Below are 57671 nucleotides of genomic sequence, written 5' to 3'. Positions count from 1 at the left end.
ATACCTAGGGGGAACGCTATACCAAGACATATACAAGGCAAACGTAGCTAAGCTCGAGCACGTGAGCTTCGATACACTTTCTGTCGGCGCGCACTACATCACTATCAAAGAGCAAAGCTTTTTACACAGGGCAACTGGCCTTAAGAAGATGCTTGTCAACACAGAGCATCATCAAGCCGTTAAGGATATAGCGGAGGGCTTTAAAGTCACAGCAAAGTCTTCCGACGGCATAATTGAAGCTGTGGAGGACGTTCATAGAAAGATCTATCTAGTGCAGTTCCATCCAGAGGCAATGGCTGTGAATAATAATGGAGAAGCAATAAATATATTTAAGGAGTTTATAAAATTACAATGAAAAAGAAATTTGACAGATACGAATACTTCGGCGACAACGAAGAAATTGCTACTACCATCACAGCCATCGTCATAGGCTGCTTACTATCAAGTTTTGCGATAAACTTTTTCTTCATACCAAATAAGCTTTTATCAGGCGGCGTTGGCGGCATCTCCATCATCATAGAGCTACTTACTGGCCTGCCAGCAGGTATCATGCTCTTTGCTATTAACCTGCCAATATTTTTATTCGGACTAAAAGAGCTTGACAAGAAATTCTTGGTTTACGCCTTCATAACTACTTTCGTTTTATCCGCGACTATGGTACTCTTAAGACCAATGCAAAAGCTTAATACCTTTGATGACATACTTATCAGCGCAATCTTCGGAGGCGTTCTCAATGGTATAGGCATGGGCGTTTTATTTAGGCACGGCGCTTGCCAAGGCGGCCTCGACATAGTTGCCGCAGTATGTAAGAAGCGCTACAACATAAACATCGGCAGCGCTCTTATGGCGATGAATGCGATCATAATTAGTTTAGCGAGTATAAAATTCGGTGTCTTGAAGGGTCTTTACACAGTTATATCGATGTTCGTTGCATACCAAGTGCTTGACAAAGTGCAAACAGGCTTCGACGCGACAAAGAGCGTACTCATCATATCGAAGGACTACGAAGAGCTTTCATACGAGCTGATGAACAAGCTTGAGCGTGGCGCAACCATCATCGACTCATACGGCGCTTGGTCAAAGAGCGATCTAAAGATTATCTTCATGCTGGTTAGACCTAGGGAGATAGTTGATGTCAAGAAGATAACTAACGCCATAGACCCGAACGCCTTCATCACTATACAAGACACAAACGAAGTTAAAGGAAGAGGCTTTAAAGGCTCAGACAACTTCTAAGACAATCGTATTGCATATATCAAATACAAGACCCAGTTCATATGAACCGGGTCTTTTTACGTGGCAAATCGCCTAATTCATCCCATATTTTAGGCGATTCGCGGGGTTTTAGGCGAAAAAAAATATCTCTCGGCTCTCACCAAGAGATATATATTAATAATAAACTTCTTCTAAGACTAGTCCCTTCGCTGGCAACGTCGGTGCAAGTCCCCTTCTATCGCCCTCGTCTATCGCTCTAGCCATCTCATCTATATCCAAGATACCAGTGCCGACAAAAACGAGTGTGCCTGCCATAATCCTGACCATATTGTATAAAAAGCTTCTGCCCTTGACGTCGATGTAGACAAAGTCGCCGTCCCTAATGATATCGACCGAGTGAATGGTTCTCACCGTCGTGTCAACGTCGCTACCTATGGCCATAAAGGCTCTGTAGTCCTTCTCGCCGACCATGTGTTTAGCGGCCTCGCGCATCAAGTCAAGATCAAGCTTATAAGGAAAGTTGTATGCAAAGTGCCTGTCGGTCGCCCTGCCAAACTTCCTGTGTTCAAGCGTGTACCTATAGTACTTGCCCTTCGATGAGAAGCGCGCGTGAAAGTCATCTGGCGCCTCCTCGCTCCTAAGTACTCTGATGTCCTCAGGAAGCTTGTCGTTGATTGGATATATCATCTTTTCGACCGGACATACGGATTCAGTTTTGAAATTCAAAACAAAGCCTCTTGCACTCACGCCCTTATCAGTCCTCGAGCAGCCAATAACTTTTATGTCTTCACCCAAAGCCTTGCTAATGGATGCGTTCAGCGTGTCCTCTACTGTGTGAGCGTTCTCTTGCGCTTGAAAGCCCGAATAATTTGTCCCGTCAAAATCTATAAGTAATTTTATGTTCTTCATATGAAATTAAATAGATACTTTGTCGATATTATAAAGCCAAAGTATATCAGTATTACAATTATAGCCACTTTATCTGTCTTTGTGTAGATAAGTGGATTTAGCTTGCCTCTGTTGTCGCCGCCGTTGTAGCATCTCGCGTCCATGGCGATGGCTAGTTCATCTGCCCTCTTAAGTGCGTTTAAGAAAAGTGGTATCATCAGTGGCAGCATCTTCTTAGCCGTCTCGATTATGTTCTTGCCGCTAAAGCTTGCTCCTCTCGACTCTTGCGCCATCTTGATCTTGTTCGCCTCTTCAGCCAGCGTCGGTATGAATCTTAAGGCTATAGTCATCATCATCGCTAGTTCATGAGTCGGTACCTTAATCTTCTTAAGCGGACTCATCAGCGACTCAAGTCCATCAGTTAGTCTGATTGGCGATGTTGTAAGCGTTAGTAGTGATGAGCCGAGTATTAATAAGAGTAGTCTAAATGACATGAAAAGACCTGTGTTTAGCCCTTCATATGTCATCGACGGCCACTTAAGATTTGGAAATATTTGTGTGCCCGGCGTGAAAAACACATTGAAGATTAAAGTCATTATGATAATCACGCGCATCGGCTTAAGCCCTCTAAAAATTATCTTTACTGGTACCTTGCTCATTAGTATAAGCGTGATTATGGTAATCGCTACAAGTCCAAGTATGATGTATGAATCAACGAAGAAGATCGCTATCATAAATACGAAGACGAAGATCAGTTTAACTCTTGGGTCTAGCCTATGAACAAAGCTATCTGTCGGAAAATATTGTCCTATGGATACGTTGTTAAACATTTTTCTTCACCTCGAAATACTCGTGTATATGGCTCCTTGCCTCTTCAACGGTCTTGACATATGGATTTAGACCCGGATATTTCTCCTGCAAAGTAAACATAAACTCAGTTATCTCAGGCACGCCAACATCGTACTTCTTAAGAAGTTCACGCTCCTTAACCGCTTCGTCAGTAGTCTTGTGCATGATAAGCTTTCCTTTGCTTAAAACGACTATCTCATTCGCATAAGTAAAGACGTCCTCCATCGAGTGCGATACCAAAACAACAGTGATCTTAGTCTTTTTGTATATATCATAGATCTCATCAAGTATTTCTTCCCTAGCGCGTGGGTCAAGACCCGCTGTTGGCTCGTCAAGTATAAGCACCTTCGGCCTCATAGCAAGTATGCCCGCTATGGCAACACGCCTTTTTTGTCCGCCCGATAATTCAAAGGGCGACCTGTCCTTAACCCATTCGTAGTCAAGCTTAACGTCCTCAATCGCGTCCTTAACACGTATTGCTACTTCCTCGTCACTTAGTCCAAGGTTCTTAGGTCCAAAGGCAACATCCTTTTCAACAGTCTCTTCAAAAAGCTGATACTCAGGATATTGAAAGACCATGCCAACGCTCTCACGAAGCTTATTTAGCTTGATGTCCTTTTGAGTTATGTCCACTCCATCTATAATTATGGTGCCAGATGTAGGTCTAAGTAGGCCATTTAATTGCTGCATAAAAGTCGACTTACCGCTACCAGTGTGACCGATGATGCCGATAAAGCTATTATCCTTGATAGTTAGCGATATATCGTCAAGCGCCTTCACCTCAAACGGCGTGTCCTTATTATATATAAATGATAAATTTTTTATTTCAATCATAATTTTGCCACCAATTCATCTATGCTTAGTTCATCACCAGCGACATCGAAGCCATCCTCCTTAAGAAGATTGCTTAGCTCAGTCACTTGCGGCACATCAAGTCCAAGCGAGTGCACCTTTTTTACGTCGGAGAAAATCCTTCTCGGTGTGTCGTCCCAGACCAATTTGCCCTCGTGCATAACCATGAGCCTGTCAGATAGAACAGCCTCGCTCATGAAGTGCGTGATGAGTACTATAGTCTTTTCATATTTTCTATTGAGTTTGATAATGGTGTCCATGACTTCCTTCCTGCCCACTGGATCGAGCATGGCAGTCGGCTCGTCAAAGACAATGATGTTCGGGTTGATAGCAAGTATGCCTGCGATGGCTAGCCTTTGCTTTTGTCCACCGCTCAATAGGTTCGGCGCGTGCTTTTTGTATTCACTCATCGATACTATCTCCAAAGCTTCGTCGACCCTCTTTCTAATCTCAGGCGTTGGCAGACCAAGGTTCTCTGGGCCAAAGGCAACGTCCTCTTCAACTATAGTCGCTATGATTTGATTGTCCGGATTTTGAAACACAAGTCCTAAGTTTTGTCTTATCTCAAGAAGGTTTTCTTCGTTCTTCGTGTTCATACCCATGACAGTCGCATCGCCTTCAGTCGGAAGCAAAATGCCGTCCATGACCTTCGCTATGGTTGACTTGCCACTGCCGTTCATGCCAAGTATAGACACGAACTCGCCCTTCTCTATCTCAAAGCTCACATCGTCTAGAGCCTTCTTGTCTTTTTCATTTTTGTCGTAAGCAAAACTTACATTTTCAAATTTAATCATGCTATCACCTAAACTTAATAATACCATATTCGCGGCGATTTTACAAGGTTTTTAAGCGATTATCTAAATTAATATTAAGCTCTTTGTCCTCACTACGTTTATGGTCTTCCCTCATCTATAAAAAACTGTTCAGATAGTAATTTTACTAATCAAAGGCCCGTCATAAGACTAGTGATTTTACTTGACAAATGACGTGCGATAGAGATAGTGATTTTACTTAAGATATGACGAGCATTTATAAAAGTGATTTTACTTGACATATGACCTGCGTTAGCAATAGTGATTTTGCTTGTGAAGTGCCACGCCTTAGCACAAGCGCGTCCACTATACCTAAGACAAGTCACTAAGCTTCTTTATTTGACTATATGACTAAAACTGTCAAATATACTACAAAAGTAGTATTGACAAGCCCATGTAAATAGTCTATAATTGTCTTAGTCATTCAAGTAGCAATAAAATTTAAGTAGGTAGATGAAAGACAGGTGATAAGATGACAAGAACAATACTTCATTCAGACATGAATAACTGCTACGCCTCTATCGAGAGAAAGCTAAATCCATCTCTCGTTGGTAAACGGCTTGTAGTCTGCGGTTCAGTCGAAGATAGACACTCCATAGTTCTAGCTAAGAGCTACGAAGCAAAGGCCTTTGGCGTAAAGACGGGAGATAGTCTCTTCGAAGCAAAGATGAAGTGCCCCGGCCTAGTTGCAGTAAAACCGCACTATGATGAGTACTTCAAGTTCTCAAAATTAGCGCATAAAATTTACTATAGCTATACCAATCAAGTCGAACCCTTCGGCTTAGACGAGTGCTGGCTCGATGTGACAGGCTCCGAAAAATTATTTGGCAGTGGCGAGGCCATTGCCCACGAGATTAAGGAGCGTATCAAGAAAGAGCTCGGCATAACAGTCAGCATTGGTGTAAGCTACAACAAGATATTCGCAAAGCTTGGCAGCGACCTTAAGAAGCCCGATGCAGTTACAGTTATAAAGAAGGATGATTTTAAAGAGATAGTTTGGCCGCTCTCCACTGACGCCATCATTGGCATAGGCAGCAAAACAAAGAAAAAACTTATGTACATGAACATAAACACACTGGGTGAACTCGCTAAGGCAGATGTAAATCTATTAAAAAGAAAGCTTGGAATAAGAGGACTATATCTATGGCAATATGCGAACGGCTACGACACCAGCGAGGTTTGCGACTACTACCACCGCGACAGGATCAAGTCCATATCCAGAGGTGTAACCACCAAGGCCGATCTGAACTCATACGATGAGGTGAAAAAGATATTCGAAGAGCTCGCCATTGAGGTGAGTAAAAAATTAATCGAAGAGGATCTCAAGGCAGGCGGCGTGAGAATAACGATAAGGGATAAAAATCTTAGCTACGTGAGCTTCCAAAAGGTCTTCACTGAGACAAGCATCAGCGCACTTAGGCTAAACGACAAGGCCATGGAGCTCTTTAAAGAACGCTACGACTTTAAGGAAGCGATTAGGAGCCTAACGATATCCGCGATAAATCTTACGAGGAACACAAAGACTGAGCAGCTGAGTCTATTCGCCCCGAAAAAAGTCATCAAAGACGATAGACTTGAGAAGGTCTTTAACGAGATCAGAGAAAAGTTTGGGAGTGACAAGATTGGCTACTTAGGTCTCGAGCTCAATAGCAAGATGCCAGAAAAGCCAAGCGTCGTTACCTTGCCAAGTGGTTTTAAAAATATGATATAGACAATATAAGAAAATATCCGTAAGGCTAGACCCTACGGATATTTTTTCGAAAAAGAAAGGCTCTCATCGAGCCTATCTTTCCGGGTAAATTTTAATTTGGAGGTTTCTTGAAGTGTATTTTGTCCGCTTTCTTGTAGATATAAGGATACTTAGTAAGTGAAAACGCTAATGACTTTAATTTCATTCAACACACTCCTTTAATTAATTTGAAAATTCCTACACTTATATTATAAGTCATATCGCATATTTTGTGGTTAAGTGCGTGTAAAGTTTAGGTAAATTTTAATTTTGTATTGAATTAGCTTTCTTTCTGTTGTATAATTAGCTTATAAGGGGGCATAATTATGGACGAAAAATACGATAAAAAAGCCTTTAAGTTTTATAGAAATTTGATTGCTTTTGGAATAATTTTATACATTTTGCTAAATAATTTGCATATGATTTGGCACTACTTTAATATTTTCTTGGGTATACTAACTCCGTTCTTGGCGGGTGGCTTCGTTGCCTTCATATTAAATATACCATTGAAATTATTTGAGGAAAAGATATTTAAAAAGTGGCAGCCGAAGAAAAAGGGCGGCAAGCGTGCTGTTTGCATACTTCTAACTTTACTAAGTATCGCACTAATCATATTCTTACTTATATACATCGTTGGCCCAAGAGTGCAAGAGTCACTAATAAGCGTTGTTGAAAAGCTCCCTGAGTTTGAAGATCAACTTGTAAAAATACCAATACTTAAGGATTACGAAGAAAATATTCACGAAGTATTCTCAAAAATCAATATCCATAGTGCCCAAAAGGCTCTGATCGACTATATTAAAAATGCTAACAATGACTTATTTAACACTATTGTTTCAAGGGTTGGCTCTGTATTAAATACTTTATTTGGTGTGGTAATGGGCTTTGTCTTCGCGATATATGCGCTATCATCTAAAGAGGACTTATCTAGAAAGTCTAAAGAACTGCTATACGCAGCCTTTTCAGAAGAAAGAGCAGATACAATTGTCAAGTTTGGCGAGATAATATTCAAGAACTTCTACAATTTCTTTACTGGCCAGTTCATCGAGGCTTTGGTCTTGGGCGCAATGTGCTTTGTTGGTATGCTAATATTTAGATTCCCGTTCGCTCCAGCTATATCCATAATCGTGGGTCTTGGTGCTTTGGTGCCAATACTAGGCGCTTACATCGGTGTTATCACTGGCGCACTTCTAATACTTTTGCAATCGCCGTTCAAGGCTTTGATGTTCATCGTCTTTATGGTTTGCTTGCAACAATTTGATGGCAGCGTAACATATCCACGTATTGTTGGTAACAAAGTTGGCCTTCCTGCAATATTCGTCATAGTGGCGATCACTGTTGGTGGCGCGCTATTCGGCATGATAGGTATGATACTTTTCGTTCCTCTGTTCTCAACTATATATGAACTGCTTACTATATATAAAAACAAAAGGCTTAAAGAGAAAGGTATTAATATAAAAACAAAATAGCTTAGATAAAAGAAATGCACTTCGCTCGCGAAGTGCATTTTTTCTGTGTATTTATGTTTTAATTTGAAAGTATTCTACTTTACAGCTTTTAGAAGCGCTTTAAGGAATTCCCACATTCTAGCTGTTGACTTGATATCTAGATGCTCTCTATTAGTATGAACGTCGTAGATATTTGGTCCAAAGCTTATCATCTTAGTATCTGGTAAGATTTGTTTTAGTAGACCGCATTCAAGTCCTGCGTGTATAGCGCTTACTTCTGCGTCTTTACCTGTAACTTCTTTATAAACCTTTGATACTAAATCTCTTAGTACTGGGTCTTCATCGAATTCCCATGAAGGATATGCTTCTGAAAGTTCAACTTTGCCGCCAAGTACTTCAGTCATGATTCTAACTTGTTCTCTTACTTCAACAAGTGCTGCATCTGATGAACTTCTGATTGAGCATAGATAGTTCACGCCATTTCCCTCAGTTCTAAGTACAGCTGCGTTACAGCTTGTCATTACAAGGCCTTCTATGTCCTTTGACATGTAGATAACGCCGTGTGGAGCAAGCATTAAGAAGTTTATGATTCTGTTAGTATCCTTCTTAGTCATTACTTTTTCAGCTTTTACTTCTTTAAATTCAAGGCTCATATTAGGGTCTTCTACGTGATAATCTTTTTTGATGTGAGTAAATAAATCATTCATCGCATCTTTAACTTTAGCGTAGTCTGTATGAACTATAGTAGCCTTAGCAACATTAGCGATGGCATTGTGCTTAGTACCACCTTCGATTGAAGCTAATCTTAGTTTATCGCAGTTGCATTCATTTAATAATCTTGCTAAAACTTTGATAGCGTTTGCTCTTTGCTTAATGATTTCCATACCGCTGTGTCCGCCAGTAAAGCCCTTTAAGCTGATTTCTAGAGCTGGCTCACTATTGTCTTCAAATTCAACTTCGAATTTTGATTCACTATTGACACCGCCTGAGCTTGATGATAAGAATATACCTTCTTCTTCAGAGTCGATATTGAATAGGTAATCGCCACTTAGGTGCTCGTTTGTTAAGTTTAATGCACCGACCATGGATGTTTCTTCAGCTGTTGTAAACACTGCTTCGATGGCTGGGTGCTCGATGTCGTCTGCATCAAGTACTGCAAGTGCCATAGCAACTGCTATACCATCGTCAGCGCCAAGTGTTGTGTCATTTGCTCTTAGATAGTCTCCGTCAACTATCATTTCGATTGGATCTTTAGAGAAATCATGCTTGCTATCTAAACCTTTTTCGCAAACCATATCCATATGTCCTTGTAGGATAACCTTTGGAGCATTTTCATAGCCCTTAGTAGCGCCCTTGTGTATAACGATATTTAGCGCCTCATCTTGCCAAACGTCTAAATTTCTTTCCTTAGCCCAATTGTATAGAAAATCAGAAATTCTCTTTTCATCGCCTGAACCTCTTGGGATTTGGTTAATCTCTTTAAACCAATGAAAAACCTCTTGTGCTGGTAAATCTTTGTAGTCCATAATTTTACCTCCTAAAAATTTTCTTTGAAATATTTAATTATATCGTCTGATTCGTAAAGCGGCTTGCCGTCAATGAATAGGCATGGCACTTGGTCCTTGCCGCCTCTTTTGATTAAGTCTTCGTTGTTATTTCCCTCTTTAATGTCAACAAGTTCAACATCCTTGATTTGACAATTGTCCATCATGTAGTTCAATACCTTTTGACAGAATGGGCACTCAGCCTTGTAATAAAGTTCTAATTTCATCTTAACCTCCTAAATACTACCTAATTTAATTATATTTCGAATAAATAATTTATTTTGTATGCGTATAGGAACGACGCCTTCCTCAACTAAGTCCTCGCCGTCGAAGTCCTCGCTCTTTAAGCTAGCAAGGGAGCTCTTCTCAAGGTACTTCACCTTGCGCGCATCCTTCATATAGCCAGTCTTTAACGTAAACTCAAGATGCCTTAAGCCCTCATCCTCTTCAATGAGGTAGCCTGTTTCCTCTACATAAGTATTAATACCCATATCGGTAGTAAAATCAATCATCAAGATGTCTTTTTTTATGCTGTGCTTATCGAATTTGTATTTGCGTCCGTCTATGTCTATGGTGATCTTCTCATCCAATAGGTCCAGTATAGACATAGTTGCCGGCATATACAAAAGGTCATCGTAGTTATGAAGGACAAATCTATCAAAACTTTCTTGATTTTTGTTCTTCACATAGTCTTTGTAAAAGCTGATGCACTCGCCACCATTGTAACGGTCTTCTCTAATGATGCCAAGCTTCTTCTCAATATTCTTTTGCTTAAGCCCATCAAGCTTTAGCGTGTCCTTGTGTAATCTAAGTTTTTCATACATATCAAAGGAGTCCATGGCTATGGGCTCTATGCCATAACGCTCGGACCTCTTCGCGATGAAAGGAAGGTCAAAGGAGTTTCCGTTATAAGTAACGACTGTCTTGTAGCCCTTAAGCCTCTCCTTCATTAGCTTAAGAATTTCTTCTTCCTCATCTCTATCCTCAGCTATGAGCTGCGTTATGTGCATTGTCAACTTCTTTAAGTCAATAAAAACTAGCCCGATGAGGTAGATAAAGCTTCTCATTGGGCTAAGTCCTGTCGTTTCAATATCAAGAAAAACAGCTTCCTCATCGTAGTACTTTGACTTAAAAGTTAATTTTTCATCATATTCTAAAATTTTCATTATACATTAAACCTGAAGTAAACTATATCTCCTTCTTGCATAATATAGTCCTTGCCTTCTAGCCTCATAAGGCCCTTCTCTTTTACTTTGTTCATGGACATCTCGTTGGCTACAAGGTCATCATAGCTAACAACTTCCGCACGTATAAAGCCTCTAGCAATGTCTGAGTGTATCTTAGCTGCTGCGTCAACTGCCTTAGTGCCCTTCTTAATAGTCCACGCTCTTGTCTCGTCTTCACCAGTTGTTAAGAAGCTCATTAGGCCAAGTAGCTTATAGCTCTTTCTGATAAGTCTATCTAGACCGGACTCTTTAATGCCCATGTCTTCAAGAAAGGCTTTTCTCTCTTCGTCATCAAGTTCACTCATCTCTTCTTCAATCTTAACTGAGATTGGTACTATCTCAGAGCCTTCTGCTTCAGCGTATTCCCTAAGCTTGTCAACGTATTTATTGTCCTTTAAATCATTGATGTAGTCGTCTTCAGATACATTTAATACGTAGATAATTGGTTTTAAGCTAAGCAAATTAAATCCTCTAAGCATAGCCTTTTGATCATCGTTAAGCTCAAGCACTCTGGCTGACTTTCCTTCTTCAAGAACCTTTTTCACTTCATTAAGTAAATCAAGTTCTGCTTGTAAAGACTTGTCGCCCTTCACTTGCTTTGTTAATTTTTGTATTCTCGCTTCAACCATGTCTAAGTCCGAGAAGATAAGTTCTAGGTTTATAGTCTCTATGTCTCTGATTGGGTCTATGTTTCCATCGACATGGACAATGTTTTCGTCTTCAAAAACTCTTAGCACGTGGACTATAGCTTCGACTTCCCTTATGTGTGACAAAAACTTATTGCCAAGGCCCTCACCCTTTGACGCGCCCTTAACAAGACCAGCTATATCATAAAACTCAATTACAGCTGGAATCGTTTTTTTCGATTTATTTACATCTGTTAATATTTTTAGTCTCTCATCTGGCACTTCAACAACACCGACATTGGGGTCTATGGTGCAGAATGGGTAGTTAGCTACCTCTGCTCCCGCCTTTGTCACGGCGTTAAAAAGTGTTGACTTACCAACGTTTGGTAGTCCTACTATACCTAATTTCATTACTTTACCTCTCTTATCAATATATCTTTAATCATCTTGGCGCTATTGCCGTCGCCATATGGGTTGATGGCCTTATGCATCTTCATATACTCATCTTTGTCTGTTAATAGCGTCTTCATATTATTATAAACGCTATCAAACTCAGTTCCGACAAGCTTTGCAGTGCCATACTCAATGCCTTCTGGCCTTTCAGTCTCGCGTCTAACAACAAGAACTGGTACGCCAAGCGCAGGCGCCTCCTCTTGCAGTCCACCTGAATCAGTGACTACCATGTAGGCATGTTTAAGTATATAAGCCATGTCTTCATACTCAACTGGCTCAGTTAAAATTACATTACTAGCTCCATCTAAATGCTTCTTCGCAAGCTCTCTAACTCTTGGGTTTGGATGCATAGGAAAGACGATGTTCACATCGTTAAACTCATCAGCAATCTTTCTAACAGCTCCGAAGATGTTTTCCATAGGCTCACCTTGGTTCTCTCTTCTGTGCGAAGTAAGAAGAATTAGCTTTTTACTTAAATCAATCTTCTTAAGATCATCTCTTGTAAATGAATCAACCTTATCGGCAGTCATTAGAAGCGCATCGATAACAGTGTTACCAGTTATGTAAAGCTTATCCATATCGTAGCCTTCTTTGATAAGGTTTTCCTTCGCCCTTTGTGTTGGGCAGAAATGAAAGTCAGTCATGATGCCAGTTAGCTTCCTATTCGCTTCCTCTGGGAAGGGGCTTAAGATATTGCCACTTCGTAGGCCCGCCTCAACGTGACCGATCTTAACGCCGTTGTAAAAGGCCTCAAGTGCTCCTGCAAATACAGTTGTCGTGTCCCCTTGAACCAAGACAACATCAGGCTTTTCCTTCTTGATAACCTCTTCAAGTCCCTTTAGCGACCTTACAGTTATGTCAGTCAAAGTCTGTCCCTTTTCAAATATATTCAAATCATAATCAATTTCTAAATCAAAAACCTTTATTACCGAGTCCAAAAGCTCTCTATGTTGACTCGTTATACACGTTACAAGCTCAACACCATCAGCATTTTTAAGCTCCTTAATAATAGGCGCCATCTTTATACCTTCAGGTCTTGTTCCAAATATTACTAAAGCTTTCAATTTTCACCATCCTTAAATAATCCAATCTTGTATGCTAAAAAAACTATTATCATAAATATAATTCCTGAAATAAGTACCGAAACAGTATTTCTAAGCTTCATCACAAGTATGCCAAATATTGAGAATATGGCTGATATCGTATATAGTATCAAAACTGTCTTCTTAGTCGAGTACTTTCTTAAGAGTCTGTGGTGCAGGTGTCCCTTGTCCGCCGAGGCGATGGACCTGCCACTAAGAAGCCTTCTAATCATTGCAAATGTCGTATCAAAGACAGGTAGACCAAGTATCATGATTGGTACTATGATACCAATGGCTGCAACTGCCTTCATAGCTCCTTGTATAGTGATGACAGCTAGCATGAAGCCAGCGAGCAAAGCACCCGTATCGCCCATGAATATCTTTGCCGGAGCAAAATTATATTTTAAAAAGGCTAGGTAGCTAAAGCCGACACATAGACAAAGTGCTGTCAGCGAGTACTGTTCATACGAAACCGATACCACAGCTAAAGTCATTGACGAGATAAAGACAACGCCTCCTGCTAGGCCATCGAGCCCATCTATTAAATTTATGATGTTTGTAACAGCCACTATCCAAAATAGCGTTGCTGGAAGCGATAGGTAGCCAAGCGATAACAAATTATTATCAATAAATGGGTTACCTATGTTCATTATCCTTATATTGCCTAAGAAATATACTACAAGTCCAGCTAATAGCTGAAATAGAACCTTGTATTTCGGCTTTAAGTCATGCATGTCATCGTAGAAGCCAGATAGCATGATGATAGTCGCACCTATGAATATGGCTGTGTTCCTTGGCGTAAACTTATATAGTATCATATATGGGATAAAGATCGCGAAATACATAGCAAAGCCCCCGCAAGTCGGGATGGCATCAGTATGCATACGTCTTTGATCCTTTGGAACGTCGATGAAGCCGAATTTCTTAGACAAACGTATTTGAAGCTTAGTAAGTATTAGTCCAAGGACCAAGCTTACAAAAGCCGCAAAATATATTCTCCTCAATTAATTCACCTACTTAGTTCCGAAAAGTCTGTCTCCTGCGTCTCCAAGACCTGGAACGATGTATTTATGTTCATTAAGCTTTTCATCAACACTCGCTACGAAGATGTCAACATCTGGATGATGACTCTTTACGTACTCAACTCCTTCTGGAGCAGCGATGATGTTTACAAGCTTGATATGCTTTGCGCCTCTCTTCTTTAAGAAGTCTATGGCAGCAGTGGCACTTCCGCCAGTTGCTAGCATTGGGTCAAGCACTATGACCTCTCTCTTCTCAATGTCTGAAGGGAGTTTGCAGTAGTATTCAACTGGTTCATAAGTCTCTGGATCTCTATATAGACCTATGTGGCCAACCTTTGCTGCTGGAAGTAGGCTTAACATGCCGTCTACCATACCAAGACCAGCTCTAAGTATTGGTACTAAAGCTATCTTCTTACCAGCTAGACCGTAGCCAGTAGTCTTGCATATAGGAGTCTCGATAGATATCTCTTCTAATTGCATATCCCTAGTTACTTCGTAGCCCATCAGCATAGATAGTTCAGTAACTATCTCCTTAAATTGCTTTGTACCAGTTTGCTTCATTCTTAATATGCTTAGTTTGTGTTTAATAAGTGGATGATCAAATACAGTTACCATAATACCCTCCTAACAATTTTCGATTAAATCGACTCTTCTTTTATGTCTTCCTGCTAAAAATTCTTCCGCTAAAAATGTATCAAGTATAGACTTGGCAAGCTCGTCACCGATTACCCTTGCGCCAAGAGCTAGCATGTTCGCGTCATTGTGATTTCTGGACATCTTCGCCATGTATTCGTTAGTGCAAAGAGCGCATCTGATGCCTTCTACCTTGTTCGCAGCTAGTGATATGCCTATGCCAGTGCCGCAGATAACGACAGCCTTTTCTACTTCGCCAGTCACTACACCGTTTGCAGCCTTCTTGCCATAAACAGGGTAATCAACCGACTCAGTTGAATCAGTTCCATAATCAACGACTTCAATACCTTTTTCCTTAAGGTAGCTCTTCAATTTTTCTTTTAATTCAAATCCTCCGTGATCTGATGCAATGCCTATCTTTCTCATGATACCTCTCCTTTACAATTTTATCATATAAAATTTTTATTTTCAATACTTTATGTTGTGTCCCGATGACTTGATGATTCTGTTCATAATCGCCATGAAAATGCCCTTGCGCTCGTAGCCTTGTAAGATGATGTAGCCGTAGCCTTTGTCATCAGCCGTTCTTAACAGGTTAAATATATTGTGCGATATGCTGATGGGCTCCTTGATTGATCCTAGGTCCATGGTCCTGAAGCCATGGAACTCGTCTTCGTACTCCTTAAGCGTGAAGACAACTGGATTCTTCTCAATATTTGCCTCGTATTCAGCCTTCATCTTTTTAATAAGGTCATCGCCCTCACCCATGATGATGACTACCTTGGCATTTGGCTTGTAGTGCGTGTATTTTTGTCCTGGGCTGATGGGCTTCTTCACTTCTTTATCGTCAGTGATGGCCTCGTCGTACTCAGCTTCAGGTATTATTTTTTGTAAATCCTCTAATGAGATTTTGCCTGGTCTTAAAATGCGGACCTTGTCTCTACTTAGGTCGATGACAGTTGATTCAATGCCGACCTCACTCATTTCGCCATCTAGTATGTACTTAAGCTTGCCATGAAGGTCCTTGTAGACGTGCTCAGCGCATGTTGGCGATGGATAGCCAGATATGTTCGCGCTTGGAGCAGCTATGGGTGTGCCCGCATACTCAATCAGCTTTCTCGCTACATCGCTCGATGGCATACGTATAGCGACGCTATCAAGTCCAGCAGTGATGACAGATGGAACGATGTCCTTCTTCTTTAAGATTATGGTCATAGGTCCTGGCCAAAACGCATCGAGAAGCGCGTCATATTTGCTCTCGTAGTAAGCAAGCGGCTCAATCATCTCACGCGACGCTATATGAAGTATAAGAGGGTTATCACTTTGCCTGCCCTTTGCTTCATAAATCTTTTTTACAGCCTCAGCATTTAGTCCATCCGCACCAAGACCATAAACAGTTTCAGTCGGAAAGGCAACGAGACCGCCTCTTTTAATCTCTTCAGCACATAATTTTATATTATCATCAGTAATTTTTAATACTTCAGTCATTATATCAACCTCTAAATTTAATTTTACCACAAAAGCAGTGATTTATCAATACAAAGGCGGATGAAAATGAGATTATAATTATACAAAATATTTACAAAGCATCTAGCCTTGCTAATGGAAGTGCACGTGCCATATATATAGCGCGGCGTATGTATTAAGCGCAGCGGTTGTATAGAGCGCGGCATATGTATCAAGCGCAGCATATGTATTAAGCGCGGCGGATGTATCAAGCACGGCGGATGTATTATGCGCGGCATAAGTCCATAGCCATACGCACGGCATAAAAAAGAGAGACCTAATAAAGTCTCTCTTATATAAAGTATCTAAACTATTTTATTACTGCTACTTCAGCTATATCTCCTGTCTTAAGTGTAATCTTTCTATCGCCTAAGCTGCCTTCAACATCTTCAAGAAGCATTAAGTATATCTTTCCTTTAATATCTTCTTTCTTTCTGATGTCCTTAGTAGCTTCGTCAATAAACTTAATCTTGATATCGCTATTGCCATCTTTATTTAAGAAGGCCTCGCCGCTATCTTGATTAAATATCTTAACTGTCTCAGGAAGTTTGAAGTTTTTATCTTTAATATTGAATGCGAAGATCACTCTTCCGTCAGAGTCCTTCATTGGAACGAAGTATGAAGCATCATCTGGATTATATATATAAAGTAAGTCCTTTGTCTTAAGTGCCTTGTCAACGATAAGCTTTGAGCTTGCTTCGTAAACGACTTCTTCTTTGCCGTCTAGGTAGTAGAAGATAATATCGTAGTCGCCCTTTGCAAGTTTATTTGTCTCTTCGTTTAATTCTACTTCTTTACCGTCCTTCATGACTTTAATCTTAAGTTCATCGCTTGCGTCCTTTGCTGCGACTGTATCGAATAGAGCTGCTTCAGCGCCTTCATATGTCTTGAAGAAGTCTTCATCTATTGCTTCGCCTTCAAGTGCTCTATATATACCTAGGATGTTTTTGAATCTCTTTGCTTTTTCTTCTGGTCTGTACTCAAGTGTTGCTGCATATGTCCTTCCCGCGAAGTCATAAGAGAATCTGATTCTGATCTTTTCTTTGTTGCTTGGCTTTCTAAACTTAACTATCTTATTAGATGCGTCTCTAATAACAAGGTCTTGATTTGTTTCGCTTGTGATATCAACTTTCATTGCGTGTGAATTAAGTCCTGTACCAGATGGGTATATAGCGTAGACAAGTCTTTTTACCTCGTCCATAGTCATGTCGCCCTTCATATCGAAGCTTACTATTTCGCCTTCAATATCTCTAGAATTGTAAATAAACTTGATTGGTAAAATCTTTGCTATTTCAGTTTTAAGTTCTTTTTGAGCCTTATTAATGGCGTCCTTGTTCTTAGTAGCGATTGCTTTTTGAAGAGCATTATTTTTATTAATAAGAGTCTTTAAGCTTGGGTCATCTTTGATGATGGCCTCAGCTGTCTCTATGCTTTCATTAGCATCTTTTATAGCTTTTACGTCTTTGTATAATCTTGTAACTAAGTCTTCAAGAGCTTTTTTCTTCGCGTCAAGATCTTCCTTAACTAGTTTTTCACTTGCTAATAGTTCTATCGCTGAATCGATAAGAGCTGCGTCATCTTTACTTAAGCTTATTTTATTTGTCTTGACAAAGTCTTCTGCCTTTGAGATTTGTGTGTCTAGATCAAGCTCTGATCCAAGTCTTTCTTCAATGCTGTCAAGCTCGTCCCAAATTTCGTTTATCTTATCAGTACTTATCTTGCCATAGCCATTTGCAGCTCTCTTAGCAAGAGCTAAAATTTCTTCTATAGCTAATCTATCTTTATTCTTTTCATTTAAGCCAAGATCCTCGATAAGGCCTTCGTAGTATTTTACTTCTTCTGCCATATCTTTTAGATCTTGAAGAGCATTGTCATAAGCTTCTTTAACTTTGCTTGCGTCATCTAGAGCCTTATAAAGCTTTTCTTTTTCGTCTTCAGTCTTGTGGTCTTTGTATCTCTTAATAAGTCTCATTAATGTATATGACTTATCTTCAAGATCGCTCACTCTGCCGTGAGTAATAGCCTCTAAGTTCTTAAGCGCTTCCTTCATCATCTCAGCTAATTTTGCGTCTTCGTCCATCAAATCAAGAAGCATGTTTATAGCGTCATCAAGATCATATTGCATTGCGTCTAATTCGTCATGCATTGGCTTTGCTGCGATAAGCTTTTCTGCGTCTTCAATTAAGGCATCTACATCGGCATTCTTAGCGTCTTTATTAAGGTCTTTTAGATAAGTAATCGCTTCTTTTGCTTCTTCAATAGCATTTTGATCTGCGTAAAGAGCATTTATTCCTTCTTCAAGAGCAGTCTTTGCTCCTAATAAGTCCTCTTCGCTTGCGTCATCATATTTTAAAATCCCTTTTGCATCATCAAGAGCTGCCTTTAAATTTTCTAGAGCTCTTTCGTAATTATCCTTGTAATAATCACTGTCTAATGCCTTAAGCATAGCGTCTGCCATATTGATAAGGTCTTTAAGCTCTTCTGCTTCGCTACTTGCTGCTTCTACCCCAGCTTCTTCGCTCCTAGCCTCAGCATTTTCTTCTTTGATAGCATCTATCGCAGCTGAAAGCTTTTCAGAGGCGCTTTCAATTTCACTAAGGATAGCTTTTTTGTTATTTAAAACAAGTTTTGCGTTTGCATATGCAAGTCCATAAGCCTTTGCTAGCTCTTCACTTGCCCCATTTGCATAACCCATGCCATTCATTAGTAGATTCTTAAGCTCAGACTTGTCAGCGTCTTTGTAATTAGCTGGATACCTTTGCGGCAAACCAAGTCTATTATAAATAACTGCAACTAAAGAAGTAAATTCAGCTCTTGTAATATTGTCATTTGGCTTGAATGTGCCGTCTGGGTAACCGATAAGAAGGCCAAGTGCGTTCAAAGCGTTTATATAGCCAGCTTCTTTTACGCCATCAAGGTCAGTAAAAGCACTTTCTCCGTCCTTCGCGTCTATGCCATAAACAAGGGCAAGCATTGCAACTGCCTCGCTTCTAGTGATTAGCGCCTTTGGCTCAGCCTTATCGGCTTTGTCTTCAATAAAGCCTGTGTAAACAGCCTTTTTATATTCTTTGTAATAAGGGTCGTCCTCTTTTATATCAGTAAAAGTGATTTCACTTTCTTCGATAACACCAGTCAATCTATTGATCGCTTGAATTACTTCAGCTCTGCTAAGCTTGTCATTTGCGCCAAAGCTACCATCTTCACGCTCATCAAATAGTTCTAGCGCTCCGCCATCGTCTATATAGTCCTTTGCCCAGTGTCCATCAAGGTCCTTGTATGAGGCTGCCACTATATTTATAGAAAAGATTGCGACTAGGCTTAGCGCAATTATTATAGCTAATTTCTTTTTCATGCCCTGCCTCCTTATTTAAGCTTCTTAAGCGTAATACTTGGGTCTAGTCTGTAAATGATTATATACTTTTCATTTACTCTAGCTGTACCCACTTCACTTATTGAAACTTTAAATTTATTATAACCTGGTTTAAGTTTTACAGTAAACTTGTCTTTGTTAATGTATCTAACAGCATCAATCCTGTCTATATCGAACTTATCATAAGTCTTTCTATAAACTGTCTCGATGTATTCGTTCTTGTCATCATTTGTCACTCTATCAACAATAACGTCTGTAGTCTTGTTATCATCAGATAGTGAGTACTTTATTGTAGCTGTGTCACTAGTGATACTTCTCTTGTCAATAGTGTAGTTAAATGTTGCAGGGCTCTCATCAACTGAAAGTGTTGCAGCTGTGATAGTCTTTTTGCCAGATTTATTTTCAGCTTCTACTTGTAATTTAAGATTGCTAAAGCCACTTACCATATCGATGGATGTCTTAAACGTTAGTGCTAAGCCATCGTATACAACGCCGTCCGCATTACTTATCTCGCCTGTTTGTTCAAGCTTAACTTCATTTGTAATATCTTTTTCAGCAAGAACTTTTTTATTCACATCATCAATTATTCTAAGTGTCAATTTAGCTAAATCGCTCTTATCAGTAAAGGCTACAGCGCCTATAACATTAATCTTGCCATCTTCAATCTCAGGCGCATCTCCTTGATCGTTTAGAGGACCGTTCTCACTAACAGTCCATGCGTTTGCCGGTTGTGTTAGGTATATGGATGGATAGCCATTGCCTTGAGGAAGGCCTTTTTCAGCAGCTGGCTTTATTTCATATATCCTCGAAGTAAATGTAGTATCCTCTTCAAATCTATATGGCATGTAATAAAGTCTTGCGTCTTGATCGTATTCAAACTTATCAGCGTATTCTTCACCATTGATTATAGCTGAATCGATGCCGTAGTCCTTGTCATTTTCTGGTAATTGTATTTGAACTTCACCATAAGAACCTTTTTGAACGTTATAAACATTCTTCTTCCACTTGCTCTTTTCAAAGCTTGTAGTCTCTGTCCAGAAAGCAGCGCTCTCGCCTATAAGAGTAAGCTTAACAGTTTCATCTGACTTGTAATTAGTGTCAAGCACTTTGTCTTCAGCCCAGTTACCCGCGATGTCCTTAACGTATACACATAATTTTTCTATATCAGCAATGTCATCAACTTTTAGATAAACTGTATTTAACTTGTTTGAGTCTTTAAGCTTTTCAAGTGACTTAATAACTTTTTCATCTTGCTCAGTCACCCTTGCTTCGTCTTCTGTATAGAAATCAGTGTTGCCATAGTAAAGGCCGCTCACTTCATTATACTTGTGATTATTGTATATAGGATCTCCATCGTCATCTTTGCCAGTTTCTTTAACTTGTTCAACGCCGATAGTGTCTATGCCTATATCGTCTGATACGCTTAGCTTAAGGTATTTAGCCTTGCCTTCACTAATGATTTCAGCCGATTTGATTATTGGCTCGTTGTCATCAAAGTAGATAGGTACTGAAACTTCTTGAATATTTTCTTTTTCAGTATTAAGTTTGCCCTTTAAAACGACTTTAGCAAAATCATTTTCATCAAAATCATCTTTGAATACGCTAATCCAATTTTCTCCGCCATTTTCAGCTAATCTCGATTTAGCAAAGTAGCTTAAGTCTATAAGATTATCCTTAAGAATCTTATTAGAGCCATCTTCAATTCTAGCCTTGATATACTCAGCATTTCTTAATAAGCCGAATCTAATCTTGATTTGTTCAGATGAATTATGATTTGTGATGTAAGTCATATTGCCCTTGTATTCAAATAGATTTACCTTATTGTCAACGCCTGCAGCTTCATCGCTTTCTTCTGTGTAATCGAAAACATCGCCCATAGCGTCATTTGTATCCATATTTAAAATGTTTGGTTTTAAATCATCGCTCCATTCGTGGCTGAATACGTCAAATAGTCTTGGCTTAGACCAGTTGCCATAGAAGCCTAGATAAGGTACTGTAAGAGTCGCATCCTTTTCACTATCTTCTGGAATAAATCTTAAGAAGCCTTCTACGTAATTATTTAAATTAATATCATCGTTTGCAAAATTAAACTTAACGCTAAACTTAATAGTACTAGCCGCCTTTGCCACAACTGATTTTTTATCAATACTAAAGATCATATCTCTATCAGTCTCAGTTGATACAAGACCAAAGTCTCTATCGCTCACAAAGTTTTCTGTAAGCATAGCTGGTTCAAGTGTATATTTTATGTCTTCATCAGAATAATTCTTAAGAGTGTAATCTATAGTAAACTCTTTGTCTGTAAAGCTCTTTAATTCAGCCTTGGCATCAAGCATCCTGTCATTCTTAGAAGTCGCCTTAACTGTTACTTTTGCCTTCATTAAATTATCTAGGTCAATAAGGCCAGCGCCTTGTCTTCTAACTGGATAATATGTTTCTTCATCCTTTTGAGGGATAGCTGTGTTCATAAGAAGAGTCTTTGTTAACGTCTCTCTCTTAGAAGCGTCTTTTGCTTCTTCATAAAAGACTGAGTCTCTATCCTTGATAAATTGCATAACAATGGCAGCCGCACCAGCTACATGAGGTGTCGCCATCGATGTACCGCTCATTACTTGATATTTATTGTCTTGGTCAATTGAATAAATATCAGCGCCTGGAGCAGTAATTTCAGGCTTCATAGTAAGATCAGGTGTTGGACCCCAGCTTGTGAAGTCGGCCATCTGTCCTGCTTTTGGATTGTCTTGAACACTCATTTCTTTATTAAATGAAATGTTTAGACCGCTATCATCAATATGCTTAAGAATTTTTTGACCATCCGTATTGCCAACTATGATGGCAGGGAAATTTACATCGTTAAAGCCAACCATAGTCATAGGCTCATCATCACTATTGATGACGATTACGCCCTTTGCTCCAGCATCTCTAGCGTTACTTGCCTTTTCATTAAAAGTGCATTCGCCTCTATCAACTAAAACTAAAGCGTCTTTGATCTTTTCAGGCTCAATCTTATTGATATCATTTGCCTTGCCCTTATTGGCATAGACAAATTTGTTAAATGTATAATTTTCTGGAGTAATTTCAGAGCCCCAAGTGTATTTGATGTTCTTTATCTCTTCATTATTTGATCCTAAAGAGCAAATTAAATACTTAATATTTGTGATAGCTGCAACTGATGTAGTCGCCCAACCAGTAGCAGGTGCGCCAGCCATACCATAATCAGGGTTACCTTCAAGAGCCTTCATAGCGCCGTCAGCATCAAAGTATGAAGTGCCTTCATTACCGTTAGCAACAGCAACTAAGCAGCCTGCCTTGATAGCGTTTTGCATAGCAACTTGAACGATGTCATCATCAGTAATAAAGCCGGCAGGTGAACCAAGTGAAAGGTTCATAACATCGGCACCAAGCTTATAAGCATCTTCTATCGCCTTGCATTGAGCGTCTGAATAAGTGCTTGAATCAGTTAAAGATGTTGAGAAAACTTTCATGATGATTAGCTGTGCATTTGGTGCAACGCCTTTAATTGGTGTATCAGATAAATTATTGCCATTCTTATAGTCATCAGCTTCATTCGCGCCAATAGTTCCGGCTACGTGAAGACCGTGTCTTGAACCGTATCTATCTTGAAGAGCATCTAAATCAGCTGTCTCGTCATGATAGTTATAGACATAAGGTATCTTCGCACTCACGTACTTACCCTTTAAGTCATATTTTTCTTTAAGCTCATTAACTTTTTCCTTTGTAAGAGCAATTTCGCCAAGCGCTTCGTCATCAAGTCTAAAGCTGTCAATGTTTTGAATGTCAAAGCCAGTATCAAGAACAGCTACGACTTGTCCCTCGCCCTTATACTTCTTTGAAGCCCAAACCTTTGGCGCCGATATCATAGATATAGACGCATACATCTTAGGCTTGTCACCCTTATCAGTCTTAGGCAAAGTGTATTTTTCAGATATATGAACCTTCTTAACACCCTTTATCTTTTCAATAGCAGCGATATTTTTCCTCTTTGTATAAATAGAAAAACCGCTCACAAAAGTATCAAGTGAGTACAATTCTTCAAAATCAATCTTAGCCTTACGCATAAGAGCTTTGACATTGTCCTCAGACTTTTTAATCTTATTTAGCGCATCCTTTGTCTTGCGAGTGTTGCCAAAGACCTTGGCACCCTTCTCTTGCATTACAAGAGGTGCCTCGTCAAGCTCAACTACAAGCCTTACGCTTTCATTCATAGACTTAGCATCACTCTTAGCCTCTTTCGCATTTGCATTCTTACTAAGAAGCCTTCTTTGATGAATAGGTCTTTTTCTTTCATGTATTGCTTTAACTATAGCTTCGCTACCATTCACATTCTTTTTAGCAAAAGTGATTTGCGAAAAGCTTGTGCATAGCATCATTAGTGCTAATAATAAAGCAAAAATCTTTTTACCGTGTTTCAAGAACATCCCCTCCTCGTGAAATATAGTTTTGTCTATATTATACTACAATCTTAAAGCTTTCGGTAAACAATATACAATTGTGAAGAAAATATCTTTTTTATGTAAAGATAAAAATAAAATTCATAGTACGGGCGGATGTATCAAGCCCAGCGGATGTATTAAGCTCGGCGTATGTATCAAGCACGGCGGACGTGTTTCAAATTTCGTTTCTCTCTCAAAGCCATTCGCACATAAAAATAGACTTGCCTAAACAAGTCTACTACAAATACATATTTACTTACACATATTAGATGCCGCGTATTGCTTTTTCTACTGCGCTTTGCTCTTCTTCTGAAAGAGGCGCTTGGCTCTCTCCATTCTTAATCATCTTGCCGTAGCTAACGCTTTGCTCTCTTCCATGTATAACTGAAAGCAAAACGCCGTTATTGAATTTATCCAAAAAACAAATCGAGAAGCTTAGCTCTGAAGCGCTATCTTGAAAGGCGTTGTACTTAACGTAGCCAAGCTTTTGTACGCAAAAGCTTAAATTGGTCTCAAGCCTATTGAACCTATCTTCATTAAGTATCATATCTCTATGGATGTCTTTAATGTCTTTACCGAAGGTAGCTAAGAGCTTTTCGACGCTGATGCCGTCCATGCCTTGTGTGAAGGCGTCAAGTCTTTCCTTAAGCTTCTTATACTTTATCATCTGCATAACGATTAGGACTATGGCTGCGATTGATATGACAGCCAAGCCCATAATTATGATAAATGCATTGTCAATTATAAATTTATTGATATTTTCCATCGTCCGCCTCTTTTTTAATCTTTTTTAATGTTTCGATTGCGTAGATGATTTCGTCTTCTTTATTGAAGTAAGAAAAACTAAATCTTACTGCACCTTTTTTTATCGTGCCAATGGTCTCGTGCGCAAGTGGCGCGCAATGAAGACCTGGACGCGTTTGTATGTCGTATTCATCGTCAAGGACATAGCTTAGTATGGATGAGTCAATGCCCTTCATATTCATTGAAACGACTGGCGTCTTTCTTGTCTCATCAAGTAGGCCGTATATTTCAACTCCGTCAATGGTCTTAAGCCCATCGATAAAGGTCTTTGTTAAAGCTTCTTCATGCCTTCTGATATTGTCAATACCTTCTTTTAGAATAAATTCAACGCCTGCTCCTAAGGCTATGATGCCGTGGCCATTTGGTGTGCCCGGCTCTAATTTATCTGGCATATCCATTGGCTGATAGACTTCATTTGATCTAGAGCCTGTTCCGCCCTCAAATGTGTGCATAACAAGCTCTGGCTCTCTTGTATATAAAACGCCTGTGCCTTGTGGGCCAAATAAGGATTTGTGTCCAGCTGTTGCTAGCATGTCTATATCAAGTTTCTTTAGGTCTATATCAATGATACCTGCTGATTGGGCTGCGTCTATAAGTATGATTATATCTTTATTAATGGCTTTAACTGCTTTTGAAATCTCATCTATGTCCTCAACTGTTCCCAGTAGGTTTGATGAGTGCGTCATTACAAGCATCCTAGTATTATCCTTGATTGCTGCTACTATCTTATCTTTGCCGACTTCACCAGTTTTTTCTGCCTGAACAACTGTTAGCTCTATGACACCCATTTCCTTAAGTGTGAATAGTGGTCTTAGTACTGAATTGTGCTCCATAGATGTTGTGATTACATGATCTCCCTTCTTAAGCGTGCCTTTGATGGCTGTGTTTAGTGCGTATGTCGTGTTCATGTGAAAGCTTAGATTAAGCGGATTGTCTACGTTAAATAGCTTGGCTAGGCTTAGTCTCGTCTTCATGATCTCTTCCATGGCTCTAAGAGCTAGCTTGTGACCGCTCCTACCGGGATTGGCACCGTAGTCTCTAAATGCTTCATCAAATTTTTTATATACGCTCTCTGGCTTTGGGAATGTTGTTGATGCGTTGTCAAAATAATGCATATAATCACCTCTTTTCTAATTATATCACAGCTGAAATCATTTTTCAATCACTATGAATTTGGCAAAGTAAAAGAGCCTCTCATATGAAAGGCTCCCCAATTAAATATTACTTTGTAAATATCTTTTTAATCTTAGTAAAGAAGTTTTCTTTAGGCGCTTCGTCCAATTTAGCTCTCTCAAGCTCTTCGTAAAACTTTTCTCTCTTCTCATTTGCTTTATGCATGAAATAATCTTGAGCGATAAGCGCTTCGCCTTCTACCCCTGGTTTGATGTAGTCACCTGAGTTAAGAAGTATCCTTCTCTTGATATTGTCCTTAAGCTGTATATCTAAGTAGCTTACAAGTCTTGCCCTTGCCTCTTCGTCGTATACTGGGCAGGCTATCTCGACCCTCTTCTCTGTGTTTCTAGTCATAAGGTCTGCGCTTGAGATATATATCCTCATATCGTTTCCTCTGCCAAATTGGTAGACCCTCGGATGCTCTAAGAAGCGTCCGACTATTGACGAGACGTGAACGTTCTCAGTAAAGCCAGCCACATTAGGTACTATGCAGCATATACCGCGTATAATCAAGTCGACAGTGACAGAATTTTGTGAGGCTTCGGCAAATTTTTCCAAAAACTCGTAATCGGTTAGTGAGTTCATCTTGCATCTAATGTAACCGTCCTTGCCCTTAGCTATCTCCTTATCCATCTCCTTAAGTAGTCTTGCCTTAAGTGTCGATGGTGATTGTAGTAGGTGTAGGTACTTGCCATTGAGCTTAGCTAGCGACATATTTCTAAAAAAGTCATTCGCATCAAGTCCTATCTCTTGATTAGCTGTCATGAGTGAAAAGTCAGTGTAAATCTTCGATGTGTTTTCATTGTAGTTACCGGTACCTATTTGCGTGATGTGTTTGATGTTCTCCCTATCGTCCTTGTATGTGATTAGGCAAAGCTTTGAGTGCGTCTTGTACTCTTCAAAGCCGTACATTATATTGCAGCCCGCCTTAAACAATTCTTCCGAATAATTGATGTTGTTCTCTTCGTCAAAACGCGCCTTAAGCTCCATAAGTGCAGTGACTTCTATGCCATTGTCACAGGCTTTCTTTAGGTATTCGACAAGCTTCGAGTGCTTAGCAAGCCTATATATAGTTATCTTTATAGAGATTGTCTTGTCGCTCTCGGCCGCTTCCTTAATCAAGTCCAGGAAAGTGTCGATATCGTCGTATGGGTAGCTTAGTAAAAGATCCTTCTCTTCTATTCTTTTAATGATAGAGCCGCGCTCTAAGGAATATTTTTTAAATGGAGTAAAGTCCTCGTAAGAAACTTTTTTGATGACGGAGCTTGGAATGATGTCCTCAAGACCATAAACGTACTTCATATTGATGGGACTCTTTGTCACGAGTATCATCTCATCTGTGATCGCTAGCTCTTCTTTGAGAAAATCAGTGATGCTCCTTGATTTTGTGTTAGAAATTTCAAGGCGAAGAACCTCTTGGCGCGTCCTCTTCTTGATGACCTTTTTCATAAAGTCTTTGTAATCGGCAATCTCCTCTTCGATATCGGTATTTGTTTCGAAATCAAAATTTCTTGTGACCGCAACAAGTGATTGCTCCTTGATTGTATAACCTGGGAACATGGTTGGAACGTAATGCTCAATCACTTTTTCGACTCTGATGTAGTTAAATTCATCGCCTGGCAGCGATAGATAGCGCTCGAAGATGTCTGAGATGGCTACAAGTCCATGCGCAATATTGCCATCAGCATCCCACATCTCAGTCACTATATATAGCTTTTTATTCTCTAAGAATGGAAGCGGATGTGCTGCGTCAACTATTTGCGCGGAGATTAATGGCTCAATCTTACTAAGATAGAAGCTTTTTACATAGCTTAGCTCCTCTTCGTTTAAGGACTTCATGTTCTTATTGTGCATATTGTACTTCTCTAGCTCTTTGATGACGTCCTTGTAGACCTTATCCCTCATCTCGTAGTAGTAGGGCATTGTCTTGTAGATGGCATCGAGCTGCTCCTTAGCTGTCATACCCGACTTTTTGTCAATGAACTCTTTTTTTGACTTCATCATATCAAAAAGGGATCCGACTCTAACCATGAAAAATTCATCCAAGTTCGATGTGAATATCGATATGAACTTGAATCTCTCAAGTGGTGGCACGCTCTCATCGCTCGCCTCTTCAAGCACCCTTTGATTAAATTTTAGCCAGCTCAACTCGCGGTTTTGCATGAACTCTTCCATTGCTTCACTCCTTAATTATCTTATCCTTTAAATAACCTTCACGCACGCCAAGCTTTGAGACGTTGACCTTTTCTATGCCAAGGTACTTTAAGAGTCTATATAGCATGATGGCTCCTGGCACTATGCTGTGAAGTCTTTCAGGCACAACCATGACAGTCGTGCGTATAATTTTTTTATTTCTGTCTATCATCTCATAGATATAATTTTTTACATCGTCAATAGTATATTCTTTATCGTCGTCGTTATCGAGCTCTTCGAAGATATTGCCTAGCGCTCTTGCTGTTCCACCTGAAGCGACTAGCTTTGTGCATTTGTATATGGAAACTTTTTCAGCCAGCATCTTGTCGATGACGTTTATCATCTCATCGTACTCTCTAACGCTTGGTATGGTGTTTTGAACGTAGTCACGGAATAAGGATAGGGATCCTGCCTTTAAAAATGCCATGTCTTTGATCTCTTTATTCTTTATGTAGCAAAGCTCTGTCGAGCCGCCTCCTATGTCTATGGTGTAGTAATCATCAAAATCGTATGCCATCTTCATGCCTTCAGCTCCATAGAAAGCCTCATCGTCTTCCGATATCAAATCAATATTTAGATCAAGCTCTTTCTTGACTTTCTTAACTATATCCTTGCCATTGTCCACGTTACGAAGCGAGGCCGAGGCAAAGACATATATCTCGTCAATCGGTAGGTAATCAAGCAGCATCTTTTGCGCGGATAAGACCTTCATCAGCTTTTTGATGCCCTTGTCGCTAAGCTTACCGTCTTCGACTAAGCCTGCAAGACCTGCCATGTACTTCTTCGAGAAGACTTCCTTTTGTATATTGTCCTTGTTATAAACGTTTAGGCGTATTGAGTTACTGCCTATATCAATTAGTGCGTATTTCATTTTTTCTCCTTATAATAATCATTGTAATACTACTTTGTTAAGAAATTGTAAAGTATGTAATATTTTTCAAAATAAAAAGCAAAAAGCCCTTCACTTGAAAGGCTTTTATCATATATCAGTCTTTTAAATTTTTAAAACCATAACCCAAGACTTCTGATGCGTTCGAAACTGAAATGAAAGTCTTTTGATCAAGATCTCTCAAGAAGTTCTTAAGCTTTAAAAAGTCTTTTCTATCAAGAAGAACCATGATGATGTCGCGCGGCTCTTTAGTGTACATACCATAAGCTTTGTAAATGGTTGCGCCTCTGTCAAGCTCTTTGATGATGAATTCTTCGATAGGTTTAGTGTCTTCAGCAATAATTTTGACCTCTTTATTCATATTCATGCCTTCGATAACGAAGTCTATAAGGAAACCGTTAACGATAACACCGAATAATGAGTAAATACCGATCCTTGCACCGAAGGCGTTACCAGCAAGTAGAGTTATAACTACGTCTGAAATAAGTACGCCCTTGCCTAGATCGATGCCGATGAATTTATTAAGTATCTTCGCGATGATGTCAGTACCGCCAGTTGATGCGCCTTGATTAAAGACTATCGCCATGCCAAGTGCTGTTACAAATACACCGAAGAATAGTTCTACAAAGGTATCTCCTGTCAATGGTTGGAAGTTTGGCATTAGCTTTTCAAGCAAGTCGAAGAAGCCTGATGTAAGTAGCGATGCAATGATGGTTTTAACACCAAATTGCGATCCAATTGTTAAAAACGCTAGTATAAATAGTCCTATGTTGATAATATACATCCAGTTACCTACACCAATCTCTAAGTAGTGATTAAGAACTACAGCAAGACCGTTTGCTCCACCTACTGAAAGATGAGCTGGGTTGAAGAAGAAAAACATCCCTGCTGCTACGATGAAGGTACCAAATAAAATTAATATGTACTCTCTGACCATCTTTGTGATCTCTTCTTTTGTTAATTTCTTTTTAATAAATTTTGCCAATAAGATTACCCCCTTCATTAACATCCATACAATTATACCACAAGATAAAAAGCTTAGTCAATAGCAATGTAGGCGAAAAAGTAAATATTTTTTCTTTTTGCAAAGACATATCTTGAGCTTTTTTTGCCAAATTTTCATACAAAAATATCTATGGAGGTTTTGCTCCCCCATAGATATTTACAATAAATATTTTACATCTAAAATTACATATTAGTCGTTTTGCCTTAATAAAAGTCCCAGTTCTTCTTTATTCATCTTTTTAATTGCTCTAAGTGATGAAAGTGGTCCCATCACTGTACCGATTGCAAATACAGAAATAAATATTATTGCAAGTGTTAAAACATTTGGCGCAAGGAAAGGCATTTTAAAGCTTAGACTAAACCAAGTTCCAAATAAAATTGAAATAACCAAGCCTAGTGCACTTCCACATGCAGATCCTGCAAGATTTATGGTAAATATTTCCCACAAAATAATATTTCTCAAATGTTTTTTGCTTGCTCCTAAAATTCTTAATGTGGCAAATTCTCTCTTACGTTCTTTGATTGTAATTGAATAAACAAGTGTGAGTACAAGGAAGACCAAGAGCCATACTAGAGCGATTAAAATATAAACATATTTAATCATATCTTGAGTTGATGTGCTGACCTCGTTCATCATTGATTGGGAAAGAAGAGGATAAACGCCCTCGCCCTTAAATTCGCTTCTAATCTTATTTTGTATTTCAACTGGATCAACGCTTTTTTTAAGCTTAATCATTACACATGAAATCATATTTTCATGGTCCTTGTCTTCAAGCTCAAGGATTTTTTCGTATTCCTTGGCAAGGCGTCTAGCTTCATCAAAATTTACAAAAACAGTATTGTCAAAGCCCATGCCCGTTTTTGCAAGTCTACCTCTTATAATAAATTCTTGGTTGAAAAATTTAACGTGTTTGTGCATATCGCCAACAATATTGTTACCAACCAAAACTTCTCCTTTTTCCAAGGGAAGTTTTGCTTGAGTTTCTAACCAAGGTTTTACTACAAAATCTGTATCAGAATCAAAGCCAATAACTTGTATTGGAAATGAGCAGCAACCAGCAGAAAGAGTAGCAATAAATAATTGCGGGCTTGCAATTTCAACGCCATCGATTTTTCTAATTTTTTCAACAACTGACTTATCTAAAAAGAATGTGTTTGGTTCGCCACGAAGGATTGCGCCTCTGATTTTTGAATCATAACCCTCAGGTACAACTATAATATCTGCGCCCATACGATTGGCAAGTGAGTGCATACCATTTCTAAGTGACAAAATTAAAAAGCTAGATAAAAATAGAACGAGGGTTAAAATTGCTGTTAAAATTATAAGCGAAGCACTTCTTACGCTTTTGTTTTGAATATTTTTAAAGGCAATTTGTTTAGAATCTAATCTCATATTGCCACCTCATTTAATTTACCGTCTGTCATTTCAAGAAGGCGAGACCCATATTTTAATAAATCATTGTCATGGGTTACTATAATAATAGTTGTGCCTTTTTCATTAATTTCTTTTAACATATTCATAATTTCTATTGTAGTTTTTGAATCCAAATCAGAAGTTGGTTCATCTGCAATTAAAATTTTCGGTTCATTCATGAGAGCCCTAGCAATTAAAACCCTCTTTAATTCGCCACCTGATAAATTTTTGCAAAAATCATTTTCCAAATCTAAAATGCCGCACATATCTAGAAGCATCCTAGCTCTTTCGACTCCATTCCCCTCACGATTTTTAAAAAAGTAAGGAAGTCTTACATTGTCAAGGACATTCAATGTTGGTAAAGTTCCAAGCGATTGAGGGACATAACCGATAAATTCATTCCTATATCCGCTTTTTTCTTCATCGTCCATGTCAGATAGATTTTTTCCTTCCACCAAGATATCTCCAGATGTGGGTTCAATGATCGCAGATAAAAGAGTAAGGAGCGTTGATTTTCCACTCCCACTTTTACCAATTATATTTATAAAATCTTTTTCTTTAACATCAAAACTTACATTATCAATCGCGAAAAAATCTCTCTCCCCACGTTTAAATGATTTGGATAAATTATTTACATTGATTAGATTCATTGCAAGGCCTATTTAAAAATATAGCAACAATGCTAATAACGATATAAAGTCCGACTAAAATATAAATCATAGGCATAGTTTTTGCTCTGCAAGCCATTTCAGGTTTCATACAGCCACCAATTAATTTTGCTGGTAATAATATTGCATAAATACCAACTATTACATTAGATATGGCTAGGGTAAAAAACATTTGCTTCTTAGATTTAATAGCTGTATAAATAAGGCCTAGGACGGTCATAACGCCACCAATACCTTTTATTGCTTGGCCCATCCAATGACATTTCATAAATTTTCCATCTGGCATTGCGGGACATACTGGAGCAAGTGTGCCTGGCGTTAAGAAAATTAATACGCCAAATATTATAAATAGAATTCCAAAAATTTTATTTTTATTCATATTTACCTCCTAATTTTTTAATTATATATTATAACACTAGAAAAAGCTAATTAAAAATATCTATAGCAAGTTTTTCACTATAGATAATTTTAATATAAGTTTTATTTTGCATCCTTCAATGCATCATTTACAGCTTCTGTGAAAGATTTAAATGTAACAGTTGCACCAGAGATAGCTTCGACATCTTCGATCCTACCTTTTTCAATTAAAAGCTTTGGATATTCCTTTGAATTTTTAACTGCTTCTTGTGCAATCTTGTAAAGGCCTTGGTTTGTAGCGCCTTCTTTGGCCTTTCCATAGTTTTCGTCTTTTTCACTTCCATCAGCTAGCAAGTTTTTTAAAGTTGCTTCAACAATTTTTCCATCCTTGATGGTAATATCTGTTGTAACCTTGCCGCCCCATTCATCAGCTTGGCTTTCTCCGTGGTATGTGCCATCTTTATATGCATCACTACATGAGTCATCAGCACGAGCATCGTCAGGCTTCTTGGCGCATGCTGTCAACAGTAAACTAAGCGCCAATAGTAATAATAAAGTCTTTTTCATATTAAACCTCCAAAACTGGTCTTTGTCTTTTTTGTTTTTCTTCTCTAGCAATTCTTCCATGCTCTAGAAAAACGATTCTTTCTGCCTCAACACCAACCTCTTGGTCGTGGGTAACAACTACAATTGTTGATCCGCTGTTATGAAGTCTTTCTAAAATATCCAAAACAAGCATTTCATTCTTTTCGTCCAAATTTCCTGTCGGCTCGTCTGCTAAGATAAGGGAAGGATGGTTGATGAGAGCACGGGCGATACAAACACGTTGTTGTTCGCCACCCGAAAGCTGATTAGGTAAGTGATTGTGCCTATCTTTTAATCCAACGCTTTCAAGGGCTTGCAAGGCCTCTTCCTTGTCTACCATTGAGTGATAGTATTGGGCCATCATAACATTTTCTAAGGCAGTTAAATAGTTCACCAAGTGGAATTGTTGAAAAATTAGTCCAATCTTATCTCTTCTAATCTCGGTTAATTCCTTTTGAGTTAATTTTGAAACATCAATTCCTTCAAGTAAAACTTCACCTATAGAAGGCTTATCCATACAGCCGATGATGTTCATCATTGTTGTTTTACCGCTACCTGATGGACCCATGATTGAAACCCATTCGCCTTTTTCCACATTTAAGTTTATTTTATCTAGTGCCTTTAAATCTCCGTATATCTTTGAGATATCTTTTAATTCTAATATATTCATTATTCCCCCCTCAATACAAGTGCTGGATCAACTGCAGTTGCAGTTTTAACTGGTATAATACAAGCCACAATTGTAATTGCTATTGATACAATGATTGTAATTGGAACTAGAGCCCATAAAAAATTTACACCTCTTGCAAAAACTCGTCTTGACACTTCACTTGCAAATAAATATCCAAGTAAAGAACCAAGGGCTCCGCCCATTAGTCCAAGCAAAAATCCTTCGCCTAAGAAATCATAAATTATTGATTTATTGTGTGCGCCCAAGGCTTTTTTAAGAGCAATTTCTTTTCTTCTTTCAGTTACAACAGCCATCATTGTTGTACTAACGCATATCATCATGATAAATAAAACAATAATTGTAACAATCCATACAAGGGCTTGAAGCTTTTCAAGTACCACGCCTTGTGATTCTGTAACTCTTTTAACAAGTCTGGCACTAACAGTGCTATCGATTTCATTTATTTTATTTGCAATTGCTTGAAGCTCTTCACTGTTTGCATCAATTGAACATTCGATGATGTTGATATTTAAATCGCCCATAATAGATCTAATATCTTCAATAGACATAAATATTAAATCTTCTTCTTTTCCGCCAGTCGTTACAATTGAAGCAACTTTAAAATCACTGTCTCTCATTTCTTGTGAATTTTCTTTTGGAGTGCTCAGTACAAAAGGATCGCCGATTTTTAGGCCAAGTTTTTTTGAAATTTCATGACCAAGCATAACTGTCCTTTTTTCACTCGGCCAATCACCATCAACCAGCCAGAATGGACTGTTCTTTTTTAAGCCGTCAAAATTTGTAGCTGCAATTACAAAAGGTTGCTCATTGATTTTTGCGTTTTGATAAATGTAAGGAGCAATTCCCACAAGTTTGTCGCCTGCAAGTTTTTTTATTTCATCAATATGATTATCTCCAATCTTATCGTCTTGAGATTTTGGAATAACAATCATATTTGCTCCATAACTTCTAAATTCTTTTCCCAATTGTCTTGGAATATCGTAATAGATTGTAACAAGACCTGATAAAATCGTTGCGCCCATTGCAATTGCTAGAAGTGCAGTTAGCATACGAGCCTTTCTTCTTGCTATCGATGACTCAACCATCTTCCAAAAGAATTGTACATTTTTTCTTTTAGCCTTTTCCATGAAGCACCTCCGTTGGATTAAGTTTTAGCAAATATCTAATGGCTGGTATGGAGCCTAAAACAATTACAAGTAAAATCAAAATAATCACAATAGGTATTACCATCGGTGTAGGCGGTATACCAGAGCCAAAAACTGTTATACCAATGATTTGAGTAAGACCAAGTCCTATAAAATATCCGACGGTTCCACCCATAATACCCGTGCTAATGTTTTCAGCTAAAATTCTCGTAATAATTCTCGTGTTATTTGCACCAATTGCTTTCTGCAGTCCAATTTCAGCGCGCCTTTCCATGACAGATGCTGTTACCAAATTTGAAATCGCAAGTGCTGCACCAATTAAGCTTAGTGCGGTAATTAAAACCATTAGCAGAGTTGTCTTGTTTAAAATATCGCCTTCGCTTTCTGCTACCTGCCTAATAGGCTTTGCGATTGAGTCGGTCATAACTTCTTGAATTTGATAACAAATCGCACTTACATAAGCTGTACAGTACCAAACCTCCCATTCCTTAATTGTAAGAGACTTTGGATTTCTTGCGGCTTTTCTTGCCAAATCGTTATCAGGAGTTGTTAATGCAGAAACTTCTACGCGAGAAACTACATTTGATACCCCATCCAATTCTTGAGCAACTTTTAATGGCAGATAAATGTGTGAGTCTTCATCACTACCTGAATCAAAAATACCTGCGATTGTAAATTCTTTTGTATTAGAAGAACCTTCGATTTTAATTTTATCGCCAAGCTTATAATTGTTTCTAAGAGCAAAGACAGTGCCAACCATGACTTTGTCTGTATCTTTGTCTTCAATCCACTCGCCATCGATATTCCACCAAGTTTTTAATTTTCTCATACCTGTATCGATGGACTCACCAGTTGGAAGGTCCATGTGATAATAAAACCATGTTCCTACAACTCTTGTAGATTCTCCATCAACTTTCGCATTGATATTTAAATATGGTGTGTAATCAACGATATTGAAAGACCAAAAGATGGTTTTTATTAAGCCAAGTTCATCTTCTTTCAAATAATTTTTTTGACTATCCTCGCCAATTCCATAAATATCATCAAGCATGGAAGATTCTTTTGGAACAACATTTATATTCGCCCCATAAGCTTTTAATTCTCTGTTGACCTTGTCACCAATGCCAAGCATTGTGTTAAGCATAGCGGTTGAAAGACAAGTGCCAAGCATTACTACAAGTGCAATCAAGACCATTTTTTTCTTTTGCCTAAAGATTGCACCTTTAATCATTCTAAAAAACATATGTCACCTACTTAAATACAAAGCTGTTGGCATCAAGATCTTGCATGTTGATTTTTATTTTTTCATCGTGAACAATGTATGGTATAGGGATTGGATTACATCCGCCCTTAAAACCAATTGTGCCACGATTCATAATAACATCACACAATTTGCAAATGACATCGTTGCCACGCTCATAATAACCTGATGGCCCGCAAATTTCACAAGCATCAAGCACAACTCCATATGAACCCTGAGATTTTTTAATTAAGAAAAATCTCATGTGAACTCCATCAGTTGCCGTATATTGATAACGGTGGAGTTTCATATCTTCAAGTTCTGACAGTGGGATAACAATCATATCGTTGTCAATTTCATACTCTTCGGGTTCTGAAAGCTGAATTTCGCGTCCAGAATAAGCCCTTAAATAAGTTAAACTAAAAACGTTAATAACGATTAAAATTAATAAAAATTTTGCCAAATTTCTATTGCATCTCATATGATATTTCTTTTTTCTCAATTCTGCAGGATTTTTAAAAGTTTCCTTAACCTTAATATTATTTAAATATAAGATTATTGGCAGGATTATTAAAAAAATCATTAGACTAAATCCGATGTAATGTGCATGGTTTATTACCCAAGCAATTGTGTTAAACACACTTGCATTTCTCGGTATAATGTCAACTGCGTATAGTCTTTGAAGAACAATAAATATTTGATTTATTCCCCAAATTGATAATGAGATCATTAAAATTTTATCCCTGTAAATTTTGTCAACTCGTCTAACAATTTTGAAAATTGCAATACTCGATAAAATCATCAGAACAACTGCAAATACATAACCAATGATTCTGTATAGAACCATGGTGGATACAGCAGATTCTCCATAATAAACAAAATTGTTTAACTGAACAAAAAGAGCCGGCATATAATAGAAAAATGACGCTATGATATAAAGGGACAAAAAACCAACAAAAATATTTTTATATATACTGGATTTTTCTTTTAAAAAATAAAAAATGATAATTCCAATAAAAGCAATTACTATTGGTACCATTGACCAAAATGACAAAGCGCTTCTGTTGACAAAATTTGGAATTTCTCTAATGACTGAAGAGATAATTGCCGCAAGAGTGCCTACAAAGACTGTGCCAAAAATAATTTTATATTTGCTTTTGAAGTTTTCTGTACTTAGATATCCAAGCGCCAGACCCATTATAAATGAGAATCCTACGCCAGCTTCCATTACTTTAACAAATATCTTTAACATAATTCCTCCTATGTACAAGGAGGAAATGGCTAAAAGCCATTTCCAATATTTTTTACCACTTTGGACCTGTCCATTCAAATTCTGGCCATTCAATAACGATTGGCTCTGTCCAGAATCTTCCTGTTACACCTGTTTCTTTGTCAACGTGTAATAGATAGTCGTTTCCTGGAGCAGAAATTTCAAACTTAACATTGTATGTGCCAAGTCCTTCTTCAAATTTTATATTTGCACCATAGTGTGGACCGTCTGATGCGTTCATTGGCATGAAAGCAACTTCTTGAACCTTGTCTGAACCTTTCTTTTGGATATATGCTTTAACATTTAGCCAAGGAACAAAGTCACCTGCGCCGTAACCAAGAGTTGTACCTTCATCTGTTGCTGAAATATCAGCTTCGATGTGGCAGTCAGCTTCTTCTTTTGATAGTGAATTACCTGCTGGTTCCATATCTACTGGTTGGAAATAAACACCAGCAACCGCTAGAGGGCCTGATTCTTGTTCATCGCCAATTGGGAATTCGTCGAATCCTGCGTCTTCACCAGGAGCTGCAACGTCTTTGCTGTCTTCAGCTTTTGTGTCTTCAGTTTTTGTGTCTTCATCTTTTTTGTCTTCAACCTTAGCTGTATTATCATCAGCTGGTTTTGGTGCTTGATTACATCCGTAAGCTGCAACTGCCATAATTGCAAGTGCTAGTGCGAATAATTTTTTTAATTTTGAACTCATAATAAACCTCCTATTAGTTCTTATTTGCATAATCTCTTTCGAGCTCTGCTCTTTTAATTTTGTTACGTTTAATTTGAACGATAACTGTTACAATAGTTATTACTATTAAAATAACTTGTGCCAATAGAGTTTCTACCCTATCATAAATTCCTAAGATGTCAATTGTAAATCCATTCATCCATGGAATTATTGTCCTGCTGATAACATCAGCTTCTTGCAATTCGTAAACTCCTTTTCCCACAAATGAAACACAAAGTACAAACATCAAGATTGATGTGACTGTGAAGAATGGTTTTAATGGAAGTTTTACACTCATCTTAGTGATCAATACATATACAATCGCAAGTACTACGATTGCGCATGCTAAGCCGCCCCACATATATGCAGGATTGTTTGAAATATTTTCTCTCATACCTTGGAAGAAAATAATCAATTCCGCGCCTTCACGGGCAACTGCTAAGAAAGAGCTGAATACTAAAGCCATAGCACTTCCTTTTGTAATTGAACTTTCGACTTTTGATTGGATGTAATGATTCCAAACTTCAACTTCAGATTTTGATAGCATCCAGTTTGATACATAGAATAAAACAATAACAGCCAAAAACATTCCGCATCCTTCAAAAATCTCTTGGCTAACACCACTGCTGTCAGCACCAAATTTCTTAGCAATCATATTGAAGATAATTGCAAGAATTATTGAAGCGACAATACCTAAAATTGCGCCGATATAAACGCCTTTTACGTATTTTAAATTGTTTGTCTTTACAAGATAAGCAATAAGGGCTGCAATAATTAGGATTGCTTCAAGGCCTTCTCTTAAAGTTAGTCCTAAGACGCTAAAGAAAACTCCCCAGCCAGATCCGGTTTTGCCTCTCATGCCGTCAAGGGTCTTCGCATCTTCGTGTAGGTATCTAATTAGTACTTCAACTTCATCTTTAACAACGTCGATATCTTCATTTTGACGCATAGATTTTCTCGCCAAATAAAATTGGTTTTCAACGGTTGATCCACGCTTACCAGAAATTGTTGTCATAACAATTTTTTCAAAGCCTAATTTTTCATAATATCTAAAATAAGCTTCGTTAATTTTGTCATAGCCTTCCTTGCCGGCATCTGGACCGCCTGCTTCATAAATTTTAAGGGCATCCCTTAAAACGACTTCCATGTCCTTACTTACGTCTTCCCAGTCTTTGTATTTTTTATCTGCCATATCTGCAAAAACATTAGTAATTGACATCAAAAAAATTAATGCTGTCACCAATAAAATGCTTAGTTTTTTCATAGTTCCTCCTTTCGAAAATATTTGGCAAATACAATCGCCGTTTAAAAAACATTTCTCAGCCAATATTTAAATTAGCCACAGCTAACTTTTGTTAGCTATAACTAATATTATACTCTTCAATATGTTTAAAGTCAATACCTTTTTTAATAAACCTATAAAAATATTTTATATCATTAAATTTTTATAAGAATAAAAAAAGTGAGCGAGTGCCCACTTAATTATAATAGTTTTTTTCTTATTGTTGATGACAGATAGTCAAAGAATATAATCATGACTGAGCTGACTAGAAGTAGCGAGCCAACTCGATTCCAATTGCGCCACGAGATGTTCATCGATAGTAGTGTACCGATACCGCCTGCGCCGATAAGACCGAGCACTGATGAGTTTCTGATGTTTGACTCGAGCCTATATAGAACGAAGCCCAAGAAGCTTCTGTATGTCTTTGAATAAATCATTTTCGTATACATGGTAAAGGGACTTAGGCCAAGCGCCTGCATAGACATGATTGAATCAGCTGGTATGTCCTCGATGTATTCGAAGTAAAGTTTACTAAGCATGCCCGATGTGTAGACTGTAAGCGCGAGTGCACCTGCAAATGGTCCAGGTCCTAGGCCTCTGAAGAAGATTATGGCTGAGATGATTGGCGGGAAGGTCCTGATTACATTAATAAGCACTTTGAATAGCACTGAAACTTTTTTCGAAGGAGCGATATTCACCGCAGTAAATGGAGTAAAGATAAATGATACGATGGCTCCCATAAGCGAAGCGAAGATGGCGATGGCAGCTGACTCAACGGCCGCTGGCACTGCTCTTGATAGATAAGCAAAATCTGGATCAAATATCTTTCCTATGATGACACTACCTTGCTTAAGGCCAAGAAGGAAGCGCTCGTATGTGATATTGATAGAAAACTTGATTACGAGGAAGAGTGCTATTAAGAAAAGCGCAAAGAATATTTTTTTAAGTATCTTGCTTCTCTTGTATGAAGCTAGATCATTTACTTTGAATGGACTCTTGATATCGACCTGTCTAAGCTTTTGGCTCACTAAGTCTATAAGGAAAATTAAAATAAGTAGCATAAAGATGATTGACGAGACTCTATCGTAGTTCATGTGATTTAGTTCAAGCCACAGTCTTTGTCCTATGCCACCTGCGCCAACTAGTCCAAGTATTGACGCGCTTCTAATGTTGCTTTCTAAGCAAAGTAAAAATGTCGATACAATAAATTTTCTCATCTTAGTTAAAATTATCTTGTAATAGATTTTGCCCTTGCCAATGCCGAGTGACTTGTAAAAATCAAAATCGTCCTTGTCCATGGCCTCTATGTATTCTTTTATTAGTTTTGTTGACATGAAAAATGAAATGATGCTAAGTGCCAATAGTCCTGAGAAGCGTCCGGCTGAGAAAAAGCTCACAAGTAGCGCCGCCCATATAAGTGATGGAAGCGTTCTAAATACTGAAAATACTGCGCTTAGTACTTTTGAGACTATTTGCGAAGGACTTGTGTTGTATGGAAGGAAGAATGTTATGATGCATGCCAAGAAGACTCCGAAGGCCGATGATACAAAGGCCATAAGAAATGTTTCGAAGACTAGGTCCATAACCGAGGCTATGTAAGCGAAATCAAGTGTAAACATCCTCCTGACTAGGTCAAACATATCTGGCAGACCACGCAAAAAAGAGCTTAAGGAAAATTCTGATCCTAAGCCTGAAGCTATAAGCAAGGCAAAAAATGCCAATGCTAGTAAATTTTTCTTTCTTCTCTTTTTAGATAAATAAGTCTTTAACTGAGTCATAATTTAGTTCATCCGTACTCCTGTCGAAATATACTCTGTGGTCCTTGATTGCAATCACACGCTTTGCGTACTCAAGCGATAAATCAAGGTCATGCATGCTAATGATGATGGTCTTATTGTAATCAGTATTAAGCATCTTGAAAATGTCCATGATGGACCTCTTTGTCTCTATATCGAGTGAAGATATAGGCTCGTCCGCGAGGATTAGGTCCGACTTTTGAAAAAGCGATCGAGCTATGGCTACTCTTTGCTTTTGTCCGCCTGATAGGTCTTTGGCAAGGGCATAAGTCTTTTCTTTAAGCCCAACCATCTCGATGGCTTTGAGCGCATCACTATACTCATCGTCAGTGAACTTCGATAGCATTGCCTCAAAAAACTTTTTCTCGCCAAGACGCGCGAGTAAAACATTATCAAGAACTGAAATATTTTCAATAATGCTTGTGTCTTGAAAGATGAAGGCTATCTTTCGTCTAAGCCTTCTTAAATCTTTTGCGCCAAGGCTATGAACGTCCTCGCCCTTGTATAAAACGCTTCCCTTGCTAAGTGGGTTAAGTGCGTTTATTGCCTTTAGTATAGTTGACTTGCCTGCACCTGATGGGCCTATAAGCGCGACAAAGTCTCCTTCGTTTAAATCGAAAGAGACGTCTTTTATCGCATCAATATTTTTTTCGTACTGTACTGATATATCTTTTACTTCTAATATCATTTCTCTAAATCAACATTCATAATCTTAGCTGTGTCGATAACATTTTGGAAGTCATCGTTTGTTGCTTCGACAAAGCCTGTTAGGTTGAATATCTTTTCGCAGGCTTCTTTGCCTTCGCCGCTTGATAAATCATTTTGAAAGACTTCTTTTATCTTTTGCTTCATATCGTCACTTAGATCCTTGCTTGCTGCAACACATACATATGGGATCTTATCAGTGTATTCAAGCACTTCTAGTCCTTCAAGACCATCAAAGTCCTTCATAAGCTTCTTTTCAGCGCCTTCATATGTCGCGCAGACATCAACGTCACCATTTAAAAGCATTTGAACAGCCTTATCATGACCACCAGCGAACATGTATTCAATATCTTTTTCAAGATCAAGTCCACCCTTAACAAGCATTGCACCTGGATATATATAGCCTGAAGCGCTCTCTGGGTCAACGAAAGCAACTTTTTTGCCTTTAAGTGCTTCGTAGCCATCCTTTTCATACGCTTCTTTGATGTCAGAATCTTTTCTTACTAATAATTCACTTCTATAATAATTTTTGCCGTCCTTGTTAAGTGCTGACAAAAGCACTTCTGCTCCGCCGTTCTTATTTGCAAGTACATAGGCAAATGGTGGAATAATTGCAAAATCAACTTTGCCTGAGCCAAGCGCCTCAACTACGCCAACATAGTTTGTTGATGTAAACATAGAAACTTTTTTACCAAGCTTGTCTGTAAGTATATTTGTTAATGGTTCTGTTAAGTCTTCTAGTTTATCTTGGTCAACTAAAGGTACGAAGCCTAGTTGAAGTTCATCCTTTTCCTTTGGCTTACATGCGACTAGGCCCATAAGCATAGATAAAATAATTAGTGTTAAAATAAATTTTTTCATAATGTCCTCCTAAATTTCTGTAAAATCTCTGATGATGATGTCGCTATATTTAGAAATATGTGACAGATAGTCCTCGTTATCAAGTACGCCAACCGTTAAAAAGCCTGCTTTTTTCGCAGTTTTAAGGTTCTTCGGCAAGTCTTCGAAGACTAAAGTGTTCTGCGGCATGATATTGTATTTTGCAATGCACTTTAAATAGATGAGTGGCGACGATTTATCTGAGCCGATGTCAGATAGAGTCACTATGTCATCAAAAAGCGTATGCATATCAAACTTTTTAAGCGTAGTAATAAAAATGTCCTTCTCATTCGCTGTCGCGATCGAAGTTTTAACGCCTTTTTCTCTAAGTCTCTTTAAGTAATCAATGATGCCCTTCTTAGGCACTACATTGTTTTCAAATTCTTCCTTTGCTAGATGAGTCCACTCACTAACGACATCTTCTGTCGTCATATTTAGTGCGTAGCGCTCAATTGTGTATTTTGCAGCGTCCGTGAGCGTCTTGTGCATGATATTGTCAAAGTAATCATCCGTCAAGAAAAGCGAGTGCCTCGTAAAAAATCTTAGGTCAACGTTTTTCCAAACATTCATCGAGTCAAAGACAGTTCCATCCAAGTCGAAGATGGCTGCCTCAAAGTCCTTAAGCCTCATCTTTCACTATATCCTTGATGTAATTTAAAACATCTTCACGAATATCGCTTCTTAGAGCAAAATCAAGATTAGCCTGTATAAAACCAAGCTTGCTACCAAGGTCATATCTGTGGCCTTCAAAGACATAAGCGTAGATATCGTCTTCTTTTAATAGCATGTCAATAGCGTCAGTCAGCTGTATCTCGCCGTTCTTCCCTGGCTTAGTCTTTTTTAAAAGCTCAAAGATATCATTCTTCAAGATGTATCTACCAAGCACAGCTATATTCGACGGAGCCTTGTCAATATCAGGCTTTTCGACTATGGACTTGACCTTATATAATCTTTCATTCACTTTTTCGTCGTAGGCGATGATGCCATACTTCGATGTATCTTCTTTAGCTACAAGACCCACGCCCAAGATGGATTTGCCCGTCTCGTCATAAGCGTTCATCAGCTGCTTTAAGCAAGGCTCTTTCGAGTAAACGATGTCGTCGCCTAAAAGCACTGCGACATCTTCCCCGCCCGCAAAGCTCTCAGCACACAAAATTGCGTGGCCAAGGCCAAGCGGCGCCTTTTGCCTGATGTAATAAATATTGACCATATCAGAGATTTTGTTAATCTCCTTAAGTATCTCAAACTTGCCAGACTCCTCAAGAGACTTCTCTAGCTCTATGTTTCTGTCGAAGTGATCCTCGATAGAATTTTTATTTCTACCAGTTATAATCAATATGTCCGTGATGCCCGACTCATAAGCTTCTTCAACTATGTATTGAAGCGTCGGTTTATCAAAGATGGGTATCATCTCCTTTGGCGATGCCTTAGTCTGAGGAAGCATCCTCGTTCCAAGTCCCGCCGCGGGTATTATTGCTTTTTTAATCATATATCCTCCTACTCTACTGTTACGCTCTTTGCCAAGTTTCTCGGCTTGTCAATGTCGCGTCCTAAAACTAGCGCTGTGTAGTAGCTCATTAGCTGACCGAACAAAACGCTGTATATAGGCGCGAAGACCGTGAATGTTCTTTTTAGATTCACTATGCCCTTGCCCTCATCTTGATTTGTCACGAGTATGGTATCAGCGCCTCTCGCAACTAGCTCTTCCAAAGTAGTTCTTGTCTTATCAAATATTTGTCCTTCGTTTGCAAAGGCAATAGCCGATGACTTTTCATCTATAAGAGCGATGCTGCCATGTTTTAGCTCGCCTGCTTTAAAGGCGATTGAGTTAATGTAGCTAATCTCTTTAAGCTTAAGCGAAACTTCAAGAGCCGCAATATAATCAAGGTCACGACCTATGAAGAATATCTTTTCCTTATCCTTAATCCTCTCAGCGACTTCCTTGGCAATAGGCTCAAGCCTTGTTATTTCTGAATCCATTTCCCTAGATATTTTTACTAATTCATCTACAATTTGGCTGTACATACCGCAGTCGTATCCTGCTAGGCCATCTCTAAAATATATGCCAAGTAAATATATGCATAGTATTTGCATCATAAAGGCTTTGGTCGATGCAACTGAAATTTCTGGTCCAGCAAAGATGTGTACCTTATAGTCAGCGATCCTATCAAGTGACGAATTAATCACGTTTGTGATGGCAAGTACTGTCGCACCACTTGCCTTTGCTTCTTTTACAAGGCCCATGACGTCGGCTGTTTCGCCTGATTGGCTGATCGCTATTAGAAGCGTCTTCTTACCAATGAAGTTATACGAGTATCTTAGTTCGCTCGATGTTTCAGCAATTATTGGTCTTTCTATAAACCTTTCAAGATAGTTCTTAGCAAGTAGACTTGCGTGATAAGCTGTGCCGCAGCCTGTTACGTAGATATTATCAAAGTCATTTAGATTAAGTCCATATAATTCATCAAAGTAGACTTTGCCGTCACGAATGTGCCTATCAAGAAGCTCCTTAAACTTCTTTGGCTCTTCATGTATTTCCTTTAGCATAAAGTGCTCGTAGCCATCTTTTTGAGTTTCTTCTATATTGACATTTGATTTTTGAATTTCTCTTTGAACTTCTTTATGAGAATTGTAAATCTTGATGCCGTCACTATTTAAAACGCCCATATCACCATCTTCAAAGTAAATAATTTCATTACTTAGATCGATGGCAGCTGAGATATCGCTTGCAAATAGATATTCATCATTCTTAACGCTCATTAATAGAGGGCAGCCCTTTTTGGCAAAATATAAATTTTTTGTCTTTTTATCCAAAACTAAAATCGCGTAACTGCCTTTGACATCTTCAAGTGCCTTCATAAAGCTATCTACATTATTTTCCTTCATATTCCTTGCGATGTACTCGATAAGAACTTCTGTGTCAGTCTCGCCCTTTGGAGTAAAATCTGGCATGGATTTCTTTAGCTCAAGATAATTTTCTATGACACCGTTATGAACTATGGCATAATCACCCTTCGTATCAAGGTGCGGATGCGCGTTCGTTTCAGTCACACCGCCATGTGTCGCCCATCTCGTATGAGCGATGGCAATGCCAGCAGCTTCCTTTGGACAAGCCTTGTCAAGCTCCTTTATCCTGCCAACTCTTTTATATATCTTTAAATCATTATCTTTAATGTAGGCAATGCCAGAGGAGTCATAGCCCCTGTACTCAAGGCTATAAAGGCCTTTGATTGCGTACTTTATTGCATCATTCTTGCCATAGTATCCAACTATACCACACATAATATCTTCCTTTCAAAAAAGCATTTATAATATTACTCGTGCGCAAATCTTTTTCGCGCATAAACATCTATATTAATTATAACATATATTTATGAAAAAATATAAAATTTTTACAAAAGAAAAGTGATAGCCGTAGCCATCACTTATCTCGTCATTAAATATATTAAAAAGCAGGGTAGATTTCTCCCTTGTAAGTATCTTCGATAAACTTTTTGCAAGCGTCTGATTGGAATACTTTGATAAGCTTTTGGAACTTATCTTTTGTTTCGTCACCTTTTCTAACAGCGATGATGTTTGCGTAAGGGCTGTCCTTGTCTTCAAGAGCTAAAGCATCAGCTGATGGGTTAAGTCCTGCGCCAAGCGCGAAGTTTGTGTTTATAGCTGCTAGTGCTGCATCTTTATAAACGTTTGGTATATTTGCTGCTTCAATTGGAGTAAATTTTAAGTTCTTTGTGTTTTGATCAATATCTTTTTCAGTTATATCTTCTTTAGTATCATCTTTAAGTGTGATTAGACCATTCTTTTCAAGTAATAGTAAAGCTCTACGTCCGTTTGATGGGTCGCTTGGTATTAAAACTTCGTCTCCGTCCTTTAATTCGTCAAGTGACTTGATCTTGTCTGAGTATAATCCCATTGGTTCGATGTGTACTGAACCAAGATTTTCTAAGTTAAGTCCTCTTTCTTTAGCAAAATTAATTAGGTATGGTATGTGTTGGAAATAGTTTGCATCGATGTCGCCTTGGTCAAGAGCTAGGTTTGGTTGAACGTAGTCATCAAATACCTTTACTTCAACATCTAGTCCTTCTTTTGCAAACTCGTCTTTAAGTGCTTCAGTAATTTCTGCGTGAGGTACTGGTGATACACCTATGATAATCTTATTGTCATCATCTGTTTGTGCTTCTGTCTTTGTTTCAGTATTTGTTTCTGCATCATTTTTATTTGTATTTCCTGTAGAGTTATTGCAAGCTACAAGGCTTGTTAATAGTGTTAATGCTAATAGTAATGTAAATATTTTTTTCATTTTATTCTCTCCTTAATTTTATAAATTAATTTTTTGTTTACTTTTTTGTATATAGTGTTTCCTGTAAATTGTACAATTTGTACGATTATAACTATGAGTGCGACTGAAATCCAAAGTATGTCAAGTTGATTTCTTTGGTAGCCGTATCTGATTGCGATGTCACCAAGACCGCCTCCGCCAAGCGCTCCAGCCATCGCTGAGTAGCCAACCAAGTTGATTATGGTAGTCGTTACGCCAAGTATAGCCGCTGGCACTGTCTCTTTTAATAGCACCTTGACTATTTCAAAATTGCTTGCACCCATTGATTTAGCTGCTTCTATGACACCTGCATCTACTTCTAGGAAGTAGCCTTCATATAATCTTGCTATGAAGGGTGCTGCCGCAAATGTTAGTGGCACCAAAGCCGCCTCAGTTCCTATTGCCTTACCAATAATAAATCTTGATAATGGCGCTAGGACTATAATTAATATAATTGCTGGCATGCTTCTAAATATGTTTATGATGCCATTTGTTATTGTATATATAAATTTATTTTCTCTTAAACCATTTGGTCTAGTCACATAAGTTAATATGCCCCATGGAAGTCCGATAATTAGAGCGATGAGCGCCGGCACTATAATCATGATTATAGTTTCAGGAAGTGCTGGTAAAACTATGTCCACTATTTCCTTGAACCTCATGCTATCACCTCCGATACTTCTGCGCAATTAGCTTTTAAGTAAGAAATAACTTTTTGTGCCTCTTCGTCTGAGCCGCGTAGCTCAACGACCATGTAACCAAGCTCTTCATCCAAAACGTTACTGATGTTACCGTCAATGATGTTGATGTCAACGTTAAAGGTCTTCATCGCGTTACTTAATACAGGCGTCTTAACTGTGTCCTTCGAGTAAGAAAGTCTAATCAATTTGCCAGTGAAAGCGCTGTAGTCAAGCTCTGTATCAGGAGCCGCCTTCTTGATAAAGCTTTGTGCAAGCTTTGTCTTTGGGTTTTTGAAAAGCTCTGTAGTAGTGTTTTCTTCTATAATTCTTCCATTTTCCATAAGAGCAATTTTGTTCGAAGCATCCTTTGCCGCTTCCATCTGATGCGTTATCATTATGGTAGTCGTATCAAAGTCATCTCTTGCTCTTTTATATAAATCTATGACCATCCTAGTGCTTTCTGGGTCAAGTGCGCTCGTTGCTTCGTCTGAAAGTATAATCTCAGGCTTAGATACAAGGGCTCTTGCTATGGCAACTCTTTGTCTTTGTCCGCCAGATAATTCACTTGGATATGCCTTCTCTTTATTAAGTAGGCCAACATAATCAAGAAACTTTCTCGCTTCAGCCTTTTTGTCTCCCTTGAAGCCATTTAAGTTTAAAGGAAAAATCACATTGTCTAGAACTGTGTATTGACTGAAAAGATTAAAAGTTTGAAAGATAAAAGCGATTCTTTTTCTTAAAGCTAAGAGCTCTTTTTGCTTTAAGTTAAAGATGTTCACTCCATCTATGATTACTTCGCCACTGTCAGCTTCCTCAAGTCTATTGAGTAGTCTAACTAAAGTTGACTTGCCTGCTCCAGATAAACCTATGATGGCCAAGATGTCTTTCTTTTCTGCTTTAAAACTTACGCCATCGACAGCATTAAATTCTTTGCCATCTACCTTGTAAGTCTTAATCAAATTTTTTGCTTCTATCATAAGCTCCTCCTTCCTTGGATAAATCCAATAAAAAAACTCTTTACCAAAAGATAAAGAGTATCGTGAAAAAATCGTCATCTTTCGGTATAACCGCTGGAATTAGCACCTTGATTAAACAGGTTGCCGGGCTTCATAGGGCCAGTCCCTCCGCCTCTCTGGATGAATTATATTGTGTTTAGATTATACAGGTCATTTTATATTAAAGATGTGATTTAAATCACAAATATTGATTTTTTTATAAAAATATGTATATTATTATAAGATTTCTTTATAGATATAGAAAGAGCGAGACAAGTGCCTCGCTTCATTTTTATTTACTCTACTATGTTTATGGTGATGCTGCCGCTCTTATAATCACATAGCTTAGCAAGTTCATCGCTTAGAACTATGCTAATTGTGTCGCCAACTTTCAAGTCTTTAAATGTAATTAATATTTTTTGTATATTATAATCTCCAAAAAACTTTATTTCGTGCTTAGCCTTTGTTTTAATTTCAAGTAGCTTTTCAGGATCAAGATATGGAAGCTTCCTTTTGAATGTAAGCGAATAATCGTTTACAAGCTCTGGGTAAACGATATTATATGATAAATTAACACTGAAAATATTATTTTTTAGATCTTTAATTGATAGCTCCTCTTCTTCATCAAGTTGATGTTCTTTTATTGAAAACACTGGATCGATTGTAGCCGCTGCTATTTTATTTTTTAAATCAGCATCAGCTTTTTTATTCATATTGCTAAGTATTTCTTTATAAAAATCAAGCATTCTTTTATTCGTATACATATCATTATCTAAATCTATAATTTTTTTATTAAGCTTATCAATTTTTGTTTCTAGCTCATTTATACTTGCATTTTCAGAAGTTTCTATCTTATTATCAATATCATCTTTGCTTACATCATTTGTTTTTGTGCAGCCAAAACTCATTAGTATGCAAAGCACTAAGAGAAATAAAACTATTTTCTTATTCATGTTACCATCTCCTTATAAGTATTATATCACAAACGCAATTTTTTACAAAAAAACTACGCTCATATACACAAGCGTAGTTAATCTTTATCTTATTATCATTTCTTCTCTCTTTGGTCCTGTAGAAATGTATTTAAATTTTTTGCCAAGTTTTTCTTCGATAAATTCGATATAGTCCCTTGCTTCTTTTGGAAGCTCTTCGTACTTAGTTATGCCTCTTATGTCGCTCTTCCATCCCTTAAGTCTTTCTAAAACTGGTTTTGCTTTTTTAAGCTTGGATGTATTAGGGAATTCATCTGTTATCTCGCCGTCTATGTCGTAGCTAACGCAAACTGGTATTTCATCTAAGTAGCTAAGTGCGTCTACGACCATGAAGGCGATATCTGTCGCGCCTTGCATTTCGATGCCGTACTTTGTTGCGACTACGTCGAACCAACCAACTCTTCTTGGTCTACCTGTTGTTGCACCGAACTCACCTTTGTCGCCGCCATGAGTCCTCAATTGATTTGCTTCTTCATCAAAAATTTCGCTAACGAACTCGCCTGCGCCTACTGCTGATGAATATGCCTTTGTTACTGCGATGATGTTTTTAATTTCATACGGTGGCACTCCAGCTCCTATAGATGCGTATCCAGCTAGTGTTGATGAGCTTGTTACCATTGGATAAATGCCATGATCAGTATCTTTAAGTGTGCCAAGTTGACCTTCAAATAAGATCTTCTTGCCATCTTTGATAGCTTTTCTTAGCATTTTGGATGTGTTCTTAACATATGGCTTAATTATTTCGCCATATTCAAGAAGTGTCTTTAAAACGTCTTCCTTCTTAAGCGGCTCTTTATGATAAAGCTCCTTAAGTATCGCATTTTTGATTGGCAATATCAAATCTAATTTTTCTGAAAGATATTCTTCGTCGTAAAGCTCATTCACTTCAAAGCCTATCTTTTGATATTTATCTGCAAATATATATGCAATACCTGATTTAGTCGATCCAAAGGATGCCTTGCTAAGTCTTTCTTCTTCGTACTTATCAAAGTCTAGGTGATATGGCATAACTATTTGTGCTCTGTCAGATACATAAACTTTTGGCTCTTTAACGCCTGCGTCCACTATTGATTTAAGCTCGTTAATGAAGAATGGTATGTTTAGCGCAACGCCATTGGCAAGTATATTGACAGTGTTTTCATTAAATACTCCTGATGGCAATAGATGAAGTGCAAATCTACCATAATTATTGATAATAGTGTGGCCAGCGTTGGCTCCGCCTTGAAATCTAACGACATAATCTGCATCACATGCTAGCATATCAGTTACTTTACCCTTGCCTTCGTCGCCCCAGTTAGCTCCTACTATAGCTGTAATCATATATACCTCCTAAACATTGAGTTCAACTTTGATACCGATGCTGTCCTTGTTCTTTTCAAGTATCGGGTCAATAGTTTCACTTACAAATTCTTCAACTTGTGAAGATGCTCTTCCGCTAATCTTTGATGCAGCCTTTATCTCTTCTATGTCATCCATAGTCAAGTTAAAGTCTTTGTCATCAGAAATTAGCTTTAATAAATTATTGTCCTTGCCCTCTTCTTTGATCCTCTTTTGTGCTTCTCTTGAATGAACTCTGATCTTGTCATGAAGGGCTTGTCTGTCGCCACCACGCTTAACGCATTCCATCAGTATATTTTCTGTTATCATGAATGGAAGCTCTTCGTTTAAGTGCTTCTTAATAACATTTTCATAAACTATAAGTCCGTCACTAACATTGATGTATATATCTAGTACACCATCAAGTGCTAGGAAGGCCTCGCTCACAGCTATCCTCTTATTAGCCGAGTCATCAAGTGTTCTTTCAAACCATTGTGTTGCGGCTGTTATTTGCGGATTAAGTGAATTTACTATGATGTAGCGTGAAATGGATGCGATTCTTTCTGCACGCATAGGATTTCTCTTATATGGCATTGCAGATGAACCAATTTGATTCTTTTCTAGTGGCTCTTCTATTTCTTTTAAATTTGCTAATAATCTTAAGTCGCCTGAGAACTTGTATGCACTTTGCGCAATTAGGCTAAGTACATTAAGTATCTTGGCATCTATCTTCCTTGTATATGTTTGTCCGCTTATAGTTAAAACTTTGTCGAAACCAAGTTTTTTCACTATAAGTTCATCGACTTTCTTTACTTTTTCTTCGTCGTTGTCAAAAAGTTCCATGAAAGAGGCTTGTGTGCCTGTAGTTCCCTTTGAGCCAAGTAATTTGTAATCTGCTAATAATTTATCTAGCTCTTCTAGGTCCATGTAAAGGTCTTGAAGCCATAGCGATGCTCTCTTACCAACAGTAGTTGGTTGAGCTGCTTGGTAGTGAGTGTAGCCAAGTGTGTCAAGGTCCTTGTACTTCATGGCAAAGTCCCTAAGGTTTTTCATAACAGTAAGAACTTTTTTTCTGATAAGCTTAAGAGCCTCGTGCATAGTGATAAGGTCAGTGTTATCACCAACGTAGCAGCTAGTTGCTCCTAAGTGAATGATTGCCTTTGCCTTTGGCACTTGAAGACCATAGGCATAGACATGGCTCATAACATCGTGACGCACAAGCTTTTCCCTCTCTTTTGCGACTTCGATGTTAAGATTGTCCTTATTAGCCTTCATCTCTTCTATAGCTTCGTCAGATATGTCTAGACCCATCTCTTTTTCAGCTTCTGCAAGGGCTATCCACATCTTTCTCCATGTTTTAAATTTATATTCTTCTGAAAATATATACTGCATCTCTTTAGAAGAGTATCTTTCTGAGAACGGCGATATATATTTATTATATTTGTCCATCTTCCACCTCTGTTGGATAATTACCAGTAAAGCAGGCGTTGCAATAGTCACAGCGTCCTTCAACAAGCTCCTTTAGGTCCTCTACCTTTAAGTAACCAAGCGAATCACAGCCAATGTAGTCCCTGATTTCATCTTGAGTGTACTTAAACGCGATTAGCTCCTTATTTGTCGGCACGTCAGTACCGTAGAAGCATGGATATAAGAATGGTGGCGAGGATATTCTAACATGAACTTCCTTTGCACCAAGCTCCTTAAGCTGCTTTACAATATTTTTCATAGTCGTTCCTCTAACGATGGAGTCATCGACCAAAACTATCTTTTTATCTTTAACCTCATCTTTAAGAATATTTAGCTTGATAGAAACGCCTTGTGATCTTTGATCTTGACTAGGCTTGATAAATGTTCTGCCAACATAATTATTCTTGATGAAAGCTATGGAGAATGGTATATTAGCTGCTTGTGCATAGCCGTATGCTGCTGGTGTACCTGAGTCTGGAACGCCAACGACTACGTCTGCATCGACTGGATATCTCTTGTGAAGCATCCTACCCGCATTTAGTCTTGCTTCGTAAACACTGATGCCGTCAATGGCTGAGTCAGGTCTTGCGAAATAAATATATTCAAATATGCAAGTGGATTTTTTCGCTTCATATTTATATACGGATTTAACTCCTTCTTCAGTAACTATAACGACTTCACCTGGTTCAACATCTCTAATAAACTTTGCTCCAACTGCATCAAGTGCACATGATTCGCTCGATACAAAGTATGTATCTCCTTTTTGACCTATACAAAGCGGATGGAAACCGTTAGGATCTCTCGCTGCTATTAACTTTTTAGGACTTGCTATAGCTAGTGAATAAGCACCAACTATCTTTGGCATAGCCTTAACAACTGCTTCTTCAACCGATTTTGACTCAAGTCTCGCTCTTGCTATAAGATAAGGAATGATTTCAGAGTCAGAAGTAGTTTGGAAGATGGCTCCTGTTTGTGAAAGTTCTTCCTTAAGCGCCTTTTGATTGACAATGTTGCCGTTGTGAGCGATGGCTAGAGTGCCTTTCCAGTAATTTATAACTAGTGGTTGAGCGTTAGAAACGGTAGAATTACCTGAAGTTGAGTACCTAACATGACCAACACCAAGATTGCCAGTGAGTTTAGCTAAATTATCTTTGTTAAAAACATCATTAACTAGACCCATATTTTTATAAACCTGGATGTTTTGGCTCATTTTGGTATCTGTTACAGCAATACCGCAAGATTCTTGTCCTCTGTGCTGTAAAGCGAATAATCCGTAGTAAATCAGAGTTGAGACGTCTTCGTGTTTAAGTGAATAAGCCCCGAAAACGCCGCACTCTTCATGTATTTTATCAAACATTATTCTAGTCCAAGTCTTCTCATGACTTCGTGGTATGCATCTTCAACATTACCAAGGTCACGTCTGAACCTGTCTTTATCAAGCTTTTCGTTAGTTTCGTAGTCCCAAAGTCTCATAGTGTCTGGACTGATTTCGTCAGCTAAGATGATCTTGCCGTCATATCTACCAAATTCAAGCTTGAAGTCAACAAGTCTTATGCCAACAGATTTAAAGTGCTTGCAAAGGTAGTCATTTACCTTTCTTGCGTAGTCCTTAATAGTTTCTACTTCTTCTTTTGTAGCAAGACCAAGCGCTGTAGCATAATCATCGTTGATGAATGGGTCATCAAGTGGATCTGACTTGTATGAGAACTCAACTATTGGGTGAAGTAATTCCTTACCTTCTTCAACACCCATCCTCTTAGAGAAGCTGCCTGCAGTTACGTTTCTAACTATAACTTCTAGTGGAACTATCTCAACAGCCTTAACTAAAGTTTCTCTGTCGTTTAATTCTTCTAGATATATAGTTGGAATGCCTTCTTTTTCAAGCTTTTGGAAGAAGAAGTTACTCATTTTGTTGTTGACAACACCTTTACCAACTATAGTACCTTTCTTCTTGCCGTTAAATGCAGTAGCATCATCCTTGTAAGACAAGATAAATTTCTTAGGGTCATCAGTCTTGAAGACCTTCTTTGCCTTGCCTTCATATACTTGTTCTAACTTTTCCATGTCGTCATCCTCCTTAAAAATTACATTCTAATTATATCACTTAGAAAAACATTTTTCAATCATTATGGAAATATTTTTGCAAAAATATAAGGACTTAATCACTAAGCCCTTATATATCATCTATTTACTTTTCTTTCTTTATCTTGATGATTCTCAATATAGTGTAAGCTTTTTTAGCCTCATACTCATCTTCGTTCATAACGTTTACTCTCTTAAACTCTACAGTCTCATCGCCATTGAGTTTAACTTTATATACGTCTACACAAGTCGATGGGCCTCCATCTCTTAACTCGCCCTTAACTTTAAATTCCACTAACGTTTTCTCAGTCACATCATTCTTTGGTGATATAACCCACTCGTCAGAGCAATTTCCTGCTGGCAAGACTACTTCTACCTCATCTTTATTTGTGTCTATGTCTATGGTCGTGACATCTGGAGTATCGCTTTCCTCTTTTCCATACATATCCTCTTTCTTTTCTACCTCATAAACTTTGCCATCGATCATTGCATAATTTTGTTCTGGATAGCCTTCTTCGTCTTTTGGAAATTTAGAGGCAATATTATTCGAAGCAATTTTATCTGTGCATGCGCTGATAAATAATAAGCTTAGTACTAATAGATATGATACAAAAATTATCTTTCTTTTATTTTCTTTCATAAAACCACCTTCCTTGTGCTTTCGTCTGATATATCGTTAACTATATAATATCACTTATCAAAGCAATTTACAAGTACTTAAATCTTACAAAATAGTAACAAAAAAAGCTTAGGTAAATCTCCTAAGCCTTTCATCTATAATTTATAATATGCAACGCCGACAAGGCCTCTGCCTGTGTGTACTGCTAGTGTCGGTGCAATTTGCTCTTCAACATATATCTTTGCTCTTGCCACTTCGTCTTTAAGTGCATCTTTAACAGCTTCGAGTGCTTCTGGATTTGCTCCGTGGCAGATTGATAAGTAGTAGTCCTTTGCGTCTTTTAACTCATCTTTTATTTTGTCTACAAGTCTTCTTTGTGCCTTTGCAAAGCCCCTCACTTTGTCAACATCATAGTAAACGCCATCTGCATCACATGTTATGATAGGTTTGATATGCAATAGCTGTCCGATAACGCCTTTAACCTTGCCTATCCTTCCGCCATTGATAAGGTTTGTAAGTTCTGGAATAACAAAGTATGTCCTTGACTTCATCTTTGCTCTATCATCTTCCATAATCTTGATGATTTCATCTGCACTATGGCCTTCATCTCTCAGCTTAGCTGCTCTATATGCATAAAAACCTGAGCCGATGGCTATGTTCTTTGTATCAAAAACTTTTACTTTGCCGTCGTAGTCCATTGCCACAAGATTTGCTAAGTTATTTGCCCCGCTAAGCCTTGACGATAGCGTGATGATTATGACTTCATCAGCGCCAGATGCAAACTCATTGTCGACTATTTCCTTTATCTCCATTGGTGATGGTGTACTTGTCTTAGGAAACTCCTTGTCAAGAAGTCTGTAGAACTCGTCCTTTTCTATATCAACTTGGTCTCTATACGATTTATCTGAGAAGTGTACCCACAAAGGTAGCATCGCCACATTTAATTCTTCATATGCTTCTTTAGGTAGATCGCAGGCTGTGTCTATAATTATTCCTACTTTACTCATATGTCCTCCTTAGCGTTTAATAGCTCGTATTCTAATAGTTTTTGCGTAATAACTTTCGTGCAAACACTCACTATGGCAAGCGTTAAGCCATTTCTCTTGTCTAGGTCCACGTCAATAGTCGCCGTCATCTTCGTATCAGGATCATCTTGTTTGCCCAAGATATCTATGATGAGTCTCATAACGCTCTCGATCTTGTCGCAAAAGTAATTATACGACTCTTCGATGGAGCTCTTCTTAAGCTCATGCAATATACCGCCATCAATCTCAGTCATGCTTAGATTGTTCTTAAAAACCGTGATTACTATGCAATAAACGATGTGATTACGAAAGTAGCGCTTCTTGATTGGGCTCGGCATAATTTTGTGCTTGACGTAGTTGTTGACCATGGACTTCGTTAATTTATTGTCCTTATCAAACATCGCTTCCAGTGCCTTGTTAACTATCTCGACTAGCTGCTCTGAATAAATGCCAAAGTCGGGTAAGTCCTTGTACCTAGGAAGCTTTAGCTCTTTAAGGCCAGTCAATATATTATCTCTCATACTGCCTCCACTTAGTATTTAATACTACGTCTATAGTTTAGCATAACTAGATTAATCTGTCAAGTACTTTTTTACAAATTCTTTAATATCGTCGTAGCTCGCATCTGTAAATACCTTGATGTAATCATACTTCTTAAATGAATACTTAGGATCGTAGTAGCTCTTCATCATGTCCTTGATGAGATCAAGGTATTCTCCCTCCATAAGCATGTCTGTGTACTTCTCATACCTTTCCTTACTAATGAATTTTTTGAACTCTTCGAAAGTCTTTATGATTTCCTCTTTATTTTCACTTGGCAAATAGTCCTCACAAATATTTTTTGCTCTCTCATCTAGAGACGCTTCGATAAGTATTTTGTCTGAGTCAAGCATCTTTTTATATAGTTTTTCATGAAGAACGATGTCACCTATCCTTCTCGATTCGCCCTCTGTAATATATGTGGCATCTGGATCATCCTTTATCGCCTCATAGATGTATGAGTCAAACATCTTTTGTGAGACCTTTTCCTTTAGGCCGACTGAGCCAAAGATGGATCCCCTGTGATTCGCATACTTCTCTAAATCTAAAACCTTTATACCATCTTCCTCAAGTCTTCTTATTATATAAGTCTTGTGTGTGCCAGTGAGTCCATAAAAAGTAAGGACCTTGATCCTCTCAAAGTATTCATCGAGCTTTTCCATCACATAGCGCCTATATGCCTTGTAGCCGCCACTTAGCTTTGAGATGTGCATGCCAAGCGCACGAAAAGTCCTCTCAAGCACAGTCGATCTATAGCCGCCTCTGTCACAATAGATTACGATCTCATCGCAAGTCTTTTCTAGCTCCAAATATTTTTCATAAAGCTCAGGAAGTTTCTTCGACGCGTACTCGACCGCCTTTATCTTAGCTAAATCGTATGATACTCTGTCATACAAGGTGCCTACTTCGCGCCTCTCATCATTATCAAGTATGGGAATATTGATAGCGCCTGGTATGTGAGCGTTTTTGTACTCGCCCTCGCTCCTCACATCGACCAAAACGATATTATCTAAATTTTCAATATCTTCGTAATTTAATTCTTCTAACATAATTTCACCTATAAACATAATACAGCAAATACACGAAAAAATCAATATTTTGCTTCTC

The 57671-nt window shown here is 38.3% G+C and carries 52 protein-coding genes and 1 riboswitch (1 of these 53 running past the window's edge); of the genes, 4 read left to right on the top strand and 48 right to left on the bottom strand.

Translation table 11 applies throughout. The features are described 5' to 3' along the window. On the top strand, nucleotides 1-355 hold the 3' portion of the coding sequence (locus AC1EJ0_RS07140) for a gamma-glutamyl-gamma-aminobutyrate hydrolase family protein (protein WP_480023801.1). It extends 344 nt beyond the left edge of the window; only the last 355 of its 699 coding nucleotides appear in the window; its start codon lies off the left edge, out of view; it ends in the stop codon at nucleotides 353-355. Continuing rightward, complete coding sequence (locus tag AC1EJ0_RS07135) at nucleotides 352-1236, top strand: YitT family protein (protein WP_480023800.1); 885 nt, start codon at nucleotides 352-354, stop codon at nucleotides 1234-1236. Before AC1EJ0_RS07140 ends, AC1EJ0_RS07135 begins: the two co-directional genes overlap by 4 nt. 153 nt (nucleotides 1237-1389) lie before the next feature. On the opposite strand, the gene truA is transcribed toward AC1EJ0_RS07135, so the two are convergent. From truA to AC1EJ0_RS07115, 4 genes are read right to left on the bottom strand one after another with little or no spacing between them, the layout of a single operon-like run. Then, entirely contained in the window at nucleotides 1390-2124 is a 735-nt protein-coding gene (gene truA, locus AC1EJ0_RS07130; RefSeq protein ID WP_480023799.1) for a tRNA pseudouridine(38-40) synthase TruA, read from the bottom strand. Continuing rightward, nucleotides 2121-2933: an energy-coupling factor transporter transmembrane component T family protein gene (locus tag AC1EJ0_RS07125; protein WP_480023798.1), complete on the bottom strand. Its 813-nt coding sequence runs from the start codon at nucleotides 2931-2933 to the stop codon at nucleotides 2121-2123. The genes truA and AC1EJ0_RS07125 overlap by 4 nt, the downstream gene beginning before the upstream one ends. Continuing rightward, nucleotides 2926-3789, bottom strand: a complete 864-nt coding sequence (locus AC1EJ0_RS07120) for an energy-coupling factor transporter ATPase (protein WP_320604099.1) — start codon at nucleotides 3787-3789, stop codon at nucleotides 2926-2928. Before AC1EJ0_RS07120 ends, AC1EJ0_RS07125 begins: the two co-directional genes overlap by 8 nt. Beyond that, nucleotides 3783-4598: an energy-coupling factor transporter ATPase gene (locus tag AC1EJ0_RS07115; RefSeq protein WP_304016488.1), complete on the bottom strand. Its 816-nt coding sequence runs from the start codon at nucleotides 4596-4598 to the stop codon at nucleotides 3783-3785. Before AC1EJ0_RS07115 ends, AC1EJ0_RS07120 begins: the two co-directional genes overlap by 7 nt. Nucleotides 4599-5088: 490 nt before the next feature. On the opposite strand from AC1EJ0_RS07115, the gene dinB reads away from it, so the two are divergent. Further along, nucleotides 5089-6327 (top strand): DNA polymerase IV, encoded by a 1239-nt coding sequence (gene dinB / locus AC1EJ0_RS07110; RefSeq protein ID WP_480023797.1) that lies wholly within the window; start codon nucleotides 5089-5091, stop codon nucleotides 6325-6327. A gap of 344 nt (nucleotides 6328-6671) precedes the next feature. Beyond that, nucleotides 6672-7814 carry an AI-2E family transporter gene (locus AC1EJ0_RS07105; protein WP_480023796.1) on the top strand — a complete coding sequence of 381 codons (1143 nt, stop codon included), beginning with the start codon at nucleotides 6672-6674 and terminating at the stop codon, nucleotides 7812-7814. A 74-nt stretch (nucleotides 7815-7888) separates the two neighbouring features. Here AC1EJ0_RS07105 and AC1EJ0_RS07100 read toward each other — a convergent pair whose 3' ends face one another. From AC1EJ0_RS07100 to mnmH, 44 genes are all read right to left on the bottom strand, one after another. After that, nucleotides 7889-9319, bottom strand: a complete 1431-nt coding sequence (locus AC1EJ0_RS07100) for an aminoacyl-histidine dipeptidase (protein WP_480023795.1) — start codon at nucleotides 9317-9319, stop codon at nucleotides 7889-7891. Nucleotides 9320-9330: 11 nt separating this feature from the next. After that, nucleotides 9331-9564: a glutaredoxin family protein gene (locus tag AC1EJ0_RS07095; protein ID WP_294985464.1), complete on the bottom strand. Its 234-nt coding sequence runs from the start codon at nucleotides 9562-9564 to the stop codon at nucleotides 9331-9333. Between the two features lie 9 nt (nucleotides 9565-9573). Further along, nucleotides 9574-10503: a ribonuclease H-like domain-containing protein gene (locus AC1EJ0_RS07090; RefSeq protein ID WP_480023794.1), complete on the bottom strand. Its 930-nt coding sequence runs from the start codon at nucleotides 10501-10503 to the stop codon at nucleotides 9574-9576. Continuing rightward, a complete protein-coding gene (ychF, locus tag AC1EJ0_RS07085; protein ID WP_320604046.1) occupies nucleotides 10503-11600 on the bottom strand; it encodes a redox-regulated ATPase YchF in 1098 nt (365 codons plus the stop codon). Before ychF ends, AC1EJ0_RS07090 begins: the two co-directional genes overlap by 1 nt. Then, complete coding sequence (wecB, locus tag AC1EJ0_RS07080) at nucleotides 11600-12706, bottom strand: non-hydrolyzing UDP-N-acetylglucosamine 2-epimerase (RefSeq protein ID WP_480023793.1); 1107 nt, start codon at nucleotides 12704-12706, stop codon at nucleotides 11600-11602. Before wecB ends, ychF begins: the two co-directional genes overlap by 1 nt. Beyond that, entirely contained in the window at nucleotides 12703-13728 is a 1026-nt protein-coding gene (locus tag AC1EJ0_RS07075; protein ID WP_304016513.1) for a glycosyltransferase family 4 protein, read from the bottom strand. Before AC1EJ0_RS07075 ends, wecB begins: the two co-directional genes overlap by 4 nt. A gap of 9 nt (nucleotides 13729-13737) precedes the next feature. After that, nucleotides 13738-14361: a uracil phosphoribosyltransferase gene (gene upp, locus AC1EJ0_RS07070; protein ID WP_480023792.1), complete on the bottom strand. Its 624-nt coding sequence runs from the start codon at nucleotides 14359-14361 to the stop codon at nucleotides 13738-13740. Nucleotides 14362-14370: 9 nt separating this feature from the next. Beyond that, a complete protein-coding gene (gene rpiB / locus AC1EJ0_RS07065; RefSeq protein ID WP_480023791.1) occupies nucleotides 14371-14805 on the bottom strand; it encodes a ribose 5-phosphate isomerase B in 435 nt (144 codons plus the stop codon). A 42-nt stretch (nucleotides 14806-14847) separates the two neighbouring features. Beyond that, nucleotides 14848-15867, bottom strand: coding sequence for an L-threonylcarbamoyladenylate synthase (locus AC1EJ0_RS07060; protein WP_480023790.1), 1020 nt, complete (start codon nucleotides 15865-15867; stop codon nucleotides 14848-14850). A gap of 328 nt (nucleotides 15868-16195) precedes the next feature. Further along, nucleotides 16196-19237 (bottom strand): S-layer homology domain-containing protein, encoded by a 3042-nt coding sequence (locus tag AC1EJ0_RS07055; protein WP_480023789.1) that lies wholly within the window; start codon nucleotides 19235-19237, stop codon nucleotides 16196-16198. An 11-nt stretch (nucleotides 19238-19248) separates the two neighbouring features. Further along, nucleotides 19249-23688, bottom strand: coding sequence for a S8 family serine peptidase (locus AC1EJ0_RS07050; RefSeq protein ID WP_480023788.1), 4440 nt, complete (start codon nucleotides 23686-23688; stop codon nucleotides 19249-19251). A gap of 286 nt (nucleotides 23689-23974) precedes the next feature. Further along, nucleotides 23975-24475, bottom strand: a complete 501-nt coding sequence (locus AC1EJ0_RS07045; RefSeq protein ID WP_480023787.1) for a DUF4446 family protein — start codon at nucleotides 24473-24475, stop codon at nucleotides 23975-23977. Continuing rightward, entirely contained in the window at nucleotides 24459-25628 is a 1170-nt protein-coding gene (locus AC1EJ0_RS07040) for an aminotransferase class V-fold PLP-dependent enzyme (protein WP_480023786.1), read from the bottom strand. The genes AC1EJ0_RS07045 and AC1EJ0_RS07040 overlap by 17 nt, the downstream gene beginning before the upstream one ends. 106 nt (nucleotides 25629-25734) lie before the next feature. Then, nucleotides 25735-27861, bottom strand: coding sequence for a polyphosphate kinase 1 (gene ppk1 / locus AC1EJ0_RS07035; RefSeq protein ID WP_480023785.1), 2127 nt, complete (start codon nucleotides 27859-27861; stop codon nucleotides 25735-25737). Between the two features lie 4 nt (nucleotides 27862-27865). Beyond that, the gene (locus AC1EJ0_RS07030; RefSeq protein ID WP_480023784.1) at nucleotides 27866-28750 is read right to left on the bottom strand and encodes a Ppx/GppA phosphatase family protein; all 885 of its coding nucleotides are present in this window, start codon (nucleotides 28748-28750) and stop codon (nucleotides 27866-27868) included. Nucleotides 28751-28865: 115 nt separating this feature from the next. Next, nucleotides 28866-29753 carry a YitT family protein gene (locus tag AC1EJ0_RS07025; RefSeq protein ID WP_082244029.1) on the bottom strand — a complete coding sequence of 296 codons (888 nt, stop codon included), beginning with the start codon at nucleotides 29751-29753 and terminating at the stop codon, nucleotides 28866-28868. 210 nt (nucleotides 29754-29963) lie between these two features. Continuing rightward, on the bottom strand, nucleotides 29964-31166 hold the full coding sequence (locus AC1EJ0_RS07020; protein WP_480023783.1) for an ABC transporter permease: 1203 nt from the start codon (nucleotides 31164-31166) through the stop codon (nucleotides 29964-29966). Beyond that, nucleotides 31163-31837, bottom strand: coding sequence for an ABC transporter ATP-binding protein (locus tag AC1EJ0_RS07015; protein ID WP_480023782.1), 675 nt, complete (start codon nucleotides 31835-31837; stop codon nucleotides 31163-31165). Before AC1EJ0_RS07015 ends, AC1EJ0_RS07020 begins: the two co-directional genes overlap by 4 nt. Continuing rightward, entirely contained in the window at nucleotides 31815-32234 is a 420-nt protein-coding gene (locus tag AC1EJ0_RS07010) for a DUF4418 family protein (RefSeq protein WP_480023781.1), read from the bottom strand. Before AC1EJ0_RS07010 ends, AC1EJ0_RS07015 begins: the two co-directional genes overlap by 23 nt. 101 nt (nucleotides 32235-32335) lie before the next feature. Then, nucleotides 32336-32779: an FMN-binding protein gene (locus AC1EJ0_RS07005; protein WP_480023780.1), complete on the bottom strand. Its 444-nt coding sequence runs from the start codon at nucleotides 32777-32779 to the stop codon at nucleotides 32336-32338. A gap of 1 nt (nucleotide 32780) precedes the next feature. Further along, the gene (locus AC1EJ0_RS07000; RefSeq protein WP_058259370.1) at nucleotides 32781-33467 is read right to left on the bottom strand and encodes an ABC transporter ATP-binding protein; all 687 of its coding nucleotides are present in this window, start codon (nucleotides 33465-33467) and stop codon (nucleotides 32781-32783) included. Next, nucleotides 33467-34615 (bottom strand): ABC transporter permease, encoded by a 1149-nt coding sequence (locus AC1EJ0_RS06995; protein ID WP_058259371.1) that lies wholly within the window; start codon nucleotides 34613-34615, stop codon nucleotides 33467-33469. Before AC1EJ0_RS06995 ends, AC1EJ0_RS07000 begins: the two co-directional genes overlap by 1 nt. Next, nucleotides 34602-35876, bottom strand: coding sequence for an ABC transporter permease (locus tag AC1EJ0_RS06990; protein WP_480023779.1), 1275 nt, complete (start codon nucleotides 35874-35876; stop codon nucleotides 34602-34604). Before AC1EJ0_RS06990 ends, AC1EJ0_RS06995 begins: the two co-directional genes overlap by 14 nt. A 7-nt stretch (nucleotides 35877-35883) precedes the next feature. Continuing rightward, complete coding sequence (locus AC1EJ0_RS06985) at nucleotides 35884-37125, bottom strand: DUF2318 domain-containing protein (RefSeq protein WP_196792448.1); 1242 nt, start codon at nucleotides 37123-37125, stop codon at nucleotides 35884-35886. 52 nt (nucleotides 37126-37177) lie between these two features. Beyond that, nucleotides 37178-37846, bottom strand: coding sequence for an iron transporter (locus AC1EJ0_RS06980; protein ID WP_058259373.1), 669 nt, complete (start codon nucleotides 37844-37846; stop codon nucleotides 37178-37180). Nucleotides 37847-37859: 13 nt separating this feature from the next. Then, a complete protein-coding gene (locus tag AC1EJ0_RS06975) occupies nucleotides 37860-39128 on the bottom strand; it encodes an FTR1 family iron permease (protein ID WP_480023778.1) in 1269 nt (422 codons plus the stop codon). A 218-nt stretch (nucleotides 39129-39346) separates the two neighbouring features. Beyond that, nucleotides 39347-40924 (bottom strand): PhnE/PtxC family ABC transporter permease, encoded by a 1578-nt coding sequence (locus tag AC1EJ0_RS06970; protein WP_480023777.1) that lies wholly within the window; start codon nucleotides 40922-40924, stop codon nucleotides 39347-39349. After that, a complete protein-coding gene (gene phnC, locus AC1EJ0_RS06965) occupies nucleotides 40896-41630 on the bottom strand; it encodes a phosphonate ABC transporter ATP-binding protein (RefSeq protein ID WP_320604599.1) in 735 nt (244 codons plus the stop codon). The genes AC1EJ0_RS06970 and phnC overlap by 29 nt, the downstream gene beginning before the upstream one ends. Then, on the bottom strand, nucleotides 41627-42508 hold the full coding sequence (locus AC1EJ0_RS06960; protein WP_480023776.1) for a phosphate/phosphite/phosphonate ABC transporter substrate-binding protein: 882 nt from the start codon (nucleotides 42506-42508) through the stop codon (nucleotides 41627-41629). The genes phnC and AC1EJ0_RS06960 overlap by 4 nt, the downstream gene beginning before the upstream one ends. Nucleotides 42509-42517: 9 nt before the next feature. After that, nucleotides 42518-43156 carry an HAD family hydrolase gene (locus tag AC1EJ0_RS06955; protein WP_480023775.1) on the bottom strand — a complete coding sequence of 213 codons (639 nt, stop codon included), beginning with the start codon at nucleotides 43154-43156 and terminating at the stop codon, nucleotides 42518-42520. Next, entirely contained in the window at nucleotides 43146-44015 is an 870-nt protein-coding gene (galU, locus tag AC1EJ0_RS06950) for a UTP--glucose-1-phosphate uridylyltransferase GalU (RefSeq protein ID WP_480023774.1), read from the bottom strand. Before galU ends, AC1EJ0_RS06955 begins: the two co-directional genes overlap by 11 nt. Before the next feature lie 8 nt (nucleotides 44016-44023). Next, on the bottom strand, nucleotides 44024-45808 hold the full coding sequence (gene glmS, locus AC1EJ0_RS06945) for a glutamine--fructose-6-phosphate transaminase (isomerizing) (RefSeq protein WP_480023773.1): 1785 nt from the start codon (nucleotides 45806-45808) through the stop codon (nucleotides 44024-44026). A 163-nt stretch (nucleotides 45809-45971) separates the two neighbouring features. Then, complete coding sequence (locus AC1EJ0_RS06940; RefSeq protein WP_480023772.1) at nucleotides 45972-46829, bottom strand: MetQ/NlpA family ABC transporter substrate-binding protein; 858 nt, start codon at nucleotides 46827-46829, stop codon at nucleotides 45972-45974. After that, nucleotides 46826-47509 (bottom strand): methionine ABC transporter permease, encoded by a 684-nt coding sequence (locus AC1EJ0_RS06935; protein ID WP_480023771.1) that lies wholly within the window; start codon nucleotides 47507-47509, stop codon nucleotides 46826-46828. Before AC1EJ0_RS06935 ends, AC1EJ0_RS06940 begins: the two co-directional genes overlap by 4 nt. Next, nucleotides 47506-48504, bottom strand: coding sequence for a methionine ABC transporter ATP-binding protein (locus AC1EJ0_RS06930; protein WP_294985548.1), 999 nt, complete (start codon nucleotides 48502-48504; stop codon nucleotides 47506-47508). Before AC1EJ0_RS06930 ends, AC1EJ0_RS06935 begins: the two co-directional genes overlap by 4 nt. 71 nt (nucleotides 48505-48575) lie before the next feature. Then, nucleotides 48576-48670: riboswitch (SAM riboswitch) on the bottom strand. Nucleotides 48671-48818: 148 nt separating this feature from the next. Further along, nucleotides 48819-49475 (bottom strand): hypothetical protein, encoded by a 657-nt coding sequence (locus tag AC1EJ0_RS06925; RefSeq protein WP_480023770.1) that lies wholly within the window; start codon nucleotides 49473-49475, stop codon nucleotides 48819-48821. Nucleotides 49476-49559: 84 nt separating this feature from the next. After that, nucleotides 49560-50834 carry an adenylosuccinate synthase gene (locus AC1EJ0_RS06920; protein WP_480023769.1) on the bottom strand — a complete coding sequence of 425 codons (1275 nt, stop codon included), beginning with the start codon at nucleotides 50832-50834 and terminating at the stop codon, nucleotides 49560-49562. A 9-nt stretch (nucleotides 50835-50843) separates the two neighbouring features. Then, on the bottom strand, nucleotides 50844-52280 hold the full coding sequence (purB, locus tag AC1EJ0_RS06915) for an adenylosuccinate lyase (protein WP_480023768.1): 1437 nt from the start codon (nucleotides 52278-52280) through the stop codon (nucleotides 50844-50846). Next, nucleotides 52267-53655, bottom strand: coding sequence for an amidophosphoribosyltransferase (gene purF / locus AC1EJ0_RS06910; RefSeq protein WP_480023767.1), 1389 nt, complete (start codon nucleotides 53653-53655; stop codon nucleotides 52267-52269). The genes purB and purF overlap by 14 nt, the downstream gene beginning before the upstream one ends. Then, nucleotides 53655-54362, bottom strand: coding sequence for a phosphoribosylaminoimidazolesuccinocarboxamide synthase (gene purC / locus AC1EJ0_RS06905; RefSeq protein WP_294795426.1), 708 nt, complete (start codon nucleotides 54360-54362; stop codon nucleotides 53655-53657). The genes purF and purC overlap by 1 nt, the downstream gene beginning before the upstream one ends. A gap of 124 nt (nucleotides 54363-54486) precedes the next feature. Then, entirely contained in the window at nucleotides 54487-55020 is a 534-nt protein-coding gene (locus AC1EJ0_RS06900) for a hypothetical protein (RefSeq protein ID WP_480023766.1), read from the bottom strand. Between the two features lie 134 nt (nucleotides 55021-55154). Beyond that, nucleotides 55155-56006: a DegV family protein gene (locus AC1EJ0_RS06895; protein ID WP_480023765.1), complete on the bottom strand. Its 852-nt coding sequence runs from the start codon at nucleotides 56004-56006 to the stop codon at nucleotides 55155-55157. Beyond that, a complete protein-coding gene (locus AC1EJ0_RS06890; protein WP_480023764.1) occupies nucleotides 56003-56545 on the bottom strand; it encodes a DUF1836 domain-containing protein in 543 nt (180 codons plus the stop codon). Before AC1EJ0_RS06890 ends, AC1EJ0_RS06895 begins: the two co-directional genes overlap by 4 nt. Before the next feature lie 51 nt (nucleotides 56546-56596). Further along, nucleotides 56597-57613 (bottom strand): tRNA 2-selenouridine(34) synthase MnmH, encoded by a 1017-nt coding sequence (gene mnmH / locus AC1EJ0_RS06885; protein WP_480023763.1) that lies wholly within the window; start codon nucleotides 57611-57613, stop codon nucleotides 56597-56599. Nucleotides 57614-57671 lie beyond the last annotated feature (58 nt).

The organism is Fenollaria sp. C0166D3 (genome assembly GCF_056590255.1).
Note: the sequence above shows the minus strand (reverse complement) of the source record. Positions and strands in the feature narration are given on the sequence as shown.

Bases quoted from the DNA above. Each gene is read 5' to 3' on its own strand.
- AC1EJ0_RS06930 (WP_294985548.1), bottom strand. From the start codon at position 48,504: ATGATAGAAGCAAAAAATTTGATTAAGACTTACAAGGTAGATGGCAAA.
- AC1EJ0_RS07100 (WP_480023795.1), bottom strand. From the start codon at position 9,319: ATGGACTACAAAGATTTACCAGCACAAGAGGTTTTTCATTGGTTTAAA.
- AC1EJ0_RS07045 (WP_480023787.1), bottom strand. From the start codon at position 24,475: ATGGAAAATATCAATAAATTTATAATTGACAATGCATTTATCATAATT.
- AC1EJ0_RS07000 (WP_058259370.1), bottom strand. From the start codon at position 33,467: ATGAATATATTAGAATTAAAAGATATCTCAAAGATATACGGAGATTTA.
- purF (WP_480023767.1), bottom strand. From the start codon at position 53,655: ATGTTTGATAAAATACATGAAGAGTGCGGCGTTTTCGGGGCTTATTCA.
- mnmH (WP_480023763.1), bottom strand. From the start codon at position 57,613: ATGTTAGAAGAATTAAATTACGAAGATATTGAAAATTTAGATAATATC.
- AC1EJ0_RS07125 (WP_480023798.1), bottom strand. From the start codon at position 2,933: ATGTTTAACAACGTATCCATAGGACAATATTTTCCGACAGATAGCTTT.
- AC1EJ0_RS06985 (WP_196792448.1), bottom strand. From the start codon at position 37,125: ATGTTAAAGATATTTGTTAAAGTAATGGAAGCTGGCGTAGGATTCTCA.
- AC1EJ0_RS06980 (WP_058259373.1), bottom strand. From the start codon at position 37,846: ATGAGTTCAAAATTAAAAAAATTATTCGCACTAGCACTTGCAATTATG.
- ychF (WP_320604046.1), bottom strand. From the start codon at position 11,600: ATGAAATTAGGTATAGTAGGACTACCAAACGTTGGTAAGTCAACACTT.
- AC1EJ0_RS06970 (WP_480023777.1), bottom strand. From the start codon at position 40,924: ATGACTCAGTTAAAGACTTATTTATCTAAAAAGAGAAGAAAGAAAAAT.
- AC1EJ0_RS07005 (WP_480023780.1), bottom strand. From the start codon at position 32,779: ATGAAAAAGACTTTATTATTACTATTGGCGCTTAGTTTACTGTTGACA.
- AC1EJ0_RS07030 (WP_480023784.1), bottom strand. From the start codon at position 28,750: ATGAAATACGCACTAATTGATATAGGCAGTAACTCAATACGCCTAAAC.
- AC1EJ0_RS06960 (WP_480023776.1), bottom strand. From the start codon at position 42,508: ATGAAAAAATTTATTTTAACACTAATTATTTTATCTATGCTTATGGGC.
- glmS (WP_480023773.1), bottom strand. From the start codon at position 45,808: ATGTGTGGTATAGTTGGATACTATGGCAAGAATGATGCAATAAAGTAC.
- galU (WP_480023774.1), bottom strand. From the start codon at position 44,015: ATGATTAAAAAAGCAATAATACCCGCGGCGGGACTTGGAACGAGGATG.
- AC1EJ0_RS07090 (WP_480023794.1), bottom strand. From the start codon at position 10,503: ATGAAAATTTTAGAATATGATGAAAAATTAACTTTTAAGTCAAAGTAC.
- AC1EJ0_RS06925 (WP_480023770.1), bottom strand. From the start codon at position 49,475: ATGAATAAGAAAATAGTTTTATTTCTCTTAGTGCTTTGCATACTAATG.
- AC1EJ0_RS06940 (WP_480023772.1), bottom strand. From the start codon at position 46,829: ATGAAAAAAATATTTACATTACTATTAGCATTAACACTATTAACAAGC.
- upp (WP_480023792.1), bottom strand. From the start codon at position 14,361: ATGGTAACTGTATTTGATCATCCACTTATTAAACACAAACTAAGCATA.
- AC1EJ0_RS07115 (WP_304016488.1), bottom strand. From the start codon at position 4,598: ATGATTAAATTTGAAAATGTAAGTTTTGCTTACGACAAAAATGAAAAA.
- AC1EJ0_RS07055 (WP_480023789.1), bottom strand. From the start codon at position 19,237: ATGAAAAAGAAATTAGCTATAATAATTGCGCTAAGCCTAGTCGCAATC.
- AC1EJ0_RS06975 (WP_480023778.1), bottom strand. From the start codon at position 39,128: ATGAAAAAACTAAGCATTTTATTGGTGACAGCATTAATTTTTTTGATG.
- AC1EJ0_RS06955 (WP_480023775.1), bottom strand. From the start codon at position 43,156: ATGAGGCTTAAGGACTTTGAGGCAGCCATCTTCGACTTGGATGGAACT.
- AC1EJ0_RS07060 (WP_480023790.1), bottom strand. From the start codon at position 15,867: ATGACTGAAGTATTAAAAATTACTGATGATAATATAAAATTATGTGCT.
- AC1EJ0_RS07095 (WP_294985464.1), bottom strand. From the start codon at position 9,564: ATGAAATTAGAACTTTATTACAAGGCTGAGTGCCCATTCTGTCAAAAG.
- AC1EJ0_RS07135 (WP_480023800.1), top strand. From the start codon at position 352: ATGAAAAAGAAATTTGACAGATACGAATACTTCGGCGACAACGAAGAA.
- AC1EJ0_RS06990 (WP_480023779.1), bottom strand. From the start codon at position 35,876: ATGTTTTTTAGAATGATTAAAGGTGCAATCTTTAGGCAAAAGAAAAAA.
- AC1EJ0_RS07105 (WP_480023796.1), top strand. From the start codon at position 6,672: ATGGACGAAAAATACGATAAAAAAGCCTTTAAGTTTTATAGAAATTTG.
- ppk1 (WP_480023785.1), bottom strand. From the start codon at position 27,861: ATGGAAGAGTTCATGCAAAACCGCGAGTTGAGCTGGCTAAAATTTAAT.
- AC1EJ0_RS06890 (WP_480023764.1), bottom strand. From the start codon at position 56,545: ATGAGAGATAATATATTGACTGGCCTTAAAGAGCTAAAGCTTCCTAGG.
- purB (WP_480023768.1), bottom strand. From the start codon at position 52,280: ATGGACAAATATAATAAATATATATCGCCGTTCTCAGAAAGATACTCT.
- dinB (WP_480023797.1), top strand. From the start codon at position 5,089: ATGACAAGAACAATACTTCATTCAGACATGAATAACTGCTACGCCTCT.
- phnC (WP_320604599.1), bottom strand. From the start codon at position 41,630: ATGATATTAGAAGTAAAAGATATATCAGTACAGTACGAAAAAAATATT.
- purC (WP_294795426.1), bottom strand. From the start codon at position 54,362: ATGGAAAAGTTAGAACAAGTATATGAAGGCAAGGCAAAGAAGGTCTTC.
- AC1EJ0_RS06900 (WP_480023766.1), bottom strand. From the start codon at position 55,020: ATGAAAGAAAATAAAAGAAAGATAATTTTTGTATCATATCTATTAGTA.
- AC1EJ0_RS06995 (WP_058259371.1), bottom strand. From the start codon at position 34,615: ATGGAAAAGGCTAAAAGAAAAAATGTACAATTCTTTTGGAAGATGGTT.
- AC1EJ0_RS06935 (WP_480023771.1), bottom strand. From the start codon at position 47,509: ATGAGGTTCAAGGAAATAGTGGACATAGTTTTACCAGCACTTCCTGAA.
- AC1EJ0_RS07020 (WP_480023783.1), bottom strand. From the start codon at position 31,166: ATGAGATTAGATTCTAAACAAATTGCCTTTAAAAATATTCAAAACAAA.
- AC1EJ0_RS06920 (WP_480023769.1), bottom strand. From the start codon at position 50,834: ATGATTACAGCTATAGTAGGAGCTAACTGGGGCGACGAAGGCAAGGGT.
- truA (WP_480023799.1), bottom strand. From the start codon at position 2,124: ATGAAGAACATAAAATTACTTATAGATTTTGACGGGACAAATTATTCG.
- AC1EJ0_RS07040 (WP_480023786.1), bottom strand. From the start codon at position 25,628: ATGCATTATTTTGACAACGCATCAACAACATTCCCAAAGCCAGAGAGC.
- AC1EJ0_RS07015 (WP_480023782.1), bottom strand. From the start codon at position 31,837: ATGAATCTAATCAATGTAAATAATTTATCCAAATCATTTAAACGTGGG.
- AC1EJ0_RS06895 (WP_480023765.1), bottom strand. From the start codon at position 56,006: ATGAGTAAAGTAGGAATAATTATAGACACAGCCTGCGATCTACCTAAA.
- AC1EJ0_RS07010 (WP_480023781.1), bottom strand. From the start codon at position 32,234: ATGAATAAAAATAAAATTTTTGGAATTCTATTTATAATATTTGGCGTA.
- rpiB (WP_480023791.1), bottom strand. From the start codon at position 14,805: ATGAGAAAGATAGGCATTGCATCAGATCACGGAGGATTTGAATTAAAA.